The sequence below is a fragment of the Lysinibacillus sp. NPDC097162 genome, assembly GCF_044762185.1.
In the GTDB taxonomy this organism is placed as follows: Bacteria; Bacillota; Bacilli; order Bacillales_A; family Planococcaceae; genus Lysinibacillus.
This window is the reverse complement of sequence record NZ_JBIWDT010000001.1, coordinates 580,749-638,419: the sequence shown is the minus strand read 5'-3', so window position 1 is coordinate 638,419 and position 57,671 is coordinate 580,749. Positions and strand designations below refer to the sequence as shown.

Here is a 57,671-nt window from a genome sequence, read left to right as displayed (position 1 = left end):
AAGCATCCATAATGACGGCATTGATTTCTACTTCTGCATTAATTTGTTGGAGACGATTTTTAGCTGCAATGACTTTCGGCATTTTCTCTTGTGCATCTAGCTCTGTATACAATTGTTGTCTTTGTAAATTACTCCACTCTACATAATCACGGTCAATGAGTGTCAGTTTGCCAATACCCGCACGCACAAGCGCTTCAGCACTAGCACTCCCTAATGCACCCGCACCTATTATTAGGACATGTTTTTGTTGGATGGCAGCTTGCCCTGTTTGGCCGATAGGATTAAATAATTGTTGTCTAGAATATCTATTTTGCATAAGTATATGGCCTTTCTTTCTATGAATTTTCGTTTGACCTTTTCATTTATAGCATTATAATAAAGGCAATGTTTTTAAGTAAAACACGTTCGAAGGAGGTCTTTACTGTGCATCCCACACATCATCAGCAACCAATACAAGTTGCTATTTTAACGGTCAGTGACACACGCACAAAGGCAGATGATCATGCTGGACAGCGTATTCAATCATTACTTCAAGAAGCTACATTTGACGTTGTGGACTATCAACTAACAAAGGATGAGCCACTGGATATCGCTAGTCATGTAAAAAAATGGTGCAGTGATTCAACAATTAATACCATTATCGTCACGGGTGGAACAGGTTTTACACCAAGAGACCAGACTTACGACACCATTTTGCCTCTTTTTGAAAAAGAAATGATGGGGTTTGGTGAATTATTTCGAACACTCAGCTATGAAGAAATTGGACCAAGAGCGATGTTTAGTCGTGCTACTGCTGGGAGTCTTCAACAAACAGCCATTTACGTTTTACCAGGCTCTACAAATGCGGTGACACTGGCTATGACGAAGCTCATATTACCTACTGTCAAACATTTTGTTGGTGAGTTGAATCGCTTATGAAAATGAAAATTGCTGGTATTGTATTAGCTGGCGGTCAATCCTCTCGGTATGGTAAACCTAAAATGTTTGAGATGTTTGCTGGGCAACCTTTATATAAGCATAGTCTCATAGCGTTGCAAAAAAATCAGCTATCCCCTCTCATCATTGCTACAAATGCGCACTTACAATATCAGTTTGAAGAGGAAAACGTCCACTGGATCATCGAAAAGCAACTTCATCAAGGGCCCCTTTTTGCCTTGCATCATATTATGACAGCCTATCCTGATGTGGAATGGTTTTTTGTCGTAGCAAGCGATATGCCTTATATGAATGCTGATTTTATCCAAAAAATGGTCACCTTCATTAATGACGATTATGATGCGATTGTTCCTTTACAAGCGCTACGCGATCAACCATTAGCTGCATTATATCGCCGTACAGCTTTATCCAAGGCACAACAATTAACGGAACAAAACAAACGAAGTATGAAAGTGCTGTTAGCGCAACTACGGGTTTGTTATGTCCCTTTTGATGATGATAACTCAACATTTATCAATATTAATGCACAGCAAGATTGGTCAAAAACAAATAAAAAGGAGTCTAACAATGAATAATTTTACACACTGGAACGACGAAGGTCGTCCTAAAATGGTTGATATTTCAGAAAAGGAAATCACGACACGTACTGCAATTGCTCGTAGTATCATAACTTTATCTGATGTTGTCTATGAAGCCATCCAACAAGGTGACATTAAAAAAGGTGATCCAACGCAAGTTGCTCAAATTGCAGGGATTATGGGTGCAAAAAAAACCGCAGATATCATTCCCATGTGCCATCCCATCATGCTACAAGGCACAGATTTTCAATTTCATTATGAAAAGGCAGAGAATGGCTATGAGCTCCATATCCAAGCTACGGTCAAATGTAGTGGAAAAACTGGTGTTGAAATGGAAGCCCTCACTGCTGTGTCTATTGCTGCATTAACTTTTTATGATATGTGTAAAGCAGTTGATAAAACAATGGTCATTAAAGAAACCTATCTTGTTGAAAAAACTGGTGGGAAAAGTGGCACTTTTGTGCATAAATAAACAGAAAAATTCGGCATTATTTTGCCGATTTTTTCTGTTTTTTTATACGCTACCCTCCAATATGAGACATTTCAATTTTTGAATTTTTCCTTTTTGCCGTTGTTTGCTCATTACGTTCATCTGAATAACGATCATCTCTTGTTTCCCATACTTTTGTAATACATTTGATAATGGCAGCATCATCTTGCCCTGATCGTAACAGCTCTCTTAAATCCGTGCCTTCTGTTGCAAATAAACAAGTGTATAATGTTCCTTCTGCCGAGAGACGAGCACGTGAGCAGCTGGAACAGAAAGAATCCGTAACAGACGAAATTACGCCAATCTCACCTTGTGCGTCTTGATATTGATAACGGGTTGCCACTTCCCCTTTGTAATTTGGCGCTGCTGGCTGTAACGGTGAAAATTGATGAATTTGCCCAATAATGTCCTTTTTGGACACAACATCATCTAAGCGCCAACCATTTGAATTTCCTACATCCATATATTCAATAAAGCGTAAAATATGCTGTTTTTCTTTAAAAAATTGTGCCATTGTAACGATATCTTGATCATTCTTTCCTTTTTGCACAACCATATTAATTTTCACTTGTAAACCCGCTTCTGCAGCTTTTTCAATTCCTTCTAACACCGTTAATACTTTGCCACGACGACCATTCATCTCAGAAAAACGCTCATCATCCAGTGAATCGAGACTAATTGAAACGCGAGATAAGCCAGCTTGTGCCAATGGTTGTGCAAATTTTTTTAATAAAGAACCATTTGTAGTTAATGCAATATCTTCTACACCTTCTATGCGGTGAATGCGCGCAATTAATTCAGGTAAGTTACGACGAAGTAAGGGCTCGCCGCCTGTAATCCGCACCTTTTTCACATTTAAAGAAACAAAGATTTTTACTAATCGTTCAATCTCATCAAAAGTTAATATTTTATTAGACGGTAAAAATGCGTAATCTGGACCAAATACTTCAGCTGGCATACAATAACGGCAACGAAAATTACAACGATCTGTTACGGATATTCTTAAATCTCTTAAAGGTCTATTTAATTGGTCTTGTAGATCATGCATTTAATCTCCTTCTTTCAGTGAATTGTGAGCAGGTAATAGGATACGTTTTGGATGTGTATAAATATTCAGTGTATGTTGTCGGATAAATCCTACCGTCGTAATGCCAAGTTGCTCTGCTAATTGCAATGCTAATTCAGTTGGTGCTGATTTAGATAGTACAATTTCACAGCCTATTTTGGAGACTTTTAGTAAAATTTCCGACGATATCCTTCCGCTAAAGACGATGATTTTATCTTGCATACTAATATTGTTACGGAGGCAATAGCCGTAAATTTTATCTAACGCATTATGACGTCCTATATCCATGCGACTTAAGACAATGCCATTGACATTACATAGTGCGGCATTATGCACACCACCCGTTTTCTTAAAAATGTTTGCACCGTCCTGCATCTCATGCATTAAACGAAAACAATCCTCGGTCGTCATTTGCACATGAACATCTTCCATTTTTTTCGCTACTAATGCATCATTGGTAAAAACAAATCCTTGCCGACTCATGCCACAACAAGAGGTAATATAACGTTTATTTTGCGTCTGTTGGTAATAGGGATTGACATGTTTTGTTTTAATATGCACAAAGCCCTCTTTCTCTTGGTGCCAAATTTCCTCAATATCCTCAAAGCTACGTATCACTCGTTCAGAAGCTAAGTAGCCGATAACCATATCTTCCACATACTCTGGTGTACAAACCATCGTAACAAACTCTTGCTGATTAATTTTTACAGTCACAGCGTATTCTGAGACGATTAAATCATCTATTTCTTTTACTTGCTGGCCTTCTACACGCGTAATTTTCCTTGTTATTGCTCGATCCATAAGGCATCCCCTTTACACACTGATATTTTTTTCAAAAATAAAGACGGAAATCGCAAAATCCTCTTCAATTTTAATATCTGAAAATAAGTGCAGTAATTTGCTGCCTATCAATTCTTCCATCCCCTCGGGTGGTGATTGTGTATATAAATCCTGAATCATACTCGTCCTTGCAGCATGTACCATCTTTAGCCCTTCGGGTGTACTGGCAATAAATTTTTCCGTCGGTGTGATATTTCCGTATAAAGTCGATACAGCCATATTCTCAACAAAAACAGTATGAATACGCTCTGGTCCTTTTCCAAATACTTCTTTTCTTAACTTTCGAATCATATCATTAAATTCATGTATTTTTTTAGACATAGCAACGATTCTCCCATCGTAAATAAACTTTTTTTATGCAAATTGATATGAGGTCACCCTTACAGTTTGTTAATGATATAGCAACTTGAAAAAAATTAAAAGAGATAATATTTTTTGATAATCATTCTCATTTAATAAATTTTATGATTAATATTGTTCATTTTGAAGGATACGTCTATAATAATACATATCACAAATGGAATTGATTTATTTTAATCCCTATCTCACGATGTTGCATAGTGTTTTTAATATTTGAATTCTATTGTTATTTAAAATAAAAGTAGATTGAGTTTTTAGCAAGACCTGCTAAGAATTTTATCCACCATGAATGATTAGCATGTTTTGGACATGTAATTTCATGGTGGATTTTTTTATTTTTCTAAAAAACGAGACATGGATAATTTGTTATAATCTAGAAATTAAACCTATTTCGAGGTAGATTAAAGAACAATAGGGAATTACAATAATAACAAGACAATCGCTTCAAAAATAACCAACTCGATTTGTTATTCCCTTTTGTCTTTAGCCGTAACAAGTTGTCCTATAAGTCTCAAAGTGAATAGGAGGAAGTTACCTTGACTCAAATTAAAATTAATGGCGCTCCATATGATGTAAAAGAAGGAGCTACAATCCTTGATACCATTAATCAACATGCCATTCCTCATCCTCAGATTTGTCATGTGCCTGCTGTAGACCCAATTGAAACATGTGATACTTGTATTGTGGAGGTGAATGGCCAATTAGTTCGTTCCTGCTCCACAAAGGCAGTAGACGGCATGAATATTTTATTAACTTCTGACAAAGCAAAAGCTGCACAAACAGAAGCAATGGACCGTCTACTCGAAAACCATTTATTGTACTGTACAGTATGTGATAATAACAATGGAAATTGTACATTACACAACACAGCCGAGTTAATGGAAATCGAGCATCAAAAATATCCGTACACGCCCAAAGTTGAACCACATGAAGTGGACATGTCGCATCCATTTTACCGATATGATCCCAACCAATGCATTGCATGTGGGCAATGTGTAGAGGTTTGCCAAAATTTACAGGTGAACGAAACATTATCACTCGATTGGGAAGCAGAACGACCACGTGTAATTTGGGATAAAGGTGCTGCCATTAATGATTCTTCCTGTGTAAGTTGTGGTCAATGTGTAACCGTTTGCCCATGTAACGCCTTAATGGAAAAATCCATGCTTGGAGAGGCTGGATTTATGACTGGTTTGAAACAGGATATGTTAGATCCAATGATCAGTTTGATTAAGGAAGTTGAACCGGGATATAGCGGTATTTTTGCCGTTTCTGAAGTGGAAGCAGCCATGCGTAGTAAACGCACTAAAAAAACGAAAACAGTTTGTACGTTCTGTGGTGTAGGTTGTTCATTCGAAGTATGGACAAAAGACCGAAAAATTTTAAAAGTACAGCCTTCCGATGGTCCAGTAAATGCGATTTCGACTTGTGTCAAAGGGAAATTCGGCTGGGATTTCGTCAATTCAGAAGAACGAATTACAAAACCACTTATACGTAAAAATGATGAGTTTGTTGAATCATCATGGGATGAAGCACTGGATCTAATTGCAACAAAACTTGGTGGTATTCAACAACAATATGGTCCTGGTTCTGTCGGCTTTATCTCTTCATCTAAAATTACAAATGAAGAAAATTATTTAATTCAAAAAATGGCTCGTCAGTTATTTGGAACAAATGACGTCGATAATTGTTCTCGTTATTGTCAATCTCCTGCTACTGATGGTTTATTACGTACAGTAGGTTTAGGCGGTGACGCTGGTACGATCAAAGATATTGCCAAAGCTGGTCTTGTCATTATTGTTGGTGCTAACCCAGCTGAAGGTCATCCCGTTTTAGCAACACGTGTGAAACGTGCGCATAAATTACATGGTCAGAAATTAATCGTTGCCGATATACGTAAACATGAAATGGCTGAGCGTTCCGATATCTTTATGCGTCCAAAACAAGGTACTGACCAAGTTTGGTTAATGGCAGTTACCAAATATATCATAGATCAAGGATGGCATGATGAAGCCTTTATTCGAGAAAATGTCCTTCATTTTGATGATTTCAAACAAGTACTTGAAACATATACACTTGATTATGCGCAAGAAATGACTGGTATTACGAAAGAAACATTGATTGAAGTTGCTGAGATGATTCGTGATGCAGACGGTACATGCGTTCTTTGGGGCATGGGTGTAACACAAAATACTGGAGGTTCATACACATCAGCAGCTATTTCAAATTTACTATTATCAACTGGTAACTATCGCCGTCCCGGTGCTGGGGCCTACCCTCTCCGCGGTCATAACAATGTTCAAGGTGCTTGTGATATGGGAACATTACCAAATCTATTACCAGGCTATCAAAAAGTGACTGATGATGCGGCACGTGCAAAATTCGAAAAAGCTTATGGTGTTCCTATTCAGTCCCAACCAGGTCGTACTAATATGCAAATGTTAGATGCCATTATGGAAGGTAAAATGAAAGCGATGTATTTAGTGGGCGAGGATATGGCGCTTGTTGACTGTAATGCCAACCATGTAGATGAGGTCCTTTCACAAATTGAATTTTTTGTAGTACAGGATTGTTTCCTATCACGTACAGCACAATATGCAGATGTTATTTTACCAGCTGCCCCTTCCCTTGAAAAAGAAGGTACATTTACAAATACTGAACGTCGCGTTCAGCGCCTGTATCAAGTTTTACCAACACTTGGTGAATCAAAAGCAGACTGGGAAATCCTTCAAGCCGTAGCACGTCGATTAGGAGCAGATTGGCATTATGATCATCCAAGTGATATTTTTGATGAAATGGCGAGCCTGTCTCCTCTATTCTCACAAGCTAACTATGATGTCTTAGAAGGCTGGGGTAGTTTCTGTTGGGGTAGCCACGATGGTAAAGATACACCGTTATTGTATGAAGACGGCTTTAACTTCCCTGATAAAAAAGCGCGTTTTGCTTTAAATGATTGGGTACAACCAGTTGAATTTGAGGCACAATACGATTGTCATATTAACAATGGTCGTATGCTTGAACACTTCCACGAAGGAAATTTAACAAATAAATCGAAAGGTATTCAATCAAAGGTACCTGAGATTTTCGTTGAAGTCTCACCAGAATTGGCAAAAGAACGAGGCATTGAAGATGGGGCCCTACTCCGTTTAGTATCTCCATATGGCGCGTTAAAGTTAAATGCCCTTGTTACAGATCGCGTACAAGGAAATGAATTATTTTTACCAATGAACTCTGTTAGCAAAGATTCAGCTATCAACTTCTTAACTGGTCCTGCAGCAGATGTTAATACATCAACACCAGCTTATAAACAAACAAAAGTACGAGTAGAAGTGCTAAAAGCAAAAGGCAAAACACCACTTCCTCGCACTAACCCTCGCTATAAAAAGCGTCATCCTCAAAATGGTGTTGAGGTACAACGAAAATGGAATCGTCCTGGCTACGTTCACTTAACAACCATAAACGAAAGAGAGTGAGAGCATGGCTGCACCCATTACAAATATAAAAAAACAACAAGTAACAGAAGAACAGCTAAAGGAACAAAAATTAGATAATCTCAAACAACTGCTTTCTGATCAAGAAGAAGCGGTCAATCAAGTGTTGCTTATTATGGCTGAATTAAATGATATCGGTGCATTAGAAGCAGCAATGAAGCTACTAGAAGCTAAAGAAGAAGTCGCCCATGTTGCACTTGGACAATTAACACGTAAACCTGTAACTAATATCATTAATAATTTAATGGGGGTTGCGGGAGCATTGACGGAGCTAAGTCCTGAAACAACGACTAAGCTGATTGATGGCTTAAATTCAGGTGTAGAGGAAGCCAACAAAGCACTTGAATCCGATGAAAAAGTAAGTGCCTTTAAGCTTGTAAAAATGTTAAATGATCCAGATGTCAATCGTGCGCTCAATTTTGGGGTCCATTTCTTAAAAGGACTTGGCAAAGGTTTAAAAGAATAAGGTGGTTCTGTTATGTTAGTACAAGAAGATGTAATCAACGCATTACAACAAGTTCAAGATCCTGAGCTTCATCAGAGTATCGTCACATTGAATATGGTGCGCAATATTCATATACATGACACCCATCTATCACTGGATATTATTTTAACGATTCCAGGATGTCCGTTAAAAGCGAAAATCAAGCAAGATGTGGAGGAAGCATTACAAGCAATTGGTGCAACCAGTGTTGCCATTACCTTTGGCGCTATGACAGATCAGGAACGTCGTGCATTAGCCGCCTCTTTACAAGAGAAAAATGTTGATGCACAAGGCATGCCGCACATGTTGCAGCTTAATTCTGGTGTGCAATTCATTGCTATCACAAGTGGCAAAGGCGGTGTTGGGAAATCGACTGTTACGATTAATTTAGCGGTCGCTCTTGCCCGTCTTGGTAAACGTGTTGGCATACTTGATGCTGATATTTATGGCTTTAGTATTCCTGCTATGATGAACATTGACCAAAAGCCTACTATGCTTGATCAAACAGCGATTCCTATTGAAAGTCATGGGGTTAAATTGATGTCGATGGGCTTTTTCACAAATGGGAACCAGCCTGTTATGTGGCGTGGCCCTATGCTTAACAAATGGATTCGTAATTTCCTTGTCAATACGTTATGGGGCGATTTGGACTATCTCTTAATTGATTTACCTCCAGGAACTGGGGATGTGGCCATTGATATGGCAGCGATGATTCCACAAGCACAAGAAATCATCGTGACAACACCGCATCTTGCCGCCTCTCACGTCGCATCCCGTGCAGGCTTGATGGCACAACATACGAAGCATACTATACTTGGTGTAGTAGAAAACATGGCTTATTTTGCAGGGGCAGATGGTCAAAAAAACTATCTATTTGGACAAGGTGGAGCCGAACATTTGGCAGATTTACTGCAAGCCCAAGTAATAGCTCATATTCCTTTCGCCCAGCCTGAAGAAAATACAGGCTCCTCGGTATATGATGAAGAAACAATTATCGGCGAAATATTTACTCAGCTAGCAGAAGATTTACTATATTATTAAACAAAAATCCCTTGATTTGCTTTTACACAAATCAAGGGATTTTTTCTGTCACAAGTAGCCCGCCTTTTTTAATACTTGCATGAAATAAAAACGATACGTATTTTGCACAAATGTCTCTAAAGAAAGCCCTACATTCACCTGATATTTCGTAAAAATAAAATAAAACCGTTTATCCCATTTTAAACGTAATAACGCTCCTGCATCTTCACCATACTTCGCTGTAAATTCCACAATTAAAGGCTCAATCATCTCATAACAATAGTCTTTTAAATTCGCTAGTGCTTCAATATCTTTATCCCTTTGAAAGCGAATAATCCAATCCACTAATTGCTCATTCATGTCCGAACGTCATCCTTTTATATAGAGTTTCTTCCTATTTAATAATACTCTTTTTTTATGGAGCCGAAAAGTGAACAAAACTTAGCCCATCGAATTATCAGAATTGTTTGGGTGACTGGCACTATATTGGGGTTGCGAAAATTTGTTTTTCTTCTGGGTCCCATAAAACAATTCCAACATCTTGTTTTTGATCGATAATACGAATCGTAACAGGAACATAATCAAATAAAATAGAATTTAATTTTGTACTAATAAACTGCAAAAGGCCAATCAATTCCGTATCATTTATTAAAGGTGCATGTACCTCTATTTTTATATCCGCTAATTTTCCATCTTCATATCGAAGCTTTCCAAATGCTTTAGGATTTAAATGTTTGAAATTCTTTTGTATTTCTTCTTTAAAACTTAATAATTTATTATATGTATCTTGATCCAAACTATATAAGGCATCGGAAGGGAATGTGTAATCTTTCTTATCTATGTCAGTCCATTTATCTATTTTATCCTTGCTCTCTGCAATTAAGGTTTCAGCTAAAAAAATGCCTGGAAGTATATCATTTTTATTGGATTCTTGATACAACGTTAAATAGATTGGAACATTAGGCATTGCTTCATTTTTTCTGATATCTTTTACTATTGCTTCCGCTATTTTTTTACCATAATTACCTACATCATTTACATCATCGTTATTATTATCAACTTTCACTTGGTCTGTATAAATCAAGCCTTTATCATCAGATACTCGTATGTCATAATATTCATTTAACGATATGGCTATTGCTATCCCTTCTATTTTCCCACTTTTTTTGTTAATGTAATTTTGTTCTAACACATGTGATAAAATTAGCGGATTCGCTTTTTCATCCTCTAAAACATTACCAGTACTATTTTCTATTGGTGGATTTAAACCTAAGCCTTCTTCAGTTTTCCTAGCTAACCATTGCCTAATCATATTTTTATCTAAATATTGGCCTTCCTGCATATAAAAACTACTTGGCGAAAAATAATTTACTGATAAATTCATTAACCCCTTCTCAATTTCATTAATATTTAAAGTATTATTCATATTACTAACAATTAATCCTCTGGCAACATTCAATTTAGCAGGCTGTTGAATTTCGTATGTTTCCTTTTTCTGAATTGAAGATATATACATTTTCTCTTGATTATTATCTTCTTCATTATCACTACAAGCAGCTAAAAAAAATAAGGGTGATATTAATAATAGTGCACTTTTTCTTATATCCATGTCTATAATTCTCCTTTCTTATTGTGTTATTATGAAAAGCTTTCACTACTCTCGTCATACCTTATATTACCATAAGTTCTATTAATATTTATATTAAAGACTTTATATATTGCAAACGCTATTTGTTATTTAAAGAAGGTGCAAAACGTCCAGTTGCTAGCAAATAAAACAATCGATTTACTGTTATTTAAAGTGCATTTTTCATCCAAAATGGAGTTTTATCTACATACAAAAAACCCTATAAAAATACAGGGTTATTGTAAATGATTTATATCAATAATTAACTCTCACTCATAAAGGCTTTTGAATAATTTACTGTTCCTTGAACATTAGTCAAAGAATCTTTCGTCAGTTCAATTGCCATAAATACTTCATCTGGCACTTCAAAAGGTGCTTTTATATTCCATAAACTTGCCTTTTTAAATCCGAATTTCGGATAATAATCTTTGTGTCCTAAAACGATTACTGACTGAAAACCAAGCTCTTTTGCACGTTTTAAGGCTGCATTAATTAATTGACTACCTACACCTTTCTTGTGGTGTTCAGGTGCGACTGCAACAGGAGCAAGTGCTAAAGAATCTACAGTTAAATTAGAAGCGACAATTGTTATTTTAGATAAAAGAATATGACCAATAATTTCATTCGTTTCCTGAGCTATCGCTACTAATGACAAGTCAGAAACAAAAGCATCTGATTGTCTAATTTTATTCACAAGAAAATGCTCTTGTTTGTCACTTTGTTCTACATTTAAAAATGCCATTTTGACAACATCTTCAATTTTTTTGCAATCTGAAGGGTGCTCTTGCCTAATTTTAATATTCATATACTCTCCTTTTTTTAAAAAATTTTCGTTTTAAAAAATTTAGAAATTACCCAACATACCTTCTTAATAATAATTATTAAGAAAGTTTACACCCCAGTAAGAAACATAAGTTAATCAAACAAAAACCTCTAATTTAATATGAGCCTATTTTATTTCAAATTTATATGGCAAGTCAAACATGCTATTTTTTAGAATAAAATAGTAACTGTGAAATTGTTTGTAAATTGTGTGGGTGACTGGCACTCCTACAAAAAAATTAAGTTCGGTACTGTACCGAACTTAATTCTTAGGAACTTATTTTGTTCCGCTTGCTCCAAATCCAGAAGCTCCACGAACAGTTTGAGATAATTCATTTACTTCTAGCAGTTGAATAGAAGGGACAATTTGGATTACCATTTGGGCAATGCGCATTGATTTCTCAACGATAAATGTTTCTTTACCATGATTAATTAAAATAACGCCAATTTCGCCTCTGTACCCTTCATCAATTGTACCTGGACTATTGAGAACAGTTACACTATGTTTTAATGCTAGTCCACTTCTTGGACGAACTTGCGCTTCTGTCCCTTTTGGTAATTCAATTTGTAAGCCTGTTTTTATTAATCTTGCTTCTCCCGAAGGAATTTCGACTGCTTCAATTGAATAAAGATCCATTCCCGCATCACCTGGATTTGCTTGCAAAGGTAGCAATGCATCAGCATGAATTCTTTTGATTTTTACGTCTAAGTTCATTATTTTCATCCTTAACGATTAAATTTAAATGTGTCATCTGTAATTGGCGCTACTTTTGCTTTTGCGTAAGTAGAACCCTTTTGTGAAAAGAAGTCATATGTTGAACCTTCATTGCGAATACCATTCATAACGATAGGATTAACTTCTTCTTCCGGGAACATTGGGTCAAATCCAACATTCATTAACGCTTTATTAGCATTATAGCGAACGTAAGCTTTTACTTCAGGCGATAAACCTGTTTCAGCATAAATATCTTCTGTATAATTCATTTCATTTTGATATAAATCAAGTAATAATTCATAACCCCATAATGTTAGCTCTTCTTGCTTTTCCTTAGAAAATTGCTTATATAAATTTTGAGCAAAGAAGCCTACTGCCACACCGTGGATGGATTCATCGCGTAAAATAAGGGAAATAATTTCTGCACTATTGCGAAGAAAGCCTTGCCCTCCTAAGTATAATGGGTAGAAGAAGCCAGAGTAGAAAAGGAATGATTCTAGCATAACGGACGAGAACATCGCTTTCCACAAACTTTCTGAATCCCCTTCTTCAATACTATTATAAATATCTGCAATTTTATTAGCCTTATATTGTAGATATTCATTTTTCTTTACCCATTCAAATAGCGCGTCAATTTCTTCATTTGTACAAAGCGTTGTGAATATATATGAGTAAGATTTTGCATGGATCGCTTCAAATGCATCAAATACAGTAAGAACAGCCTTTTCTTGAAGATCTGTTGTAAAAGCTGCAACACGGTTCATCCCAATATTAGTTTGAACTGTATCAAGTAATGTTAAGCCTGCAAATACTTTCTTATACGTATCTTGGTGCTCGAAATTTTTCCACTGTTGGATATCCTTACTTACTGCAATTTCTTCTGGAAACCAAATTTGTTTCCATTGTTGGTCCCAAAATACTTGTGCTAGTTCACTCGTTGACTTATTCCAATTGACCGCTTCGTAAATTATATTTGACATGCGACACACTCCTCTAAGCTTTGCAAACGTTGACGGACATAATAAACAGATTTAATTCCCTTTACCCAAGCATAAATATAAATTTTAGCCAACTGTTCCGTTGTCCAGTTATCAGTTACATACAGCGTCATCGAAATACCTTGGTCTACATGTTTTTGAGATGCTGCATATAAATCGATTAAATCATATGGATTCACATCATATGCTTCAACATATAAATGACTGTTATCATTTGTTAAATGTGGCATTGGGTAAATTGTTCGACTATCCGCATAATCACGTACCTCTACGCGCTCAGTACTTGGTGCAATCGAAGCTGTACAGCTACGAATGTATGAAATACTACCAGTTGGTGCAATAGCTAGACGATAAGAATGGAATAAACCATATTGCATGACATCCTGTTTTAATGTTTCCCACATTTTTGATGTCACAATTGGAATATTTCCTAGTGCTTTTAATACAACAGGTGAGAGCTCTACTTCGATTTTGTTTACATATTGATCAAAATAAACGCCTGAAGCATAATCACTATCCTCAAAACGGTAGAACGTTTCGCCTCTTTCCTTAGCAATCTCCATAGATGATTTAAGTGAATAATAGTTCATCGCTTCCATAAAGCTGTCCATAAAATCAATCGAATCCTTTGAACCATACATGATTCCTTCTGTAACAAGATGGCCATGTAAATTCATACAACCAAGCCCTACCGAATGCATTAGTTTATTTGCTTTAGCTACAGGCGGTACATTCGTGATGTTCGTCATTTGCGACACATTCGTTAATAAATGCATTGCCGTATCAACTAATGTTCCAAAATCATTTACTTTACTTGCGGCATGAATATCAATTGAACCTAGGTTACACGATACATCCAGCCCGTATTCATTTGGTTCATTTTGGTCAGAAATTATACTTGTTTCTTGTACTTGTAGAATTTCTGTACATAGGTTTGACATTTTTACACGGCCTATATTTTTAAGTGGATGTACATCGTTGACATTATCATCAAAAATTTCGAAAGGATAGCCTGATTCAAATTGGGCTTTTTTCACTTCTGTATAAAGTCGACGAGCATTCAAGCGTTTAATTTTACGGATATTCGGGTTATCTAGTAACTCGTAATACATCTCAGTAATTGAGATTTCAGACATCCGTTTACCATATTCTTTATAAATATCATATGGGCTAAACAACACAATATCTTTATCACGTTTCATAAGTTCAAAGAAAATACTTGGAATAATAATACCTGTTGATAGTGTTGCTAGACGGATTTTATCATCCGCATTTGGCTTTTTCGATGAAATAAAATTTTCTATATCTGCGTGGAAAATATTTAGATAGACAACGCCAGAGCCGTTTCGTTGTCCAAGCTGATTCGAATAGCTAAACGAATTTTCTAGAAGTTTAGCAACTGGGATAACACCACTTGCACGATTTAAAATTTCTTTAATAGGATCACCTAATGGACGTAAATCAGTTAAGTTTACCCCCACTCCACCTCCAAGGCGTGATAGCTCCAAACAATAACCAATATTCTCAGCAATACTATTCATTGAATCGTCCATTGATAGTTTAAAGCAGCTTACTAATTCGCCACGCGCTTTTTTCCCACTGTTTAATGCAGTTGGCGTTGCTGGTTGGTACGCTTCCATCATTGCCTCAACAGAACGTTCTGCTAACACAGTGTTCCCTTGTGCTAAATATAAAGCGATGATAACAATACGATCTTCATATTTTTCTAAAATTTCTTCTCCGTCACGACTTTTCATTGCGTAGCTATCATAAAATTTACTCGCACTCATAAATGAAGGGAAGCGGAAATTGTAATCGTATGCTTTTTTGTATAGATGTTTAATAAAATCTATATCATACATGTCGATAAATTGTTTCTCATAGTAACCCTCATCGACTAAATAGCGAATTTTTTCTTCAATATCAATAAAATAACGTAGACGCACATTTACATATTCTAAAAAATAACGGCGTGTTGCTTCACGGTCCTTTTCAAGCTCTAATTGACCTGTCGTGCTATAGCGATTAAGCACCTCATTATTAAGCTTTAAATATGTTTTCATCCCTTCACCCTCGTTTCATAAAACATTTGTATTACTTCATAATCAGCCTGATATCCCCGTAAATCTAGTTTACATACTAACGGGACCTTATAGGCTTCTGCAATTTTCTCACCAGCTCCGCCAAACACATGGTGTCCAAAATTACTATTACCACTAACAGCTACTCCCTTGCAAAATTCCTTGTTTTGCTCTAAAAAGCGGGCTACTTTTGCAGGAATATCACCTAAGCCGTCTGTGTATGTTATCAAAAGATAGGGCTCAGTCAACAATAATCCATCATATATTTCAATTGACTCACCATCTAATTTAGTAACAATACTTCGCACATTACCTGTACGACTGGCATAAACGATCATATTGCAATCATCTCAATTTGAGAAACGATTTCTTTGACATCTCCTATAAATGTGTCATTTACTTCAAGAACAGGCACACTTAAAAAGCCTGCGTCCATAATTTTTTGTTTTGCTTGTTCGTCATGATCAATATTCACAATTTCTGCCTCAAGTCCTGCACGTTGTAATTCCGATTTGACCCAAAGACATTTTGGGCATATAGTTTTAGTATAAAGTTTCATTTTAAATTCCCTCTTTTCATAATATAAAAAGGCTATCTCTCGGGAGAGACAGCCTAAGTTAGAAACGTAAAAAAGCCAAAGAATAGTCACGTCCCCATTTCTTATTCCCCGAAGAAAGGTTGATTTGTTTTATGATAGGCAGGTCTCCTGGCTTTGCTTCACTCTCTGATTTCCTTCCCATACGAATGCACAGTGGATTAAATCATCGTCAGCTTTTACAGTTGCGGGGACAGCGTCGGAATATACCGAACTTCCCTATTACACTACATATTGTAGTACCTAAATAAAACGAACACAATATATTGTTATTCAATACAATTAAGTGTACCATCCTTCAAGTAAAAAGTAAATCTAGAAAAGGGAATTCTTTATTGTGTAACTTTTCGTTATTTTCTGTAGAACGAATTCGTAGTACCAAAGAATTATAGATTATTTTACATGGCGATCATCCATAAAATATAAGCATAATTTTTATTTTACTCCAATAAACTGCGATAGTTTCTTATAGAAATCAGGTGTTGCTGCTGCATAGATATTGAACTGAGGATTATATTTAGACAATAGTTTAACTAATTTCATAGCACTTAAAAGATTTTGTTCACTATCATAAGCCCTATAACTCTCGTACAATTCTTTTACTTTATCATTTCCAGTAAGACAAAAGAAATCTATCACATCTGCGTTCTTTAAATAATCATTTTTCCATTCGTAACAAATTAAATTTGTCAGAAAAAACATTTCCAATCCAGGCATTTTACCTTTGTTGATAAGCATTGCCATTCCATAATCAAATGCATTTTCTTTCCATTTCAATGCCCGACGGTCATTATAAAAACGCATTAACTTTTGTAAACCATGTCCATTTTCTTTCACAAGATAAAAATGAATATTTGTATTGGCGTCAATTTTTCCCCATTGTTCAATGGTGAATTTATATTTTTTTATAAGCTTCATCCAAAGTTTCTGGAGCCGTTCTTCTGAAAAATAGTGTGTTTGTTCGTTCCACCAAAGAAAAGAGTCAAAATATACTAGCGCATCAAGCCTCTCTAATTTCTCGTTATTAAAGCTTTCTAATAATTCTATAAAAAAAGAGTCTGGTCGATTTATTAAAGAATCCCTTTCCAGATCATCATGATTTTGCATACATTTCAAACCTTCTCTTTCCCTTTAATTTTATTTCTTGTAATCTGCTCGTTCCTTATTTAGCGCCTACTATTTCACGTTTTACATTTAAATAAGCATAATTAATATTTTTATAATCATGCTCATTTTCTTGTATTAGCCTGTTCATATATGTTTGCAAAGAAATGCCATTTTGGCCCGAAAGGTTATTCATAATTTGTTGTTTTAACTGATTTTCATAAAATGAAATTGAATGTGATGTCATCTAGTTCACTCCTAAATTAGTCCATAAAAAAAACATCTTTCCTTTTACAGTAAAGATGTCAGCTATGACTGAAATACTGCATAGTTCTTCAACCAATGATAAATAAGTCGTCTATTGATAATAGACACCCTTTCTTTGGTTGTCGCACTATGAGTATGATGAAAACAAATCGCCACACTCAACACCTCCTATCCTCGTAGGTTTATTGGTTGTACTAGATAAAGGCAGGTCTCCTGGCTTATAGTCATCGCACATTTTTCCTTCCCATTACGACGTAACAGTGGTTTTTTAAAATGTGCTCCTATTTACAGTTGCGGGACAGCGTCGGATTTTAACCGTTCTTCCCTTTTAAACAAACTCACAATGAATTTGTACCTCTATCCTATTATTCCGTTTACATTATTATAACATATCCTATTTCACTCTCTAACAACTTATCAAAGAATAGACAAGCCATGATGCGAAACATCACAAAAAAATCAGGAACACTGTTTAACTGACATTCCTGATTTTGATAATATTTATTCAATTAGTAGCTTGCTCTACTGTTATAGCCTATTAATAGACGAGTTCAAGTTTGTTACCTTAATAGAAGCTTCTCGCTTGTTTTCTGCATAGTCTGCACGGTCTTCACGAATAAAACTCATAGCTATGGCACCAAAAATTGCAGCAATACCAATTGCAAAAAAGTTAAACTGTGGTTGAAGATTAAAAGTTAGTAGAATTCCCATATAAGTTGGTGCAACAATTGAACCAATACGACCAAATGCCATTGTACTTCCAAGTGCTGCCGCGCGAACCTCCACTGAGTAATATTCAGCTACATAGGCATTCGACATGTTTTGTAAACCGAGTGATGCTGCACCAATAATAATAATGAGCCCATAGGCCAAATAAATATTTTTAGAGAAACCTATAAGTGTCAGGGATACGGCACCAACTAAATAAAGCGGGATAAGGACACGTTTGAAACCAAAGTATTTAATGACATTGCCTAATGCCAGGGTGCCTGCAATTGATCCGAATTGTAGTGCGACAATAAACATCAAACTTGAGCTTAAGCCATAGCCTGCATTCATCATTAAAGTTGGGAGCCATGTATTTAATGAATACATCAAGATAAATGTACAGAAACATGACAACCAAAACATCATTGTACTTAAAGCAAGTTTGTTTTTAAATAGATCCCGCACGGGTGACTTTTGTATTTTTTCCTGTTCGACATATACAAATTGAATATCTTTAGGAAGCGTTGGTTCTATTTTTTGAAGGGCAGTAGTTAGTGCTTTTGTATCCTTTTGTTGCACTAAAGAATGAATAGATTCTGGGATGATGCATACAAAAAGAGGCAGTGTAAGAAGTGGTAAACCTGCAATCCAATAAACAGGTTGCCAACCGAATTTTTCTAAAAAAACCTGTCCACTGAATGAGGCTAGCATGGCACCTACAGAGTAACCACAAAAAATTATTGAAATAATAGCAGCACGATGTTTAGTCGGTGCGTATTCTGAAATTAAGGCTGCAATATTCGGCATCACACCACCAAATCCTAGCCCTGCAATAACACGAAAAATTACAAATAGTAGCGGTGATGTGGCAAATCCAGATAACAAAGTAAAGAAGCTGAAAATAAACGTTGTAAAAATAATCATGCGTTTTCTTCCGAAGTGATCTGCGTACAATCCGAATATGACAGCACCAATGGCCGTCCCTATCGTTGTATAACTACTAATTGACCCTGCTATAAGATTAGAGATGCCCCATTGTGCTTTTAACATAGGAATAGACGCACCATAAATAACAACATCATAACCATCGAACATCATGATAAAAAACAAACAAATAATGAAACGATAATGAAACCCTTTCAATTTACTCTGATTAACTACATCTATGGGATTAACTATATTCACGGTAGCCTCCGACATACATTTAATTTAAGGTAAATGGCTATCATTTTTAAATGAAAAAAATCATTTTAAGATGGTAGCCACGCTTATAAAAATCTACAATTTATTGTTCAGTTACGTATCTCGCAAACAATGACAAAATTACAGAAAATGTACTATTGCCAAATTTCATCTGCAACTTCTTTCACAAAGCGAAGTTTTTGCCATTGTTGTTCTTCCGTTAAAATATTGCCTTCTTCTGTCGATGAAAAACCGCATTGTGGACTTAAACAAAGCTGGTCAAGGGGTACATATGTTGCTGCCACTTGAATACGTGCTTTTATTTTTTCTTTGTCTTCTAATTCACCTGACTTAGAAGTGATTAAGCCCAATACAACTTTTAGATCTTTGCGTTTTACATATTTTAATGGTTCAAAATTCCCTGAACGTTCATCGTCAAATTCTAAGAATAAACCATCAACATCTAAACCTCCGAATATTACTTCAGAAGCATAATCATACCCGCCACTAGAGAAATAGTTAGATTTATAGTTCCCTCGACAAATATGCATTGTAATCACTAAATCCTCTGGTTTATGCGCAATGGATTCATTAATCATGCGTTGTAAGACTTTTAATTCTTCCGCTGGTTCTAATCCACGATTACGTAGCTTATTGTGCCCTTCTTCTGAGAAAAAATCTGCCCATGCCGTGTCATCTAGCTGTAAGTAGCGGCAACCAGCGTCATAAAATGCTTTGATTGCTTTTTGATAAGCTTGAATTGTATCTTGTTGGAATTTTTCTCGATCTTCATATTTTTCAAATTCGATATCAGCACGGCATAAAAGCATATTTGGGCTCGGAATCGTTTGTTTTGCTAATGCGTCACCAGCATGCTCTTTTAAAAACTTGAAATGCTTTACAAATGGATGTGTAGAAAAATCAATATCTCCAACTACACGAATACCACCTTTACGAGTCTCCATTTTATGGAACTGTAACCCCGTTTCTTTTGCATATAACTCTACACCATCAAGACCACCTAAAAAGTCAAAATGCCACCAGCTTCTGCGAAATTCGCCGTCTGTTACACCGATGACACCACTTTCTTTTTGCTTTTCAATAATGCGGATAATCTCGTCATTCTCTATATCCGTTAATTCGTCAAATGAAATTGAGCCCGATTTATATTGTTCACGCGCCTGTATTAAATTTGCAGGGCGCAATAGGCTACCTACATGATCATAACGAAATGGTGAAGTTGCAATTTTGATTGTCATAAGTTGTATCCCCTTTAATCTGTAATGTAAGGAAAGTGTAACACGATTAAATTGGTAGCCTATAACACATATAAAATATCCTTAGCTATAGCTTTAAGCTATAGCTGACCTCGCTCTTCTTCAATTGTTTCTTTTAAATACTCAATATAAATAGTTGCCAATGGGCTATTTTTGACGTTTTTATGGGTGATATATCCTACTGTAATCCGCTCCTCTACATGTAAAGGTACTGAAACAATTTCCTTACTATTTAGTTCATGACTAATCACCCCTGTAGAAATTGTATATCCATTTAAACCGATCAATAAATTAAAGAGTGTAGCCCGATCACTTACGCGTATGTTTTTAGGTCTAGAAATTGTACTTAAAATTTCCTCCGAAAAATAGAAAGAATTATAGTCCCCTTGTTCGAAGGAAAGATACGGGTACGGCTTTAAATCTGATAATGTCACAAATTCCTTTTTGGCGAGTGGATTTTGCGAACTAATAAATACATGTGGTTTTGCTTCAAATAGCTCATGGAAAATAAGATTACCTTCCCTAAGAAATTTATGAATCACTTTTTGATTGAAATCATTGACGTATAAAATGCCAATTTCACTATGTAGATTTTTCACATCTTCGATAATCTCATAGGTCTTCGTTTCTCGTAACGTGAATTCGTATTCATCTCTGTTGTATTCTTTTAACAGACGTACAAAGGCACTTACTGCAAACGCATAATGTTGCGCTGATACCGAGAAGTGTTGTTGTGATGGTTGATTACTTGAATAACGATTTTCTAATAAAGCGGCCTGTTCAACTACTTGCCTTGCATAACCTAGAAACTCTAATCCTTCCGGTGTCATTACAATTCCTCTATTGGTTCTCATAAAAATAATAATGCCGATTTCATTTTCTAACTCTTTTAGTGCGTTCGAAAGGCTTGGCTGACTAATAAATAATTTTTGTGCAGCCTTACTAATTGAACGACTCCTTGCGACCTCAATCACATATTTTAATTGTTGTAATGTCATGAATTTATACCTCTTTCTTAAAAGCACTTAAAATAAAAAAAACGAATATATAGCTCCATGTGCTGATTCAACACAAAATCATTGTACATCACTACTCCGAAATTGGCGGCAATTTTATAAAGTCTATCCTACGTTATAACTCACATAAGAATGAGCCAAGTCAGAACTTTCACTATTGTCTAAGTGCAAAAAGAAAGACCTAAGCATGGTATAATACCTTACTTAGGTCTCCCGCTATATTGCTTGTCTATAAAAGAATCTGTAGCAAATTCATTTTTCGCTATTTTAATGTAACACTGCTGTCTTGAAAAAATTTATCCATCGCTTCATCTGAAAAATCCGAAACGGTTTTGTAAAAATATTGTGGATTTCGATCCTTATCAATCACAACTGACCTTACACCCTCATAGAAGTCTTCATGCTTCAAAAAGTTTTTTGCCAAAATAAAATCCGTGGCAAAGCATTCTTCTACTGATTGATTTACCCCATCTATTAATTGCTTTAACGTAATTTTCAATGATGATGGTGATTTAGACAAAAGCAATTGCTTCGTTTCTAAAGCAAAATTGCTCGAATCATTGTCTAACGATTGGAAAATGTCCGTTATTGAATTTTGTGAAAAATGTTCATCAACAGCACATTGTATAGCAGCAAGTTTCCCATTTTCCAATGGACGACTTGTATATTCAGCTACTAGCTTGTTTAAAGTCTCAAGTACTTCTTGCCCATGCCAGTCTGTCTGTTCCACGCGTGATAGGAATTCAAGTAGTTGTTTACTTTCCATAAAATAATCTGCAGCATTTGCAAATAAGATGTCCTCTGATTGAATAACAGCGGCTGTTAACGCTAAATAACGACCTAAAAACCCTGGTGCTTTATTTAAGAAATAGGCTGCTCCAACATCAGGAAAGAAACCGATATCCGTTTCTGGCATAGCCCATTTTGTACGTTCCGTTACAACACGGTGACTGGCACCATAAGTTAAACCCACTCCGCCTCCCATAACGATACCGTCTAAACAGGCGATAATCGGTTTTGAATAGTTATAGATAGCCAGATCTACTTGATACTCTACTTCGAAAAAAGTTTCAGCCTTTTCCAACGCCTCCGGACTGGAACATGCCTGATAGAGCATTTTAATATCCCCTCCGGCACAAAAACCTTTACTTCCCTCACCCTTTAAGACGACGATATGAACTTCTTCGTTTGCTTCCCATTCTTTTAACTTTTCACCAATCGGTTTCAGCATCTCATAGGAAAGGGAATTTAAAGCTAGCGGACGGTTTAGCACAATATTTGCCACCCCTCCATCACTAACAGAAAATAATACTTCGTTTTCCATGCTAAATTCCTCCCTTAAAAATGTTTAAAATGTGGTTGTCTTTTGTCAACAAATGCCTGTACACCTTCTTTTGCGTCTTCCGTTAAAAACAGTTCTGCAAAAAGCTCTCGTTCCTTTTTAAGCCCTGCTTCAAGATTTTCTTTCGTCCCTTGCATCACACAGTCGATTGTACGTGATACACTCGTCATACTTTTTCCTTCAATAAAAGATTGAGCAACATCCTTTGCCGTTGCTAGCAGCTCTTCAGATTCCGTTATCATTTCGATAATGCCTAGCTGCATCGCTTCCTCGGCATTTAATTGTTTGCTAGTTACTATTAATTGCAAAGCCTTTGCTCTACCAGTTATGCTCGTAAGCCGTTGTGTACCACCAAACGTAGGAAGTAACCCTGCTTTAATTCAGGTAAACCTAGAATTGCCTTATTCGATGCGATTCGGAAATGACAACCTAAAGCTAGTTCTAACCCACCACCAAGGGCAGGTCCATTAATAGCTGCAATAACAGGCTTTTTCATAGCTTCAATTTCATTACATAGTGCTTGTCCTGCTTCAGCCATTTTCAATGCAGCTTCCCGCTGTCCAAAGGCATCAACAAATTCCTTAATATCTGCACCTGCTACAAAAAATCTACCGAAACCTGTCAGAATAATGGCCATCGTTTCTTTATCTTCCGATAACTCTTGAAAAATAGAACGCAAATTTTCAATACAAGCTGATGATAAAGTATTTGCCGGAGGATTATTCACATGAACTATAGTAAGGAAACCCTCTTTTCTTACATTTGCCAACGTATCAATCATATTCTTGCCCTCCTATTTGCTCGATTTTAGTAACAAACGATAGTTTATTAGTCTATTTCATGCTTTTCATAAAAAAGATTTCGGATTGTTGAGGATTATTTTCGCAATTTCTCTTTTCTTCATAAAAAGATTCTGATAAATCGGTATGGACTGAGCACGGATTTCATCTATCCATGTTTTTCTTTTTTCCTCATCTGCTTCAGCGGCTGAAATGATTTCGATTGCATATCCTTCGATTTTGCGATAACCTTCCTCACATAAGACATCTGTCATCAACCATTTTAATCGTTCACCCTCACCATTCTTTTGTCCGCTAACCTTTTCTGTTCTCAACAAAGATGTTTCTATCACATAGAACTCCTTTACCATGTCAGCCAGCAGTCGCATGTATTCCTGCTCAAGTTCCAAATTAATGGAAGCATTTGAAATTGCATGCCATGTCCTTTTCAATAAATATTCGGACCGTTGAATGTAGTGTTGATTTCTTGCAGATTGTCGCTCATTAGATGTGAAATTTTCGAAGGAATTTGCTTGTGCATACCTTTTTGCTACAATTTTAGAAATGGTTAAGCGATTAATTTCATTTGTCCCTTCAAAAATACGACTAATCCTAGCATCTCGGTATAATCGCTCCACTTGATACTCCTGCATATACCCATACCCGCCATGTATTTGCACAGCTTCATCTACAATGAACCCAAGTATTTCAGAGCAATTCACTTTATTAAGTGCGCATTCCATAGCAAAGTCTGATATTTTTTTGATTATTGTCTCCTGATTTGCTGAGTCAATAGCATTATCTATGTCTCCTGCTGTCCTATAAGCAGCGCTTTCTGCACCATATATCGCAACAGCCATGTTTGCCAGCTTCTCCTGAATCATCGTAAAATGAACGATAGACGAATCAAATTGTTTACGTTCTTTCCCGTAATTCATAGCAAGCTGAAGTGCTTGTTTTGATGTGCCAATATTTGAGAATGCTAGTTTAAGGCGTGCCAAATTTAGTACATTCATTGCAACCTTGTGACCTTTTCCAACTTCCCCAAGTACATTTTTATTAGGTACTGCAACGTTTTCTAAAATAAGGGTAGCGGTAGAAGAACCTTTTATGCCCATTTTCTCTTCTTCTTTACCTATTGATACACCTTTATAAGTCCGTTCCACAATAAATGCTGTCATTCCCCCGTCAGTTTTAGCAAAGACAACAAAGACATCAGCCAACTGAGCATTGGTAATCCATTGTTTCTCTCCATTTAGCAACCACATCGTCCCGTCCTCATTCAATACAGCGTTCGTTCTCGGACGAAGTGCATCAGAGCCAGCATCTGATTCTGTCAATGCATACGCACCAATCCATTCCCCTGATGCTAATTTTGGCAAGTATTGCTTCTTTTGCGCCTCATCACCAAAATATAAATATGGTAATGTACCAACACCTGCATGAATATTATAGGAGACACTAAATGAGCCACCAAACCCTATTTTCTCCGCAACTAGTCCTGAAATTTTCTTATTTAGCGCGAAACCTCCATACTTTTCAGGCACTTCAATAGCAAGTAAGCCGATGTCACCTGCTTTTTGAAATAATCTACGGGTCACATCATACTGGTGCTTCTCAATAAGTGCCATATTAGGTGTAACATCATTTTTTATGAACAACTCTGCCGTTTTTGCGATGAGTGCTTCATCATCGCAAAAATCTTCTGGTGTAAAAATATTAGCCATGCTTTCCTCATTCATAACCTTGTCATCTATTTTTCCCATACTAGCCCCCCTTGTGTTAAGAAAGATGTAGGAGAAAAGTAGATTACTTTTCTCCTGTGCACTATCCTTTTATCTCCTCTTTAGGCAAGATCGTTTTAGCCAGCTCATTATCCAAATCTTCAAATTTGTAATAAGAAATCGTTTCATATAATTCACTTCTCGTTTGCATATCCTCAATAGCTTCTTTTTGAGTTCCTGTATTTTTTATTAATTCAAATACTCGCTCATAAGCTTTTGCCGCTACTCTCATGGAAGTAACAGGGTAGATGACCATCGCATACCCCATTTTTTCAAACTCTTTAGCTGTATAATACGGTGTTTGACCAAATTCCGTCATATTCGCTAATAATGGTGCAGTTACTTCATTGGCAAAATGTTTAAACTCTTTTTCGTTTTGTAATGCTTCTGGAAAAATTGCATCAGCACCAGCTGCTATATACGCTTTTGCTCGTATGATAGCCTGTTCTAAACCTTCCACAGATCTTGCATCTGTCCGAGCAATAATGACTAAGGTAGGGGCTATTTGTTTAATGGTTTTAATTTTTTGTATCATGTCATCTTGAGATACAAGCATTTTTCCATTTAAATGGCCACATTTTTTCGGTAAATTTTGATCTTCCAGCTGCACCGCGGCAACTCCTGCTTCAACCATTTCACGAGCAGTTCGTGCGACATTTAATACACCACCAAAACCTGTATCAATATCCACAAGCATTGGGACATTAGTAGCTCGGATAATATTGCTTGCACAATGGGCTACTTCATTCGAATAAATCATTCCTAAATCAGGTAAGCCTCGACTCGCTGTATAAGCAGCTCCAGATAGATATAATGCCTCGAAGCCTGCTTTTTTAGCCATTAAACCTGCCATGGCATCATGCGCACCAGGTATTTGTAAAATATCTTTTCGAGCAATTAATGCTCGAAATTGCTCAGCCATTTGTTTTTGCGAAACAGTTTCATTGACAATCCACGCCATCTACCAATACCTCCCTTCTCTCGTTAAACAAATAAATTGACAAATTCGTTAACATCGCTATTTTCAACAAGCTCTTTATCAGAACAGATACGATTTATTTCGTTCAATTGTTTTTGAGAAAAATGTGTACTAATGTTTTGCTGAAATTTATCAATAATTTGAGGGAATGCTTCCTCACGACGGAAACGGTGCCCTAACGGGTATTCACATTCCACTAACTCAGACATTGAACCGTCTTTATAATAAACTTGCACAGCATTGGCTATCGAGCGTTTTTCAGGGTCTAGATAATCGATTGTATATTGTGATTTTTCTACGACGACCATTTTATTTCTCAAGTCATCAATTCGTGGATCTGCCGCTACGTTATCCTCATAATGGTCTGCCGTAATATCACCATAGATAAGTCCAATTGCTGTAATGTATTGAATGCAGTGATCACGGTCTGCTGGATTATTAAGAGGTCCCTCCTTATCAATAATTCGTATCGCGGATTCATGTGTTGTAATTTGAATGCGCTCAATGTCATGTAAACGATTTTTCACTTCATGATGTAAATGCACGGCACATTCTGCAGCAGTTTGCGCATGAAATTCAGCTGGAAAAGAAACTTTAAATAGAACATTTTCCATCACATAAGAATCCAGTGTTCTTGCAAGCTTTAAGTCTTGTTTATTGAAGAGTACATCTTGAAAGCCCCAGCCAGGCGCAGATAATGCTGTCGCATACCCCATTTCCCCTTTCACAGCCATCATCGCTAGTTGGACTGCCCTACTTGTTGCATCTCCCGCTGCCCATGATTTTCTAGAGCCTGTATTCGGTGCATGGCGGTATGTTCGTAAGCTTGAATTATCAATCCAAGCATTTGATAAAGCATTAATCATTTCTTCACGAGTTCCTCCTAATGCTTTGGTAACTACCGCTGTCGATGCAATTTTGACAAATAAAACATGATCCAATCCAACACGATTCAGACTATTCTCCAATGCGAGTATCCCTTGAATTTCATGGGCTTTTATCATCATTTCTAATACTTCTTTGATTTTAAGTGGCTCTTTCCCTTCGGCAATTCGTGTACGACTCAAATAATCTGCCACTGCTAATATGCCACCTAAATTATCAGAAGGATGTCCCCATTCTGCAGCAAGCCATGTGTCATTGTAATCTAACCAGCGAATCATACATCCTATATTGAAGGCCCCTCTTACGGGATCGAGAACATAAGAAGTTCCTGGAACACGTGTACCATTTGGAACGACAGTGCCAGCAACTACTGGTCCAAGGAGTTTTGTACATTCTGGGTACTGTAAGGCCAAAATGCCGCAACCTAAAGTATCTAATAAAACATAGCGAGCCGTTTCATAAGCTTCTTCACTTGTAATCGTAGTATTTAATACATAATCAGCAATATCCGTAAGTAATTGATCTGTCTTAGATATGTCATTTGTTTTAATCATCTATATCTTCCTTTCAAGTCATGAATTTGATATACTAGTATACTGATGGGCATTGGTCAGAATACCCATCAGTTCTATGGCGAGTTGTTAATACTTGACTATACCGACAATTCTTCAAGGTTATGACGCTCGCCAATATAATGAACACGAGGTCTAAATAATCGATTATTATCATGCTGTTCAATCACATGAGCACACAGGCCAATCGTTCGTGAACCGAAAAAGATAGGTGTATAGATTTCAATAGGCAAGCCTAGCATGTAGTATACTGGTGCTGCATAATAATCTAAATTTGGATATAATCCTTTTTCCTGTACCATCACTTTTTCGCCAGCTTCACACATGTGATATAAACGGTCATCACCTTGCTCCAAACATAATTTATACAAAGCCTCTTTCATTATTTGTGCTCTTGGGTCCATCTTTTTCATATAGACACGGTGACCAAAGCCCATAATTTTTTCTTTATTTTGTAGTTTACTTTTTAGTAAGTTTTCAAAGCCTTCTACTGTTTTAGCTTCAAGCAGCATATACATCACTGCTTCATTTGCCCCACCATGCAAATTCCCTTTCAATGAAGCGACAGCTCCCGTTAAGGCACCATACAAATCTGATTGCGTAGAGGCGATAACACGAGCCGTAAACGTTGAATTCGGCATCTCATGTTCGCTATATAACACGAGCGACTGATCAAAAATCTCCTCTTCTAACGCCGTTGGTTTTCTGCCAGTAATCATGTAATAAAAATTGGCACTATAAGAAAGTTCGCTATCTGGCTTGACCACATCTTGGCCGTTTAAGACGCGATAGCTATTCGCGACGATGTTAGGCATACCGCCTAAAAGTCTATAAGCCCGCGTCAAATTCATTTCAGTCGAACGATCATTGATGTGCTGATCATAGCCTGCTAGAACAGAGATTCCAGTTCTTAACCCATCCATTGCATGTGTTCCATTAGGCAAGAGTTTAAAAATTTGAAAGATATCTTGTGGTACCTGATAGTAGGATTTCAACCTATCCTGCAAATCAGCCTGTTGCCCGGTAGTTGGTATTTCTCCATGCAACAATAAATGGACAATGTCTAAATACGAATACCTTTGTGATAACGCAATTAAGTCATAGCCTCGTATTACAATTTGACTCCCGATAGTGTCTAAAAATGATAGCTTTGTTTCAGCAGCAATAATTCCATCAAGACCTGGTGAATACGTTAACTCCATCAATGACAGCCCCTTTGTTTAATTATTCTTGTAAGCGTTACCATTCGTGCACAAAAGAACAACAAAAAAACAACTTCTACCCCTTTAGAAGTTGTTAACCGACAAAAGCATGACAGCCCAAAAAAACTGTGAATTTACAGTTGAATTCACAAAAATCATGCAGTAGCTAACACCTCCCTATCCTCGTAGGTAAATTGATGCGTTATTCAGTGGCAGGTCTCCTGACTTATGATCAACGTTAAATAACCCCTTCCCATTTTGACAATCAAAACAGTGGTATTGTTATGTAACTCCTAAATACAGTTGCGGGACAGTGTTGGAATCTCACCAACTTCCCTTTTAATCAAATGAAAAAATTCATTTAAACCACCAAAATTTAGCATATTCAATTTGTCTTTCAACCTTAACATAGAGACTTATAAACAATCAATATAGCTAAAATTCAGAAAAAACAAATAATGGAAAGCTATTTTCCATCATTAATGAACTATTTTTCTTTTTTCAGCACTATTCCGTATAAAAAAGTTTTAAAAACACCTTTACTGATTCTATTATCTTCATAGATGCCCATTATTCTAGCACCCATTGTTTTTTTCCCGATATCTCTTCTTAAAAATGCCTCTCATACAATCTTGTCTACAGCCTTCTATATGAATTTTTCTTTTTTCTTTAAACAAATAATCATACAGCTATAGATGTCCTTAGCCGTTTTTCCTTCTATTTAATATCACCTAACCTTTAAACCGAAAAAGCCATCTGACATTAATTAAAAATTAACATCAGATGGCTTCTTATCGTCTTTGTTAGAAGTCTAGTCGATTGTGGAACAGATTGTGCACTTAAAGCAAGTAACACACTTTTAGTTGCTATTCTCTTAATATTTTGCCGCTTCAGAAGATGGATTTAAAATGTCTTTTACTTGGTCTTCTGTTACTTCATAATTGTAGAATTTAGCGTAGTAATTTTGAATTTCTTCGGTCATATTATAGTCAAATATTTCTGGATGGTTGTGCTGCGCCATCCATTTTAACATAAGGGGTGCATCTCCATTCGGTGGATACCAGCGATAAATACCAAGTGGCACTTTGTACACTTGTTTGTTTTTTACTGCTTTTATCTGACTCCAATCTTGTCCACTAATCGTGTTATTGATTAAATCTATTGGCTGTGTTTCGGTAAAGTTCGTAATGTAGATAATTTCTGGATCCCAATTATATATTTGTTCCATATTAACTGCTTTAATGCCTTGAATATCCTTTTCTGCTACATCGATACCACCCGTAGCTTTAATCCATCGATTGCCATGCATATTCGAGCCTGCTACCGATATTTCTTTATCGTTATGGTATTGAAGAATCATTACTTTAGGCATATCTTCTTTTTGTACATTTGCTAGTTTTTCATTTATTTCTTGTTGATTCTTTTTACCTTCTTGAATGATTTGGTCAGGTCGATCCGTTGTGCCTGTAATTTCACCAGTTAATGTTAACCATCGGTTCAAAATTTCTAATGGATCATCAGAATCTGTTGTTGCTTTCAGTGCTACTGTCGGAACCCCTGCTTCTTCTAATTTATTAATGGATTTTTCATCCGAAGCAATTTCAAAATAGACTTCAGGATTAACCTTCATCAATTCTTCAATATTCACTTCCCCATTTTGAATAAAAGAGGTATCTGCTTTTAATACATCAGGTGAAATATCTTTTAAGATGGAATGAGAAGCTGCATTATATGAGTTTGGATGCATCCCAACAATCTCTTTTGTTGAATTAGTGGCAATATACCAAGTAGAGAAATATGGTAAAATACCTCCTACTACAACACGATCAGGATTCAATGGGATTGTTACATCTCGATTTAGCTCGTCCTTAATAATCGTCTCTTCTGTCGTTTCCATTGTTTCATTTGATGTAGCTTTATGTGCGTTGTCTGACTGATTACATCCAACTAATAACACAGAAATTGCTAAAGCTGATAATGGGTATTTCCAATGCATTTGTTAAACACTCCTAAAATAATTTAATTGATAATGATTATCAATATCAATTAATACTTTACATGATATTAGCACGATGAGTCAACACTTTTCGACAATTATTTTAATATTCATGCCAAAACATAAATATTTATTCAGTCCATATTGCTAATGGCAAACAAGAAAAAGCCCACTTGGGTGATGGATGAGTGTCAAAGACATGTACTCATAATCACGCAGTAGGGCACTATTTAATCACGATAATTATCTTCTTAACACTACATACTCGAGGAGACTTGGTCCCCTCGAGTGAAATTGATGCATCGTTTACTTTCACTTCAATCCGTTTGCACTTATGAACGAAGTTGTGATGCTGTTGGAATAAATGACTCGACAATGGCAGCTAAAGCTTGAATGGTATCATAGCTATCACCTGGAAACTCCGATTGGGCAAATTCTACTTGAAGTTCCTCACATAATCTATGACATTCATATCCGACTTCAAAATAGGACTCAATATCCGCTGAAAGGGAAAGGAGCTCACAAGTGACGATACCTTGAGCACCCTCGCCTTGTAATGAATTAATTTTATCTTTTACATTTGGACCTAGCCAGTCACCTTTCCCATGACCGCTTCGATATGTAATATGCCAGTTATCAATTTGAACTGCTTTTGAAATGGCTTCGGCTAATTCGGCAAACTGACGTACATAGTTTTCGTTTTTTTCGGGATCAATTGGTTGACTATGGACGGTATATAAAACATGCGTCTGTGCTCGTTTTTCAACTGGAATCCATTCAAATGCACGTTGAACACGATCTTTATATACAGCAAGTAATTCATCGTTTAAATGCCAATTTTTCGCATGAATGACCTTAACGTCATGAGAAGCTAATAACGTACTAACTTCATCATGAAACGCTGCAGCACCTGTAGACATAATCGGATTTACAGGTAGCGTAATAAAGGTTGTAATACCATCTTCAAGCATTGTGTCAACAACATCTGGAATATAAGGTTCTGTATGTTTGTATGCATTATATACTTTTACAGGCTGTGTTAAGCGATTCTGTAAAGAATGTTCCAGCCCTTTAGCAATACGCCCCGTATTTGCTGCTAATGGATCAACACCGCCTAATTTTTTAAATTGTGCCGTAACGTTTTCAATCACATGAGGTGGTGGTGTTTTACCTTTCATTATATGTGTAAAATAAGGTGTTACATCGTCTAAAGATTTCGGTGCGCCATAAGCGTAATAAATTATACCAATCATATTTTAAATCTCCTTTTCTTCATTATAATAAGTTAATTTTTATGGGTGTTGTAGTCGCTTCATATTTCTTCCCGAAACATGAGCTTTCATCATTTGCAAGAACTTGAGCACAATTTTACTGGGGTAAAGATTGGATTTCCATCTTGCATATAAATTTCAGCATCAATTTCAAAAATTGTTTGAAACATTTCTTTACATAATACACAATGTGGTGAATCGTCGTAATGTATTTTTCCTTTCTTTAGTACAATCAGCCGTTCACTATTTTGTGCAGCTTGGTTAATATCATGTAACACCATAATAACGGTCATATTGTATTTATGATTTAACTCTTTTACAAGCTCCATCACTTCTAATTGATGTGCAATATCTAGATATGTTGTTGGTTCATCTAGCAGTAACACTTTAGGATGCTGTGCTACAGTCATTGCAATCCAAGCACGTTGCCGTTCACCTCCAGACATCGAAGGCAGTACACGATTTTGCAAGTCTTTCAATCCAGTTACATCAATCGCCCAATCGACAATTTCTTTATCCTCTTTTGACAGGACCGTCTTCCCTCCGCTATGCGGATGACGCCCAAACTCTACTAACTCGCGCACTGTTAAATCTAATTGATGACTATTCATTTGCGGGAGCATCGTTAGTGTTTTAGCCACTTCTTTCGACTTCATTTCATGAATGTTTCGTTCATCTAAAAATACTGTACCACTATTTGGTTTTAAAAGACGTGAAATCACACGTAATAATGTTGATTTCCCCGAGCCATTTGGACCTATTAAACTAACAACTTCTCCTTCATTGATCTTCAAGGTAATATCATCTAACTTGAACTTGGTGAACTCATGTTGATATTGAATGTGCTCAGTTCGTAGCAATGGAATTCCCCTTTCTATGAATTAAATAAAGGAAATACGGCCCACCAATAAATGCTAGTAAAATGCCAACAGGAAACTCAATAGGATCAAATACTGTTCTCGCAATTGTATCAGCGAAAACAACAAGTAAGCCACCAGCTAAAGCTGAAGTAGGTAGTAAATATTTATGATCTCCACCGATAATTAGTCGTAAAATATGCGGTACAACCAAACCGACAAACCCAATTAATCCGGCAACACTTACTGCTATTCCTGCTAATAGCGTACTTAATGCAATTAAAAAGAATCGACTTCGTTCAACATTGTGCCCTAAAAGGCTTGCCATTTCATCTCCTAGACGCATAATACGAATATGTTTAATTGCATAAAAGGATAATACAATTGCTACAAGAACATAGTAAATAATCATTTTAAATTGCACCCAACCAACACCTGTCAAACCACCAGACAACCATGGCAGGACAGATTGTACACGATCGCTATACAAAATCATAAGTGCATTTGTTCCTGCACCACAAAGTGCATTAATGGCTACCCCTACTAAAATAATTCGCATTGGGGATGTACCACCCTTTTTCACCGATAAAGAATACACTATCATTGCGGCGACAAAGGCACCTAAAAAAGCTGCAATAGGTAAATATATGATATAGCCAGGAAAAACAACCATTACTGCCACCGCCATAATTCCAGCGCCGGAAGTAATTCCAATTACCCCTGGGTCAGCTAATGGATTTTGCATGACACCTTGTAAAATCGAACCTGCAATAGCCAAACAAACGCCTATAATTATACCCGTTAGTATACGGGGCATACGGATTTCCCACACGATTCGTCGTGCCATCGTATCTTCTGAACTAAAAATTCCATTCAACACTTCACTTACCGAAAACGAAACTTGCCCGATCATAAGGCTACCAACACTCACTATAATCAACAGGATCGGTAACATAATGAGAGCCATTCTTCGTTTTTTAGCAAGAGGGTGTGCATATTTTTCCTCTTCTACTATCATTCGTCATTTCCCCGCTATAAACAATTATTTCACTGCTTCTTCTGCTGTCTTTAAAACTCCTCGCATATAGTCAATGGCTTCTACAACCTGTGTGCCAGGATTGTCAAACAATTCTGCTGGTAAAATGATAATCTGATTATTTTTTACTGCATCTAAATTTTTCCATGCCGCATTTTCTTTCAATTGTTTTTCAAATCCTTCTTTTACTGTCGCTGGATTCGCGTGCGTAATCAGCATAATTACTTTTGGGTTGCGTTCAACAATTTTCTCAACACTTAAATTTGCGTAAGTTGGAAACTTATCTGTCGCTGGTAAATCGGCTGCGATATTTTTACCACCTGCCTTATTTAAAATATCTCCGTATAACGAATTATCAAGTGCAGCTAAATATGTACCTGGTGCTCCGTAAACGATTAAAGCATCTAAAGTTGATTCTGAACTGCCTTTTGTAATCTTCTCATCTATTTGTGCAACTAACTCATCTGCTTTTGCCGTGTTATTAAATAACACGCCATACTTTGAAATCGTTTTTTTAATATCATCTACGGAATTCATGTTCAAGTAGACAATTTTCGTACCTGTAGCTTCCACCGTTGTAGCGAATTGCTGGAAGCTTGGTGGGACAATAAGTATTTCCGCATTCAATGCAGCAATCTGCTCAAATGATGGTTCATGCGGGTTACCTATCTCTTGAATAGCTTTTACATCCTCTTTCATATCGGATGTAATCGTAGGTCGACCAGTAACATTTGCACCTAACGCAAGCAAAATATCCATCATTCCTGGATTTAATGTTGCAACTGAACTCGGCGTTGCTTCAAACTCAAGCTTATTTCCAAGGTCATCTACTAATGTTACCGCCCCCCCTGTTTCAACTTGTTGTTCCATTTCTACTTTATCTGTTGAAGCATTCCCATCCGCTTGTTTACTTTCTTCTCCACATGCTGCTAATGATAATGCTAACGCACCTACTAATAGAAATTTAAACTTCTTCATGTTAACTACCAACCTTTTCTTTTTATTTGAAATGAAATTGATAATCATTCTCATACGGTTGTTTATGATTCTATTTTAAATAATAATAATTGTCAATAAACGTTTTTAATGTTGTTTTTTTAATTTTTTTATTGCATAGCCAATTAATGTATGTTTTAATTGATAATGAAAATCAATATCAATTAAAAACGTTATAAAGGGGTCATAAACATGATTACAGTTACTAACCGCTTTTTAGTAAAAAAAGGCTTTGCGAATAAAATGGCACCATTATTTATATCTGATAAAACTTTATTGAACTGGGAAGGCTTTAATAAAGTTGAAGTGAACGTTTGCTCTGAACCGGAAGATCATGATGAAATGAACGTTATGATGTTCTGGGATACAGTCGAGCAATTCAAAGCTTGGCGCGAATCTGATGACTTTAAAAATTTACACCGACGTGAAGAGATTGGTAACAAAGAAAGCAGCGAAGCATCCCCAATAATAGGTAATCGAGTTGTTATTTCTGAAATCGCCGCTACTTTAGTAAAGTAATTTCAGTATATGGATTTCTTAAAAGGCTGAAGAAGCACCAATCACAACTTTAATCTTCAAGATTACCATTACACATCAGTATAAATATAAGAATAATAACTATACGTTCTCAGACGTTTTTTCATCGAGTTTACAGGCTAGCATTCTAACTCAATTCGTTTAAGAACGCTTTTAAAATTCTCTTATAAAACTACCCACAATAGATTATTGTGGGTCCTTCTTCATAAACAACAGTTTTGACGGCCCGTTAAATTAGGCGTTTTCCTACTTTTGCAAGCTATCTTATTAGCCAAATTTTAAATTTAGAACGCTTCCCCTTCTCAGTTAAAAACAAAAAATTATCAAATTACTTATTTTTCTATAACCTATTCTGAAAAGTACTCAATTAAATTTATATGTACTTTGTGGTTGCTTTCAAACTCACAAAAATCTAAACTTTTAATCGTTTAAAAAATGCAATTCAAGTTAAAATTGAATTGCATTTTTTTATTGGATGAGGAATCCACGGCAATAGTGCGAGATGAATAGATCATAGGAGCACAAAGCATAGTCGCCTCATCCAACTTTTGAAAAAAGTTTATGGGATAGTAATAGTTCCTTACTTTAATTATTAATCAATTAAATTAACTAATTCTAATGAACGTTTTAAAATCTTCGCCATTTGAGCACGTGTTAAATTACTTTGTGGGTTTAAATAACCATTAGACCCCGTCATAATATCTAGTGCTTGCAATTCTGATACTGCTTGCTTTGAGTAGTCAAATACTTTATCAGCATCTTTGTACGATAAAGCATTTTCATCAACTGTTACTTTATAGCCTTTATATTCAAGCATACGTAATATCATTGCAGCTGCTTGCTGACGTGTAATATTTGCTGTTGGATTAAATGTTGTGGCATTTACACCTGTTACAATACCGGCCTCTACAAGTGCTTGTACTTCATTTTCATACCACTGACCTTTAACATCCTTAAACGCAGTTGCTTTTGCTGATTGAATATTTAAAGCTCGAGCAATCATCACTGCAAATTGTGCACGTGTAATATTTTTATTTGGACTAAATGTTGTTGCTGTTGTACCTGTTGTAATCCCAGCAGCATATAAAGCCAAAATTTCATCCTTACTGAATACATTATCGATATCTGTAAAAGGATTTTTGATCGTATTATTAGGGTTGTTAGAGTTATTAGGGTTATTAGAGTTATTTGTTTCTTCCTCTAAAGCTGGTACATTAAATGTAAAGAATAATGTGTACGCCCCATAACCTAAACTACCTGAATCGATAAATATTTTCGTAACGCCATTGCTATCTTGAACTAATGGTAAACGGACAACGCGTACTTGATCCATTTTCTCACCAGTAGAACTAACCACTTCGATATTTTGTTGCTTACCATTTCCATCAATATAAGCAAGTGTTTCAAAACCATAAGCTTTACCGATTAGTGTCATTTCAATGTAACGTTTACCGTCAATCGTTACTAATTCAGCTTTTGTGAAGTATGGTGCTAAGTAGTTTGTAATAAAGTCAGCCATATTGCCGTTTGGATCAGCCTCCATTTTATACGTAATTGACTGACGTGTATTCTTTTCAATTGTATTAGTCGTCGTTGCTGTTACATTTGAGGAAATTGTCTTATCCGTCGTTACAGCTTCAAAAACAAGATTATCCAGTGTATCTGCTTCAAATGAAAGTGTTGTTGTTTTTGCAATTGCAACCGGTACTAATGAAGCTACTTTATTTGACCATTTCGCAATTTCTTTACCATTCTGTTTAACAATAAAATTTTGTAAGTTATTTTCAATATTTATTGAAAGCGTAACTTTATATTTGTTATTTTCAAATACTGTTTTTGCTTTTTGTAGGAATACAGCTATCTCTTTTGCATTGTTAGCAAATTCAAATTTAACTATTCCCTCTTGACTAAAGTTCACTGTAGTACCTGTGTTTGTGTTAGTTCCGTTATTAGTAGTACTTCCATTTGTGGAATTACCATTTGACGAACCACTATTCGTTGAGCCGCCTGTATTTGGGAATGTCGTACTATCATTGATCTTAGAAAGTGACGATTCATCAAATTTCAAAAGAACATTATAGTCATGATGATAGTTAAGATCTGCAATATCTACTTTTACCCACGCATTTTGAATCGCAGTTAGACTTGATACTGTAAACTGCACTACTCGTACATCATTTGAATCGCTAATCGTACTAGGTGTTGCACCATTCACTGTAAATCCAGTAATCCATGAACTATTTTTTAATGTTAATTGAACTTGATAAGAAGAACCATTTTTCACTACATATGCTTGATTATCTACATATGTGTTCATAATAGAACTACCAGTACCTGATTCATTTAAAAACGTAAAGTTTACTGTATACAGCCCATTAGTTGATTGTTCATTGTTTTCAGTGTTAGAATTGTTATTGCCACCGGTATTTGAATTATTATTGTTCTCCCCAGAACCTGATTCACTGCCGTTGGTATTTCCTTCTGAACTATTATCCTCTTGTTTAGCAATTTCACCTGTTAATAGTACTTTTTCAACTGTCGTACTCATAGCCGAAGCGGTACCATTTCGCTCAGTTGTTAACGTGAACGTTAAATTTTCTAATGAAGCTACTGTAAATTTAATTACACTTTTCGTGCTACCTGCTGTCCATTCTGCAACTGTATTATTTCCTTGTTTTACAGAAAAGCCCTTCGTCGTATCATTTACAGCTAAATTCATTGTTACAGCTATTTTATTGTCTGCTGTTTTTGTTGCATATGCTTGTCCTAAAAGGGATGCGATTATTGTATGAGCTGGTGCACCAGAGCTGACAGGCGTCAGTCCAAACTCAATCACTTGATTGTTCGAGTTGAAATGCTCAGGTAAATAAACACTTGTTTCTTTTGCCGGTTTAAAATCAAATGTAAACGGCGTTGCTGGATATCTGTCACCAGACATAATGACCGTAGCTTTTAAATCAGCATCTAATTTTACTTTTATGACACGTACTAATGAATTTCCTTCTCCTTCAGAGCTTACAATTTGTACGTCTTCTCCGTTTTCACTGCCTACTTTGAGCGTCGTAAATGCATATGTGTGACCTGTTAGTTTAATATATGCGTATTTTTCTAAACCATTAGTAGCTAAATCAGCATAGTTAATATAGCTTTTAAAATACGTATCATATGTTTTATTATCTGTTAAAAATGTGAAAGGAACGTTCTTTGTGATAACTTCTTCTGAGTTATCTCCTGGTTGTCCTGGTTGTTCCGGTTGTCCTGGTTGTTCCGGTGCTTCTTCACACACACGATTAACTTCCGTAACATCGGCAACTTTTAAATACACAATATAGTCATGGTCATAATTTATCATCGGAATGTAAACATCAACCCATGCTTTTATTGTTTGCTCATATTGATCAACTACGAAAGTGTAAATATCGTTACCATTAGTGTCTGTAGTTTTTTCAATAGCTGCTTTTAATTCCCCACCTGATTCAACTTTAAAATCCTGATACCATGTTGTATTTGCTTGTGGCACAGTAATGTCTATTGTATATAGACCATTATTGTGTTTAACAGTAGCTTCCTTTTGAACATAGCTATTCATCATTGAATCTGCTGTTTGTTGTTCATTGAGAATTTTGATATTTGCTGAATAGTTAACTGCGCAACTAGATGCGGTATTCTCTTCCGCCTTTACTTCCATTCCAAAGCCCGGTAATATTGCACCTAACATCAGCACTACCATAGCTACATATTGCAAAAATTTCTTCAATACACTGACCTCCTGAATTTTTAAAATTATGTTGACCTATTCTGTGCGTTACTACCTCCTTTATATTAAAAGATTTTCTAGTACTATCCCTTAACTCGAATAATTCTCATTGTCAATTAAAGTTCATGAAAACATCTATTGATTCTCCGGATGTTTTAAAGTATACAATCACTTATAATTGATTATGATTCTCATTCTCACTCATTATAACTCACATACTATTATTGTCAAGAAAGCGAAGATATGTTACGAGATATTATTTTTGTTAATAAACTTAAAAAGTAAAGCTATAGGTAAATATAAGAATTAATCACAATTTAACTTAATAAATCTACGAAATTAATAATATGATATGTCTAAAAAATTCACCTAAATCTTTACTGGCATCATATACGTACCAACAATTTCATGCGTTTGAATAATCACTTCAACACCATACACTTCCTTCATACGTTCCGCTGTTACTGTTTCTTTAGGTGACCCCTCACATAAAATTTTACCTTCCTTCATCAAAATTATATGATCACTATATTTTATTGCTTGATTAATATCATGCAACACCATCACAATTGTTAAAGAATTTTCTTTGTTTAATTTCTTCACTAACTCCATTAATTCGATTTGATAAAAAATATCTAAATATGTTGTTGGCTCATCTAAACAAAGAATGGATGATTTTTGAGCAAGTGCCATGGCAATCCAAACACGCTGTCGTTCACCACCTGATAATGCATCCAAGTTACATGTACGTTTCTGTGTTAAATTCGTTGCTGCCAGTGCCCAGTTTACTGCCGCCTCATCTTCTTCAACATTTTTTTTCATCAATTGTTGATGAGGTACCCGTCCATAAGCAACTAGTTTTTCAATCGTAATATCTTGTGGCACTATGTTTTGTTGATAAACAATTGCAAGTTTTTTCGCAAATTCCTTTGCCTTGTATGCCATTATATCTTTCTGTTCTAACGTTACTGAGCCTTGTTGTGGCATATTATTACGGGAAATGACACTTAGTAATGTGGATTTCCCACAACCATTCGGGCCAATAATCGTCGTGATTTTCCCTTTTTCAATAGTTGTCGTAATTCCATCTAAATGATTTTTCCTCTGATCATAAGATAGTTTAATTTGTGAAACTTTCAATGCACTCACCTCTCTTTACTTATCTTTTCGAATTAAGAAGATTAGGAATGGCCCACCGATTATCGCCATTATTGTTGAAGCTGGAATTTCTAACGGTGCAACTAATATTCTGCCTAGCGTATCAGCAGTCAAAATCAGCAAGGCACCTGCTAATGCTGAGAATGGAATTAGCCATTTATGGTCTGAGCCTACTAACCTTCTTGAAATATGCGGAATTAATAACCCAACAAATGCAATAACTCCTGCTGTAGCAGTTGAAATAGCCGCTAGTAATACCGCTATTGCTGCAATAATTAGTCGTGCACGTGTTACATTAAAGCCTAAACTCTTGGCTGTTTTGTCTTGTAACGCCAATAAATTGCACCACGAAGCTAGTAATAGAGAAGCTAGTAATCCAATCACACCATAAAATGTAATTAAACGTACATCACTCCAAGTTCGCATTGACAAATTAGAGCTACCCGCTCCACCAACCATGATATTCATATAGCTACATAGCGTAATAAACGCTTCTGTTAGACCAGTAAACATCGCATTAATCGCAATACCTACTAAAATAATTTTCAAAGGATTTAAGCCTGATTTCCAGGACAACATGAATACTAAAAAACAAGCGAATGCTCCACCAAAAAAGGCCAATAATGGTGTGAAAAAAAACGCCATTGGAAATAATGTAATGGCTAATAATTTTACAAATGATGCTCCTGCTGAAATTCCTATTACACCTGCATCAGCTAATGGATTGCGCATAACTGCCTGCAATAATACGCCGGCAACAGACAATGCTGCCCCTGCAAATATAGCGACTATAATCCGCGGGAAACGTAAATCTTTAATAACGGAGTAATTTGCATTTTCTTCACCAAAAAAGGCTCTAATAAATTCCATCGTATCCATTTTAATAGAGCCAGTAATTTCAGAATATATAATAACAACTAAAAGCAAAATACTTACAACTATAAAACTACTTATTTTTTTATTCATCTTAGTCCTCTACATTTCTCATTATGGATACATAATGTTAATCAATTCTTCTAGTGCTTGAGGTACTGCAAGGGTTGCTGTTGTTCCAAATAACGGCTCCTCTAAATCATACACACGTCCGTTTTTCACAGCGTCAAAATGCTTCCAAATATCATTCGTAACAAATTCTTCATTAAACATTTCCACAACTTGATCAGGCAATCCATGTGCTAGACGAATAATAATATCTGGATTGCTTTGTTGTAAAAATTCCGTATTAGATGGTAAATACTCTGGTTCTTGTCCGCTCATCACATTTTGACCTCCAGCCATTCTCACTAAATCTCCAATATATGAATTTTCGGTTGCCACCAAATAGCTACCTGGAATACCAAGTAGAATTAAAACTTTAGGGGATTCTTTTGATTCTACTTTCATTCGAAGGGCTGCAATCTTTCCTTCAAGCTCTGACACTAACTTTGTTGCCTCATCAGTCCGATTATAATTTTTCCCAATTTCTAAAATAGCAGCTTTCATATTATCAATACTTTGTAAATTTACATATGAAGCATTGATACCAACTTCATCGAATGTCTTTTTTAAATCTGCCTCTAAAGTTGTCACTGAGAAAACCTCTGTTGGATTCAAAGATTTTACAATTTCCATATCGGGTGACATCGGACTACCAACTTCGGGTAAACCTTCATAGCGTTTAGGTAAATCATAAGCAGTCGTAGGAACAGCAATGACATCTAAATTTAGTGCATCTAAAATATGAGCAACTGCAACTGTCGTTGGAATAATTCGATTTTCAGCTTCAACAGTTGTATTATTTTCATCCTTTTTTTCTTCTACCGTATTTTCATTTTCCTTAATTGAACTAGTGCATGCTGAAAGAACGACAAAAATAATACTTAGCGCCACTATATGTAACTTTCTACTATTTACTTTTGTTTTTATCATGTTCATTCACTCCTTTTAAAAAGCACCCTACTCCTACCTTAGCGAAGTAGATGAGGGTGCTTCCGAAATATTTCAATTGATTTCTTCTTCCTTCATGCGTTTTTTAAAATTAAATAAGATAAATCCACTAACACAGAACAATAAAAGTATACCTATTGGAAAAGCATCACTTGTTTGAGGATTTGTTTCTTTTTCTTTAACTGATGAAGTATTTGTATCACCAGTATTAGTTTTAATAGTCGTGTTAGTGTTAGTGTTAGTGTTAGTGTTTTTTGGGTCCGTTGTAGCTACTACTGCACTACCATCTTCATTTTTCAATGACGCCGGATCCCATACAAAATCTACTGTGTATTCATGATGATAATTTAAGTCATCAATATCCACCTTCATCGTAACTGCAGTCGGCGATGAATAAGAAGGAAGTGCAAATTGGACGATACGTGTATCCTCTGCCTTATCTTCGCTAATAACTTTATTACCGCCTGTACTCGATTCAAATTTCGTTATCCACGCACTTTTTTTCATTTTTAGCTGTATTACTGAAGAGCCATTCTTAACAATAATTGTCCCAGGCTTCAAAAAGTAATCATTTGCTATTGAAGCAGATGAAGAATTTGGTTTATTCACTTGATAATTGATTTTGTATGTCCCATCTGCAAGTGCAGCAGATGCGTTTAAAATTGGCGTAACGAAAAATGTTAATAATGAGACTAACATTAAAACAGAAAATAACCTTTTGATAATAAAACCTCCTTTCAATTGATAATCATTATCAACACTATGTAAATAAAAAGGGATATTTAAAAATACCCCTTTTTATTCTGCGTGTTCGACATATTAATGATAATGATAATGATAATCATTATCATTAATTTAATAATATTATGGATAAATTAATTTGTCAATACTAATACAAAATAGATTATTTTTCCTATATATATTTATAAGTAAAGTAGGATTTCACAATGCAATAAAATAGAGAATGTAAAATTACATTCACCTCCCTATTTCCCCGCTACCCATTCTATTTATCTTTTCAAAGTACTAAACCTTACCACCTTACCATTTAATCTTGGCTTTAACCAGATCATCTCCTTCTTTAAGCTGCTTATCAAAATTTCCATAAAATGTTGACATTTTACTAACCGATGGTTATTATATAACCATTGGTTAGTAAGTAGAGAAAGTAGGTAATATAGTGAAAAGTAAACAGGCAGAACGGTCTGAAGAAACAAAAAAGCAGATAGTCGAATCAGCAGGTAGGTTATTTTCTGAAAAAGGATACGATTCAGTGACAATACGAGCCATTGCAAAGGACGCGGGGTGTTCCCATACAACCATTTATCTTTACTTTAAAGACAAGGAAGAATTATTACACCAGCTCTCTATGCCACCTTTGGAGGAGCTATACGAACAATTTCTATATCTTTCGAGCTTAAGTACTTTATCTTCAGAAGACAAATTGAAACAAATCAGTCTTGAATATATCCACTTCTGCCTACAGAATCGGAATTTGTATGATATTTTCTTCAACGCAAAGTCTACAAGGGTAGATGAAGGGGATCCACAACTTGAGATAAATAGACTGCGGATTGAAATCTTTGAAATTATGAAGGAAAGAATTCGAGAATGTCTATCTATTTCAGATGAAGAACAATTGTTAGCTTTTTCTCGAATTTATTACTTCAACCTTAATGGCATTCTTAGCACTTACTCGTACCAACATGAACCTCTTAACAGTTTAATGGAAAGATTAACACCAACATTTGATCTTGCAATAGAAATTCTTCTTATAGGCTTTAAAGAAAAATTAAAAAGGGGAAATGAAAATGAAAGCTGAACAAATCTCTGAGCATATCTGGAGCTTAAAGACGTGGATGATTGTTCCGATTCATGTATGGATAGTTATTGAGGAGGATGGGGTCACTTTAGTAGATGCGGGGATGCCGATGATGGCAAAAGGAATTATGAAATTCATAAAGCAGCTGAATGCTGGTCCTTTGCGTAGGATTCTCTTAACGCATGGTCATTCGGATCATGTTGGCGCAGTAAAGAGAATATTGACTCAAAATAAAGTACCCGTCTACGCACACGATATTGAAATACCTTATATGGAAGGTGAAGTTCTTTATCCAAAAAGAAAGAAACTTGAAAATAACTTGCCGAAACAATTAGCTCAGCCCCTCACTGAGAGTGCGCATGGAAAGTTACAAGCTATTGCTGGACTGACACCGTATTTAACACCTGGTCATTCTCCGGGACACGTTGTTTATTTTCATGAAAAAGATAGCGTACTGCTAGCTGGTGACCTTTTCAACTCAAAAAAAGGAAAGCTTCATCCACCAATGTTTACACCTTATATGGAAGAAGCATTACAAAGCAGTTTAATTGTAAAAGAATTAAAACCTGAGCGATTAGAAGTGTGTCATGGAAGTACGGTATATCGTCCAGCAGATCAACTAGATGAATATATTCAAGAAGCGACAAAAAAATTAGAGAGTTAGTATTAGAAAGAGAAGGATAATGCCTTGAATTAGAGGATAGTTGTTTCCTTCTCTTTTGTTACGTCTATGTCATTTTCAATGTATCTTTATTTCTTGTTGTTTGTTAATATCCAACTCACTTAACATTTGGTTCAGTTTTTCTATAGAATCATATTTCACACTTAAATATAGTCAAGCCACGAATGACCAGTTGGAAATTGCTTTTCCAATGTCATTTTTAGCCAATCCTTTTGTTCAGGCTGTAAATAAGGAAGCATAATTTGTAGATCTTTAAAATCTTTTACTCTAACGTTTGCGCTACCACCTTTATAAAGGAGTTGAATCTCGGGCCTCAGGTAAGGTATCTCTTCATTTGTTCTTAAAAATATATCCTCTATTTCTCTTCTAATAGATTTGTCTCGCCTGTATATCCAAGATTGTTGCTCTGTCTCTACTAACATCATTTGAAAAGCCCAGGAGGAACTACTGCTTTTACTAACCCAAATATCATTTGTAGTTTTTAAAAATTCACCTTCTTGCCAAAGAACTAGTTTCCCATTCTCTGCTTTGTATAACATCCAATCTTCTGACAAATGATTATAGATAGTTAATTGTTCCTCTCGAAGTATTATTACATCTATATCATCATGTACCCTGGACTGTTTTCCTAAATGTAAATCTAAAGCCCATCCCCCTGCAATGCCCCAATTAATTGGAATAGTTGAGAAGAGCTTATAAATTTCTGTTACCGTGATTGGTTTCCAATTATCTATATCTGTCCTCAAATAATGTCCTCCACAGAGCTTTGAAATAAAATTTGATTAAAAATAAGCTACAGCTACAAACAATTTAAAACACCACCGTTTTGAAAAAATATTGATCTAAACGGTGGATTTAATTGACGCAATAGCATTTTTCAACAAGGTTTCTTATATATTCTCTAAATGATTCGTATCATTTATAAAGTGAATTATCTTTTCCTTATCAGTAAGTTCAATTAAACTAATTCCTGTATCTCCGATTTTAAAATAATAATCCATGTTGATTGGCATTTGGTAAAAAGCACGTAATATATTATTAATTACGCCGCCATGAGCAACAATCGCAATTCGTTTATATTTATTTCCGGTTACAATTTTAGAAAATATTGTTTCAATTCTCATTCGAAATTCTATGAATGATTCTCCATTTTCGAAACGCTCATGAAAAAATTTTGGCTCTGGATACTTTTTTGCTTCTTCAAAGGATAGTCCAGCTTGAACACCATTATTAAACTCCATTAATTCTTCTTCCAATTGCACTGGGCAACCAATAATTTCTCCTAATGTTTCAGCGGTTTCACGGGCTCTTTTTAACGTACTTGCCCATATAAAATCTGGTGGGAAATCATTTTTTACCTTTTGTGATAAACTTCCCACTTGCTTTCTACCTCTTTCTGTTAATTCAAAATCAGCTCTTCCTTCATGTACGTTTAAAATATCTGCTTCTGATTCTCCGTGTCGAATTAATAGTATTTGCATGTCTTTTCCTCCTAAATCTTTTAAATCCAAATCGTATGAATCTAAGTATTGAATAATACAATGGCTTAGTTATAAAAGTATGTTTTATCTAATGTGTAGGATTTTCAAACTTTCACAGAATTCCCTACTTATTATATGTATGTATCGAACTAACCTCAACAATAGTGAGAAGCGACTGTTCTATTGAACAATAACCCCAGTCAGTTGCACAACATGATGTTTAAGTCTTCTTAATAGTAACTTTGCCCTCTTTATTTTCTGCATGATTCCATTCAACTTGTATTTCAAATGTCCCTTCTTCAAAAAATAAAGGGAATCTTCTTCGAATAGATTCCTGCATTGGAAGGTTATATGCTTCCCTTATATTTACCCAAACTGCCTTTCCTTCTGGGCCATTTTCAAGTAATTCTCCTTTGAAATCTTTTGTGATGTAGTTAAAAATCATATATCTATCCATCGCAACAGGATTTACATATTCATAGAGACCTTTAAAAATAAGGTTGCTTACCTCTAATCCAGTTTCTTCTTTTACTTCTCTAATTGCACTTTCTACTATACTTTCAGGAAATTCAACTTTGCCACCTGGTGGAATAAACCCTTTGAAATTATCGTGTTGTCTATCGAGCAGTAAAACCTTGTCTTCATTTTGAATCATGCAAACAGTCCACATTTTATAATTTACAGAATTACTCATTATTTACCCCATATTTTTTTCTTTCAATTTTACCATATTCCCTTTTTTACTTTTTACACAAAATTCCCCATTCATATTATAAGGTCAGCCAGAGAAATCTAGTTCATTGGGACATAGTAATTCCGACCGAGAGTTTAAACAATAAGCTTCACAACTCTTTGCATTCGAATTAATCCGATCACTTCTCAGTATAGGTGAAAAAATCACAGCACTTTACCTAAAAAAATAGAAAGATTGATAGGTTTAATCTTACAGTATCAAAAAAACGGTAGCCTAGAAATTTTTCCACTGGCAACCGTTTAAATTTTAATACTATTTTCTATTTAAAAATACAATAACTATTAAAACAATCAGTGCTAAAAAGTTTGTAATTGGTACACATTCATTTTGTTACTTCTAAATATCCAATTGCCAAGCATTTTAGGGCCTATAGGTTTTGTCCCTATATTTAACCATTTTTACAACGTTCACCACTAAAATGCGCACAGCAAGTAAAATCATTTTCACTTGGCATTTTCTTAATATTTTGCAGCTTCAGACGATGGATTTAAAATGTCTTTTACTTGTTCTTCTGTCACATCATAGTTGTAAAATTTAGCATAGTAATGTTGAATTTCTTCGGTCATATTATAGTCGAATATTTCGGGATGATTGTGCTGTGCCATCCATTTTAACATAAGTGGTGCATCTCCATTTGGTGGATACCAGCGATAAATACCTAGCGGCACTTTATACACTTGTTTATTTTTTACTGCTTTTAGCTGACTCCAATCTTGACCATCAATCGTATTATTGAATAAGTCTTCTGGCTGTGTTTCAGTAAAGTTAGTAATATAGATAATATCTGGATCCCGGGAGGGCCCTATTTTTAATTTGTACTATAGACGGCTTAAAAGCTCAAGATCCACTGAGAGAAAAGAAGTTCGCAAGTGACAATCCTTTGTGCACACCCCGCTATGGCCATTTGTTTTTCATTTCGTTGTAGCTGCTTGAATTTCAAAGAAAGCCCAATGTTCTCTAGGAATATCTATAAAGATTTGTTCCGTTTCTTCAGTTGGTAATGGTCGAGAAAAAATTCGATTGAGTATCTTTACTGCCTGTGCACGTGTTAATCTCTCTTCCGGTCTAAATTGGCCATCACCTGAGCCAATCATTATACCCATTGCGCTAATGCGGTCGATTTCTTTTGCTGCCCAATGCGTGGATGCGACATCACTGTACGTTTCTCCATTCGTTGGTAGTTGACAATACTGGTTATCTGTAGACGCTTCTGCACATTGCTGATCTATCCATCTTACAGCAATAACTGCCATTTGGGCTCTCGTCATCATATCATTTGGAGCAAATATACGATCTTGACGTCCTTGCATAATTTTTTGTGTACGAATATACTCAATTTCATTTTTTGCCCAAGTCGCAGCTGTATCCACATAAAATAGTTGAGATGCTACTGGTACATCATTGTTACTCAAATTTCTTGCCAGCATTGCTGCCATTTGTGCACGTGTGACATATGCATTCGGACGGAAAGTACCATCTGTGTAGCCTTGTATATATGAAGTAAATGCCCTATCTACCTCTACTGGCTGTTGTTCTTCTTCTTGCCCTTGTTCTACATATAATAAAGTAAAAGTAGAAAAATGCTCTACATCGAAGACAATACCCGTTTGTCCTTTCGAAAATTCTACAATACGCCCACGAATTAATTCGACTGTTCCATTGCTATGCTCTACGTAAATCATGATATTTTCTTGTTGAGCTGAAGTAAGGTTCGCTGGTAATGGCAATAACAATGTCACGGGACGATTTTGTAGATTTGTGTCAATAGTTACTGGTTGACCGACGAGCTTTACATTCGCACCATGACTTTGTTGTAAGACTAATTCTGCTTGTTTAGCCCTATCTTCGATGGCTTTTTGCAGTAGTGCATTTTTTATCTGTATCATTCGAAAATAAATATCGTCATTGAAATCATCCATTGAAGCAAAAGGAACATCTATCTTGACTAGTCCCATATCTATGCCAAAATTAGATTTGCCCTCTAGTAATCGTTTAGCGGCCTCTCGAGCGAGTATGACCTTTGTTTCACTTGCTGGTTGTTCCATGTCGGGAATCATAAGTCGAGGTCTTTTTTCTTCCTTGTTCGCTAATTTGCGAAGGAACTCGTTGGCATTTGCAACTGTAAAATTCACTGTATCTTGGAAATTACCGTTACGAAATTCACGTGTTAATACTGTTTGAATGAGTACCTCATCTGGCATACTAGGATCTACAACATTCACCAAAAATTGATTGATTGGTTCTACAGGGTCTGTACTTGGTGTAATGTATCCTCCATCTGCTGGTACATCGTTTTTAAACCATTCAGCATAGAATAGTAGATTCCCTTTCCCCATTTGAAACATTTGTCCAGCTTTATACGTAATACCTTTGCCATCAGCCTTCGTATTCCATCCTACAAATGTGTAGCCTGTTTTCCTTAAATTATCGGTGTTTCCGAGTACTGTAATTGTTTCGTAACCTTTATATCGCTTCGAATCTGTTGGCACTTTCCCCCCATCAGCTCCATTACTGTCATACGTAACGGTGTATGTTGGTATTGCACTAGTCGTAAAACTCCAAGTAGTATTATTAGTAACTCCGTCATACATATTTCCAGCTAAATCCATAAATGCTCCTGCATCAATTTGAATGCTGTAAACGGTGTTATAGTCCAAATCCACTGTCGGATTTATTGTCACAGTTTCATTAGTGATCGAAACGTTTGCTTGTGAAATACCGATTGTTTCAATAATTTGATTAGTTGAAGCATTTCGAATGAGAATGTTTTTACTAGCTACAGGTAAGATTTTTTCATTAAACGTTAACACGAGATTACCTGTAGGCAGCGCATTAGTTGCAAGATGCGCTGGGTAATAGGTTATTATTTCCGGAGCCTTTTTATCAAACTTCACCATTGCTCCTGTTGAAATCTCTGTAACCTGTGAGCCATCATTCCCCGCTAAATCTTGATAATCAATTGTAAAGTTAATAGGTCCATCTGTATCTACTGACTTTAGTGTATAGTTTGCTTGCCATGTTTTAGCATCGCCATCACCTTTATCACTTACATTTGCTGTTTGTCCTAATATAGCTATTTTGGGCGATTGAATGTCCTCACTTGTTTCAAAATCAATAGTGATAATATTGCCTACTTTAGCAACTGTAGGGTTCGTATTATTTGATACCATTGTCAACTTTTTTACTGTTGGCTTTTTACTATCCACTATGACGAAGCTTCCATCAGTTACGCTCGTTACCTCTGTTGCCGAATTGCCTAGTAAATCTTTAAAGTTAATCGTAAAAGGTGCTGTTCCCTCCATATCACCATTAGCTATAACATGAGTCGCTTGCCAGTTCGTTTCAGCTCCACTTACAGTAGCAGTTTTTCCTGCAATGGTAACTGTTGGTGTTTGGATATTTTTATCTGTTTTTATTGCTAATGTGATTGTGTCGCCTTCCTTAGCCTTTGTCGGATCGAAATTAGTAGATTTGATTGTCACCTCTACAGCTTGTGGCAGAGTTTTATCAATCACAAATGAAATCGTTGAGGTATTACCTACATTATCTGTTACAACCAACGTATAACTTCCAATTGACGTTACAGTGCTGCCACTTGTAAAGGAAGATCCATTCAAGGTAGCCGTTCCTTCATTAAAGCTAATAGTAATGTCAGTGTTATATATACCTCCATTTGAAACCCCTGTTATAAAAGGAGGCGTTGTATCTAACCCAATTGTATCTGAAAATACATTCGATATATTACCTGCTGAATCTTTTAGTTGCATATATACGGTTTTACTACCATCCCCGCTTGATAATGTCCAACTTTTCGAAGACACTTTTGACTCCCAACTGGACCAAGTAGATCCATCATTTGAAAAGCGCATATCTATCGCTTCTCCTTCTGTATCCGTTGCCGTCATTGTTAAAGTAACATTCGAAGAACTTGTATATGCTGCTCCATTATTAATTAGAATAGTGCCTGTAGGAGCGTGATTTTTAGTAATCAGGATAGTAAACTCCTTATCAGACGTGTTGCCAGCCTGATCCGTTACGCTTATCGTAATGCTATAACTATTTTTCGTATCATAGGTAAACAGCGCATTTGTTTTTAATACATTGCCATCAATCGTAAAGAAATTTGTATCCCCAGACTTTAATGCATACCTGAATGTTTGTGCACTACCTGAATCTGTTGCTGTCAATGTCCCAATAGGTGTACCTATAGGTGCCTTTTCTTGGACTATCGTATTAGTAAGTTGAATATTAGTAGGTGGTGTAGCATCATAGAATATTTGTAATTCATTGGATGCTTTATTAAATGTACCACTACTATTCGTAACAACCTTTTCAGGAATTTTAACTTTCACAACTCCATCCGCAATTGGTGATATTATGCCAGTAAATATAGTGCCATCCCCATGAACAGACAATACATTTCCATTTGTAACACTTACATTCCATACCTTAAAATCTACCACTGGCTCACTGAATGCGATTGATATAGTAATTGGATTACTATTTGTTAGACTACTGTGGTTTGATGATATTGTCACGGTTGGATTTGTATTGACATTTAAATTCATCGCATAGCTTGTACTAAAATTAATACCATCACTTACCTTAAATGTAAAAGATGAAGTAGATCCATTATCCATTAGATATTTTAAATGACCCGTATCTAAAATAGCTTTACTAATAGTAGTCATACCATTTGTAATCGCTTCTCCAGCATCCACTTGCTGATTATTATTGCTATCTATAAAGAGCTGTCCGCTATTTGGGATTGTAACAATTTGTATCGCTTGCAACGTATCTCCAGCATCTTCATCCAAAAACGCAAAGGAAGTACTATTAAATGTATACACTTGACCTTCATTTACATTTACGGTTCCATCACTCGATGTTGGAGGTTTATTTAACCCAACGGTTGTTACTTGTTGCATCATATAAGCACTCTTATTGCCATCAGCATCTTTGACAATGACATTGAAATAATAAATTGTATTAGCGGCGAGACCTGTAACAATAAACGAAGTAATATCTTTGGCATAACCGCTTCCTAAAGGTGTCCCATTCGATTCAATGTTACTAACCGTATCCATATTATGGCTACTAGATTGATAGACACGGTATTGTAAATCCTCTTGAGTTGTTAAATCGTCAGATGCTTTAACCCAATCCAACTGTACGCCTGAGGCCGTTATGTTTGAGGCCGTAATCGCATCATTTGTAATGGTTGGTGGGTTACTTGGGTTAGGAATATCAATTGTAAATTGTGTAAATGTTATATCCCATATGCCTGCAAAAACAGTTGGTATATATTGTACACTCGCAGTAATAACAAATGAGTTAATACCATTTATATTTATCGGAATATCATAAATAGGATTAGAATTGGCAACTGTCTTAAAGGTTACAGGATTTCCCTTTGGATTTCCGTCTATATCATACCCTTGAATCTTTAAGCTCAACGCATCGTTTTCCATATGTGGATTTATCGTATCAATTTTTAATGATTTTAAATCGAAGATACCATCAGTAAAGCCTTCCCCAGCAGAAATTTTTATTGATTTGGGTGGTGAAAATTCATTTGCATCAATATAATAACCAGCTGGATATGGTTGCCCATCACTATACTTTAATAAATCAAAACCATTATCCTCAGGAATACCACTAACTATAAAGCCATTAGTTGTATCATTTAGCCAGGATGATTGCGTTAAATCTTGTGTACACTTTGGAAAATTGGGAGTATCGCAAGTTGCGGCCTCCACTTTTAAAGGAGACATCAAGCTTATCCCAGTCAACTGGCTAAAAGTAATTAGCATTGAACATAGCGTTATAATTAAAATCTTTTTTCCCATTTTTGTACTCCTTTTTAGTTGTTTCACACCCTTCGATGAATTCATTCCTATGCCCTAGGAGGCCACTCTCCATATAAACAAATAATGAAATTTACCCCCAAATACGGTTGCATATTATTATGTGCGTGACTTCCACCCACTGGTTCAATGGTTAATGCGTTCATTGTAGTATTCCCTGAAACAGAATAGACAGGGTGAGAACCTCTCCCTTGTTGTTCCGTCCATATTGCTCCTGTTGGCTCAGTATTTGATGTTTGGTCATTGTTACATGTAGCGCTATGATTATGCCTAGGCATTTGTGTTGTTAATAATGTAACAGTTGCCAAACCTCCAGCTGCGCCAATATTCCTTGTCGTTAATCCTGCACCTGTTCCTTGATGAATCGCTGCCCGACCATTTAAATTTGGTAAAGCAAAGGTTGTCTTTCCATCTCCTCCATATATGGTTCCTAAAATGGCAAATAAGGCGCTGTTCGACTGAATATTTAATAGTTGACCATTACAAAAAGCCCAGTCTTGAGGTGCAAAAGTACCACCAAAAATTCTAATTTCTCCAATATACGCTTCTGACATTTTTTTCACTTCCTTTGTTATTAATTTCTTGGAGGGTATATGCCTATTAAAGCAATGCAATAATTTCCCACACTGTAGGGCTGCATATTCTGATGTGACTGCGAATATCCTGATGGAGATAAAGCTTGTGCATTCATATGGGTATTAAGTTGATTAGATGCATACATATTAACAGCGGTTGTTCCCCATACATTACTAGTAGCTACTTTCAACGTAGCACTTTCCGCACTAGCAGTCACAACATGTGTATGTGCAGGCATCTCATCACTTGTTAACGTATGTGTCTCCTGTCCAGCTTTTTGTCCGAGTGTCACACCGTTTCCTACATGAACCGGAACCCTTCCTCTTAAATCAGGTAAGGCAAATGTGGTAACTCCATTCCCACCATAAGTTATGCCTAACAAGGAAAACAAAGCTTGGTTTGTATTAATTGACAGTAATTGCCCGTCACATAATGCCCATCCCCTTGGAACACGTCTAAAGCTAAATAATTTAATTTCACCTACAAATGGATCACTCATTATTACATTCCTCCTATTCAAATGATGGGTAAAAACCGGAAAGCGCAATGATATAACTAATTGTTAAAAACGGCATTACATTATCATGCGGCAAATTTTCACCAACACTTGAAACGATTGTTGCATTCATTGTGCTATTTGGTGGTTGTGTTGAATACTGCATGTTTTTGGCCCATACCGCATTTTCTGGACTAGTTGTTGTGCCTTCCAGTGAAGAAGCATTTACTTGATGCGTATGAGCTGGAAGTTGTGATGCATTTAACACCACAGACTCTACCCCTCCCATTTGACCGATCGTATACTGAGTGCTCGTTACTGGGTTGTGTCCTTGGTGTACTACGACTCTACTTTGAAAATTCGGCAAGGCAAATGTCGTCTGTCCATTCCCTCCATACATAGTACCTATGAGTGAAAAGAGCACATCATTATCAGCAATAGATAATAGTTGCCCATTGCACAAACTCCATCCTTGTGGTGCATAATTACCTGCAAACATTCGAATTTCACCGATATATGGTTCCATTACTAACACCTTCCTTTAAGAATTAATATTTAAATTGTATATATAAGTAAATGAGTGCTGAAAAATGAATGATCGTAATCACCATTACAAAAAGTATAAAAAACATATTTTCTAACAAGATTGATAGAAACTACCTTCCATATTAATTATGGAAATGAATAGATAAACTTTTTACTTTAATCTAAATAAGCAACCTCCATTGTGTGATTGACAGACAATTTCTTTCAAAAAGTACACTCAATTTTAAAATACTAAAGAAAGAAACCAAATAATATTGACAAATGTTAATGATTTGAGAATTAACAATTAAAAATATCCTTAACTATCTATAAGAGTTTCTTTCTTCTTTCATTGTTCAGAGAATTACAAGCAGAAATGATGAACCACCTTTTCTAAGAAAATAAGTTGCTTTAAGAAAAGTCGATAAAAGGATGTTTACTCATCCTCTTAATCGACTTTTCTTATACTGCATCTATTTCACATTAATATGCCAACACTTAACTGGACAAAAATTATAAGGCCTATCATTTGAGTACCACTAGTGTTAAGCAAAGCGTTATTTGCATGTTATTTAATAATCAATGAACATTATCATCAAATTCAAGAACAAGCTGGTCAAGTGCTTGAATATATTCACTTTTGCCTCCAAAACGGAAATTTGTATGTTTTTAATTAGTATAAATCTCCTTATAAATCATCTCGATTTCTTGTGAAAAAGATTTTACTTGGAAGGCTTCTGAATAAAGTTTATCCTCAGAAGATGCCACTACTTGTTGCAGTTTTTCTTCATAGGTTTGTACAAAATGATCAAGTGTTGGAGTTTTTAATTTTAGTGCATTCGCAATCCCTTGGATGATTTTCACACGATAATAATCCTCTTTTGGCATTCTAGGAATATCCCATTCTCCGTCGTGATTTATAAAAATTCCTCTAAGAGGAACTGCTGAAAAATCAAAGTATCTTCCTTCTTCATTTGGTATAGAAAATGGATCAATTAATAAGGAAGCATAACGAATATAAAGCAGATATTCTTGATGGATGGGCTCAAGATGATTAAAATTTTCTATATCTTGTCTGTCTATGCTTTTTGGGTGTAATGGATAATTATCATCTACCATAAACTGTAATAGATTAAGCGGTTGAATATTGAAGTGTTTCACAATTTCCATCATTTCTTTCCAATAATTTAATAAATACCGAATCGTTGTATAAGTAATGGGACCTTCAGGATAAAGTTTATAAACATACTTCGTTACGGTATTGGCATCAAATATTGCTTTTAATGAAAAAGCATTCATAAATAAGGGAGGATGAACGTATAAAGAAATATTTCTTGTCTCTGCTTCAAGAGGAGATGCTAATTTTTTTAATTGAATCCCTAAATGACGAAATAGGTTAGTTAATTCAGCCACTCTATTCGATATTGAGTAAGTTGATCCAATATAAACTGTTTTTTTTATGCCTGTTGTCAATACTTCATTTGATGGCATACTACCTAACCATCTAGTATCCCCGTAATATGTTGAAAAGCTAATTACCTCAGCCTGAGGTGAAAGATTATTTAATAAATTTGAAATTAAATGACTAGAGCCAAATGTAGGCGAAATTAATATAAAACAGCTAGCATTCTTCAACACGGTAGAATCGATTTGCGCTAATACTGATAAATACGAATCTGTTGTAATGCTAAGCACAATAGTATCCCAATTACCAGATACTGAATGATAACCTTTAAATAAAGTATCAATTGTACATTCTCCTGCAACAGACTGATGTTGTTTATTTTGTACATATACATTAAGTGCAAGTTGATGTTGCATGACGTTTTCAAAGAAAGCCTTGGAGCGTAAAGATTCTCGACCAGCAATAGCTACTTTACTATTAAAATAATTTTTGAAATTTACAGCTAGTTGAATTGCTGTTGGCCCAGTTCCTAGCAATAAAACGTTATTAAAATCAGTCATTGCCATCTCCTCGTCCATATATGTCATTGTACTTTTTGATACAAAATAACATCAAATACACTTTGAGGATGTATAATTTCCTCAACTATATGCCATTTCGTTTCGTCTACTTTTTGCATGGGATAATTAAAAAGAGACTTTAACCCATTACCATAACGCATCGCAATTAGCACATCTTTATTAGTTAAATCATACAATTGATCTAATATGGCATATTTATTGCTGACAGTTGAACTAAATATAATATGACTAATCTGTTTTATAACTGTTAGTTCCCCTACTGTCTTCTTATCAATTTGAATTGATAAATGTCTTCCTAATATATTTACTACATGTCTTCCCAACCGAACCGCTTCATCATCAATATCAATTCCAAAAACTTCTGCGCCAGTTCGTTCCGCAACCATTAATAATGTTAAAGGGAAAGCCCCAGAACCTACCATGAGTATTTTCGACTGACTGTTAATGTGAAAATCCCCAAATTCCTTTTCAATGCAGTCCTCTATATTACGAAAATAATCAGTTATCTCCTCGTTTTCTAATCCCAATACTAAAGCTCGATATTTTTCTACGATTTGGATACAAACAGAAGAATTATTTCTGAGATTTTCAATTAATGCTATGATTTCAATCGATAGCTTTAGATGATTCCAATATTTTTCATTGTCACGATTTGTAATAAAAGAAGAATAATTATCGATTAGCTCACACAACTCTAAATACTCAACTTTGAGATGGTTATTGTGTTGATTGATTATTAACTTAAATT

At 35.7% G+C, this 57,671-nt stretch carries 50 protein-coding genes, 2 pseudogenes and 3 riboswitches (2 of these 55 cut by a window edge); of the genes and pseudogenes, 9 read left to right on the top strand and 43 right to left on the bottom strand.

All coding sequences use genetic code 11. The features are described 5' to 3' along the window. A protein-coding gene (locus tag ACIQXW_RS03055; RefSeq protein ID WP_402759832.1) for a thiazole biosynthesis adenylyltransferase ThiF crosses the window boundary here: on the bottom strand, window positions 1-316 show its beginning. It extends 701 nt beyond the left edge of the window; 316 of the gene's 1,017 nt are visible here — the first part of the coding sequence; it begins with the start codon at window positions 314-316; its stop codon lies off the left edge, out of view. Between the two features lie 107 nt (window positions 317-423). Between ACIQXW_RS03055 and ACIQXW_RS03050 the strand changes: the two genes are divergently transcribed. The 3 genes from ACIQXW_RS03050 to moaC are packed head-to-tail and all read left to right on the top strand — an operon-like array spanning window position 424 to window position 1,986. Next, window positions 424-918, top strand: coding sequence for a MogA/MoaB family molybdenum cofactor biosynthesis protein (locus ACIQXW_RS03050; RefSeq protein ID WP_401018820.1), 495 nt, complete (start codon window positions 424-426; stop codon window positions 916-918). After that, window positions 915-1,511, top strand: a complete 597-nt coding sequence (gene mobA / locus ACIQXW_RS03045) for a molybdenum cofactor guanylyltransferase (RefSeq protein WP_402759830.1) — start codon at window positions 915-917, stop codon at window positions 1,509-1,511. The genes ACIQXW_RS03050 and mobA overlap by 4 nt, the downstream gene beginning before the upstream one ends. After that, on the top strand, window positions 1,504-1,986 hold the full coding sequence (gene moaC, locus ACIQXW_RS03040; RefSeq protein WP_401018823.1) for a cyclic pyranopterin monophosphate synthase MoaC: 483 nt from the start codon (window positions 1,504-1,506) through the stop codon (window positions 1,984-1,986). The genes mobA and moaC overlap by 8 nt, the downstream gene beginning before the upstream one ends. A 49-nt stretch (window positions 1,987-2,035) precedes the next feature. On the opposite strand, the gene moaA is transcribed toward moaC, so the two are convergent. From moaA to ACIQXW_RS03025, 3 genes are read right to left on the bottom strand one after another with little or no spacing between them, the layout of a single operon-like run. Beyond that, window positions 2,036-3,052, bottom strand: a complete 1,017-nt coding sequence (gene moaA, locus ACIQXW_RS03035) for a GTP 3',8-cyclase MoaA (protein WP_402759828.1) — start codon at window positions 3,050-3,052, stop codon at window positions 2,036-2,038. Then, window positions 3,053-3,871: a formate dehydrogenase accessory sulfurtransferase FdhD gene (gene fdhD / locus ACIQXW_RS03030; RefSeq protein WP_340825345.1), complete on the bottom strand. Its 819-nt coding sequence runs from the start codon at window positions 3,869-3,871 to the stop codon at window positions 3,053-3,055. It lies immediately after the preceding gene. Window positions 3,872-3,883: 12 nt separating this feature from the next. After that, a complete protein-coding gene (locus ACIQXW_RS03025) occupies window positions 3,884-4,231 on the bottom strand; it encodes a Na-translocating system protein MpsC family protein (RefSeq protein WP_402759826.1) in 348 nt (115 codons plus the stop codon). A gap of 575 nt (window positions 4,232-4,806) precedes the next feature. Here ACIQXW_RS03025 and fdhF point away from each other — a divergent pair. The 3 genes from fdhF to ACIQXW_RS03010 are packed head-to-tail and all read left to right on the top strand — an operon-like array spanning window position 4,807 to window position 9,286. Then, on the top strand, window positions 4,807-7,743 hold the full coding sequence (gene fdhF / locus ACIQXW_RS03020) for a formate dehydrogenase subunit alpha (protein ID WP_402759825.1): 2,937 nt from the start codon (window positions 4,807-4,809) through the stop codon (window positions 7,741-7,743). 4 nt (window positions 7,744-7,747) lie between these two features. Beyond that, a complete protein-coding gene (locus ACIQXW_RS03015) occupies window positions 7,748-8,227 on the top strand; it encodes a helical membrane plugin domain-containing protein (protein WP_402759823.1) in 480 nt (159 codons plus the stop codon). Between the two features lie 12 nt (window positions 8,228-8,239). Then, the gene (locus tag ACIQXW_RS03010; protein ID WP_402759822.1) at window positions 8,240-9,286 is read left to right on the top strand and encodes an Mrp/NBP35 family ATP-binding protein; all 1,047 of its coding nucleotides are present in this window, start codon (window positions 8,240-8,242) and stop codon (window positions 9,284-9,286) included. 48 nt (window positions 9,287-9,334) lie between these two features. Here ACIQXW_RS03010 and ACIQXW_RS03005 read toward each other — a convergent pair whose 3' ends face one another. The 24 genes and pseudogenes from ACIQXW_RS03005 to ACIQXW_RS02890 form a co-directional block, all read right to left on the bottom strand. Continuing rightward, window positions 9,335-9,625, bottom strand: a complete 291-nt coding sequence (locus tag ACIQXW_RS03005) for a hypothetical protein (RefSeq protein ID WP_402759820.1) — start codon at window positions 9,623-9,625, stop codon at window positions 9,335-9,337. 121 nt (window positions 9,626-9,746) lie between these two features. Further along, window positions 9,747-10,874 (bottom strand): CamS family sex pheromone protein, encoded by a 1,128-nt coding sequence (locus tag ACIQXW_RS03000; RefSeq protein ID WP_402759819.1) that lies wholly within the window; start codon window positions 10,872-10,874, stop codon window positions 9,747-9,749. 280 nt (window positions 10,875-11,154) lie between these two features. Beyond that, window positions 11,155-11,697 (bottom strand): GNAT family N-acetyltransferase, encoded by a 543-nt coding sequence (locus ACIQXW_RS02995; protein WP_402759817.1) that lies wholly within the window; start codon window positions 11,695-11,697, stop codon window positions 11,155-11,157. A 294-nt stretch (window positions 11,698-11,991) separates the two neighbouring features. After that, window positions 11,992-12,429, bottom strand: coding sequence for a dUTP diphosphatase (dut, locus tag ACIQXW_RS02990; RefSeq protein ID WP_340825357.1), 438 nt, complete (start codon window positions 12,427-12,429; stop codon window positions 11,992-11,994). Between the two features lie 11 nt (window positions 12,430-12,440). Further along, window positions 12,441-13,409: a class 1b ribonucleoside-diphosphate reductase subunit beta gene (nrdF, locus tag ACIQXW_RS02985; RefSeq protein WP_340825359.1), complete on the bottom strand. Its 969-nt coding sequence runs from the start codon at window positions 13,407-13,409 to the stop codon at window positions 12,441-12,443. Further along, on the bottom strand, window positions 13,397-15,490 hold the full coding sequence (gene nrdE, locus ACIQXW_RS02980; protein WP_401018835.1) for a class 1b ribonucleoside-diphosphate reductase subunit alpha: 2,094 nt from the start codon (window positions 15,488-15,490) through the stop codon (window positions 13,397-13,399). Before nrdE ends, nrdF begins: the two co-directional genes overlap by 13 nt. Next, on the bottom strand, window positions 15,487-15,846 hold the full coding sequence (nrdI, locus tag ACIQXW_RS02975) for a class Ib ribonucleoside-diphosphate reductase assembly flavoprotein NrdI (RefSeq protein ID WP_401018836.1): 360 nt from the start codon (window positions 15,844-15,846) through the stop codon (window positions 15,487-15,489). Before nrdI ends, nrdE begins: the two co-directional genes overlap by 4 nt. Further along, a complete protein-coding gene (locus ACIQXW_RS02970) occupies window positions 15,843-16,067 on the bottom strand; it encodes a glutaredoxin family protein (RefSeq protein WP_173478376.1) in 225 nt (74 codons plus the stop codon). Before ACIQXW_RS02970 ends, nrdI begins: the two co-directional genes overlap by 4 nt. A gap of 120 nt (window positions 16,068-16,187) precedes the next feature. Then, window positions 16,188-16,365, bottom strand: a riboswitch (cobalamin riboswitch). Between the two features lie 173 nt (window positions 16,366-16,538). Beyond that, on the bottom strand, window positions 16,539-17,210 hold the full coding sequence (locus ACIQXW_RS02965; RefSeq protein ID WP_402759814.1) for a hypothetical protein: 672 nt from the start codon (window positions 17,208-17,210) through the stop codon (window positions 16,539-16,541). 55 nt (window positions 17,211-17,265) lie between these two features. Then, window positions 17,266-17,454, bottom strand: a complete 189-nt coding sequence (locus tag ACIQXW_RS02960; protein ID WP_402759812.1) for a hypothetical protein — start codon at window positions 17,452-17,454, stop codon at window positions 17,266-17,268. 206 nt (window positions 17,455-17,660) lie between these two features. After that, window positions 17,661-17,848: riboswitch (cobalamin riboswitch) on the bottom strand. Window positions 17,849-18,002: 154 nt separating this feature from the next. Then, window positions 18,003-19,367 (bottom strand): MFS transporter, encoded by a 1,365-nt coding sequence (locus ACIQXW_RS02955; protein WP_402759810.1) that lies wholly within the window; start codon window positions 19,365-19,367, stop codon window positions 18,003-18,005. Between the two features lie 152 nt (window positions 19,368-19,519). Then, complete coding sequence (locus ACIQXW_RS02950) at window positions 19,520-20,623, bottom strand: 5-methyltetrahydropteroyltriglutamate--homocysteine S-methyltransferase (protein ID WP_402759808.1); 1,104 nt, start codon at window positions 20,621-20,623, stop codon at window positions 19,520-19,522. A gap of 98 nt (window positions 20,624-20,721) precedes the next feature. After that, on the bottom strand, window positions 20,722-21,639 hold the full coding sequence (locus tag ACIQXW_RS02945) for a LysR family transcriptional regulator (protein WP_402759806.1): 918 nt from the start codon (window positions 21,637-21,639) through the stop codon (window positions 20,722-20,724). A gap of 280 nt (window positions 21,640-21,919) precedes the next feature. After that, window positions 21,920-22,981, bottom strand: a complete 1,062-nt coding sequence (locus ACIQXW_RS02940) for an enoyl-CoA hydratase/isomerase family protein (RefSeq protein ID WP_402759805.1) — start codon at window positions 22,979-22,981, stop codon at window positions 21,920-21,922. Between the two features lie 14 nt (window positions 22,982-22,995). Then, window positions 22,996-23,780, bottom strand: a pseudogene (locus tag ACIQXW_RS02935) (enoyl-CoA hydratase-related protein). 66 nt (window positions 23,781-23,846) lie between these two features. Further along, the gene (locus tag ACIQXW_RS02930) at window positions 23,847-25,544 is read right to left on the bottom strand and encodes an acyl-CoA dehydrogenase family protein (protein ID WP_402759803.1); all 1,698 of its coding nucleotides are present in this window, start codon (window positions 25,542-25,544) and stop codon (window positions 23,847-23,849) included. 61 nt (window positions 25,545-25,605) lie between these two features. Further along, on the bottom strand, window positions 25,606-26,523 hold the full coding sequence (prpB, locus tag ACIQXW_RS02925; RefSeq protein WP_402759801.1) for a methylisocitrate lyase: 918 nt from the start codon (window positions 26,521-26,523) through the stop codon (window positions 25,606-25,608). Between the two features lie 23 nt (window positions 26,524-26,546). After that, the gene (gene prpD / locus ACIQXW_RS02920; protein WP_402759799.1) at window positions 26,547-27,980 is read right to left on the bottom strand and encodes a 2-methylcitrate dehydratase; all 1,434 of its coding nucleotides are present in this window, start codon (window positions 27,978-27,980) and stop codon (window positions 26,547-26,549) included. 98 nt (window positions 27,981-28,078) lie between these two features. Continuing rightward, window positions 28,079-29,200, bottom strand: a complete 1,122-nt coding sequence (gene mmgD, locus ACIQXW_RS02915) for a citrate synthase (protein ID WP_402759797.1) — start codon at window positions 29,198-29,200, stop codon at window positions 28,079-28,081. 194 nt (window positions 29,201-29,394) lie between these two features. Beyond that, window positions 29,395-29,586: riboswitch (cobalamin riboswitch) on the bottom strand. Window positions 29,587-30,074: 488 nt separating this feature from the next. After that, on the bottom strand, window positions 30,075-31,196 hold the full coding sequence (locus ACIQXW_RS02910) for an ABC transporter substrate-binding protein (protein ID WP_402759795.1): 1,122 nt from the start codon (window positions 31,194-31,196) through the stop codon (window positions 30,075-30,077). Between the two features lie 332 nt (window positions 31,197-31,528). After that, on the bottom strand, window positions 31,529-32,449 hold the full coding sequence (locus ACIQXW_RS02905; RefSeq protein WP_402759793.1) for a ferrochelatase: 921 nt from the start codon (window positions 32,447-32,449) through the stop codon (window positions 31,529-31,531). An 89-nt stretch (window positions 32,450-32,538) separates the two neighbouring features. Further along, window positions 32,539-33,327 carry an ABC transporter ATP-binding protein gene (locus ACIQXW_RS02900; RefSeq protein WP_401018838.1) on the bottom strand — a complete coding sequence of 263 codons (789 nt, stop codon included), beginning with the start codon at window positions 33,325-33,327 and terminating at the stop codon, window positions 32,539-32,541. Next, the gene (locus tag ACIQXW_RS02895; RefSeq protein ID WP_402759791.1) at window positions 33,314-34,342 is read right to left on the bottom strand and encodes a FecCD family ABC transporter permease; all 1,029 of its coding nucleotides are present in this window, start codon (window positions 34,340-34,342) and stop codon (window positions 33,314-33,316) included. The genes ACIQXW_RS02900 and ACIQXW_RS02895 overlap by 14 nt, the downstream gene beginning before the upstream one ends. Window positions 34,343-34,366: 24 nt before the next feature. Next, window positions 34,367-35,338, bottom strand: a complete 972-nt coding sequence (locus ACIQXW_RS02890) for an ABC transporter substrate-binding protein (RefSeq protein WP_402759790.1) — start codon at window positions 35,336-35,338, stop codon at window positions 34,367-34,369. Between the two features lie 210 nt (window positions 35,339-35,548). Here ACIQXW_RS02890 and ACIQXW_RS02885 point away from each other — a divergent pair, with 210 nt between their 5' ends. Further along, window positions 35,549-35,875: an antibiotic biosynthesis monooxygenase gene (locus ACIQXW_RS02885; RefSeq protein ID WP_340825368.1), complete on the top strand. Its 327-nt coding sequence runs from the start codon at window positions 35,549-35,551 to the stop codon at window positions 35,873-35,875. A gap of 610 nt (window positions 35,876-36,485) precedes the next feature. Here ACIQXW_RS02885 and ACIQXW_RS02880 read toward each other — a convergent pair. From ACIQXW_RS02880 to isdC, 5 genes are all read right to left on the bottom strand, one after another. Further along, window positions 36,486-39,650, bottom strand: coding sequence for an NEAT domain-containing protein (locus ACIQXW_RS02880; RefSeq protein WP_402759788.1), 3,165 nt, complete (start codon window positions 39,648-39,650; stop codon window positions 36,486-36,488). A gap of 369 nt (window positions 39,651-40,019) precedes the next feature. Continuing rightward, window positions 40,020-40,790, bottom strand: a complete 771-nt coding sequence (locus tag ACIQXW_RS02875; protein ID WP_402759786.1) for an ABC transporter ATP-binding protein — start codon at window positions 40,788-40,790, stop codon at window positions 40,020-40,022. A 15-nt stretch (window positions 40,791-40,805) separates the two neighbouring features. After that, window positions 40,806-41,774 carry a FecCD family ABC transporter permease gene (locus tag ACIQXW_RS02870; RefSeq protein ID WP_402759784.1) on the bottom strand — a complete coding sequence of 323 codons (969 nt, stop codon included), beginning with the start codon at window positions 41,772-41,774 and terminating at the stop codon, window positions 40,806-40,808. Between the two features lie 21 nt (window positions 41,775-41,795). Further along, a complete protein-coding gene (gene isdE / locus ACIQXW_RS02865; RefSeq protein WP_402759782.1) occupies window positions 41,796-42,716 on the bottom strand; it encodes a heme ABC transporter substrate-binding protein IsdE in 921 nt (306 codons plus the stop codon). 72 nt (window positions 42,717-42,788) lie between these two features. Further along, on the bottom strand, window positions 42,789-43,475 hold the full coding sequence (gene isdC / locus ACIQXW_RS02860) for a heme uptake protein IsdC (protein ID WP_401018846.1): 687 nt from the start codon (window positions 43,473-43,475) through the stop codon (window positions 42,789-42,791). 439 nt (window positions 43,476-43,914) lie between these two features. Between isdC and ACIQXW_RS02855 the strand changes: the two genes are divergently transcribed. After that, entirely contained in the window at window positions 43,915-44,556 is a 642-nt protein-coding gene (locus ACIQXW_RS02855; protein ID WP_402759780.1) for a TetR/AcrR family transcriptional regulator, read from the top strand. Then, on the top strand, window positions 44,546-45,220 hold the full coding sequence (locus tag ACIQXW_RS02850; protein WP_402759778.1) for an MBL fold metallo-hydrolase: 675 nt from the start codon (window positions 44,546-44,548) through the stop codon (window positions 45,218-45,220). The genes ACIQXW_RS02855 and ACIQXW_RS02850 overlap by 11 nt, the downstream gene beginning before the upstream one ends. Window positions 45,221-45,381: 161 nt before the next feature. Here the strand turns inward: ACIQXW_RS02850 and ACIQXW_RS02845 are convergent, their stop codons facing one another. From ACIQXW_RS02845 to ACIQXW_RS02800, 10 genes and pseudogenes are all read right to left on the bottom strand, one after another. Continuing rightward, window positions 45,382-45,984 (bottom strand): nucleotidyltransferase domain-containing protein, encoded by a 603-nt coding sequence (locus tag ACIQXW_RS02845; protein WP_402759776.1) that lies wholly within the window; start codon window positions 45,982-45,984, stop codon window positions 45,382-45,384. Window positions 45,985-46,128: 144 nt separating this feature from the next. Next, the gene (locus ACIQXW_RS02840; RefSeq protein ID WP_401018850.1) at window positions 46,129-46,719 is read right to left on the bottom strand and encodes a histidine phosphatase family protein; all 591 of its coding nucleotides are present in this window, start codon (window positions 46,717-46,719) and stop codon (window positions 46,129-46,131) included. Between the two features lie 220 nt (window positions 46,720-46,939). Then, complete coding sequence (locus tag ACIQXW_RS02835) at window positions 46,940-47,413, bottom strand: 8-oxo-dGTP diphosphatase (RefSeq protein WP_402759774.1); 474 nt, start codon at window positions 47,411-47,413, stop codon at window positions 46,940-46,942. 518 nt (window positions 47,414-47,931) lie between these two features. Next, a pseudogene (locus ACIQXW_RS02830) lies at window positions 47,932-48,264 on the bottom strand (ABC transporter substrate-binding protein); the annotation flags it as partial. A 120-nt stretch (window positions 48,265-48,384) separates the two neighbouring features. Further along, window positions 48,385-53,322 carry an S-layer homology domain-containing protein gene (locus ACIQXW_RS02825; protein ID WP_402759772.1) on the bottom strand — a complete coding sequence of 1,646 codons (4,938 nt, stop codon included), beginning with the start codon at window positions 53,320-53,322 and terminating at the stop codon, window positions 48,385-48,387. Window positions 53,323-53,369: 47 nt separating this feature from the next. Beyond that, window positions 53,370-53,894: a phage tail protein gene (locus ACIQXW_RS02820; RefSeq protein WP_401018852.1), complete on the bottom strand. Its 525-nt coding sequence runs from the start codon at window positions 53,892-53,894 to the stop codon at window positions 53,370-53,372. 20 nt (window positions 53,895-53,914) lie between these two features. After that, window positions 53,915-54,415: a phage tail protein gene (locus tag ACIQXW_RS02815; protein ID WP_401018853.1), complete on the bottom strand. Its 501-nt coding sequence runs from the start codon at window positions 54,413-54,415 to the stop codon at window positions 53,915-53,917. A 13-nt stretch (window positions 54,416-54,428) separates the two neighbouring features. Further along, window positions 54,429-54,938, bottom strand: a complete 510-nt coding sequence (locus ACIQXW_RS02810) for a phage tail protein (protein ID WP_402759769.1) — start codon at window positions 54,936-54,938, stop codon at window positions 54,429-54,431. 668 nt (window positions 54,939-55,606) lie between these two features. Further along, on the bottom strand, window positions 55,607-56,902 hold the full coding sequence (locus tag ACIQXW_RS02805; RefSeq protein ID WP_402759767.1) for an opine metallophore biosynthesis dehydrogenase: 1,296 nt from the start codon (window positions 56,900-56,902) through the stop codon (window positions 55,607-55,609). Window positions 56,903-56,925: 23 nt separating this feature from the next. Beyond that, window positions 56,926-57,671: the 3' portion of a nicotianamine synthase family protein gene (locus ACIQXW_RS02800; protein WP_340825385.1), read on the bottom strand. It continues 49 nt past the right edge of the window; the window shows 746 of its 795 coding nt (coding positions 50-795); its start codon lies beyond the right edge, outside the window — the gene reads right to left on this strand; it ends in the stop codon at window positions 56,926-56,928.

Coding starts and splice junctions, on each gene's coding strand:
- ACIQXW_RS03010 (WP_402759822.1), top strand. CDS start 8,240: ATGTTAGTACAAGAAGATGTAATCAACGCATTACAACAAGTTCAAGAT.
- ACIQXW_RS02850 (WP_402759778.1), top strand. CDS start 44,546: ATGAAAGCTGAACAAATCTCTGAGCATATCTGGAGCTTAAAGACGTGG.
- nrdI (WP_401018836.1), bottom strand. CDS start 15,846: ATGATCGTTTATGCCAGTCGTACAGGTAATGTGCGAAGTATTGTTACT.
- ACIQXW_RS02885 (WP_340825368.1), top strand. CDS start 35,549: ATGATTACAGTTACTAACCGCTTTTTAGTAAAAAAAGGCTTTGCGAAT.
- ACIQXW_RS02805 (WP_402759767.1), bottom strand. CDS start 56,902: ATGACTGATTTTAATAACGTTTTATTGCTAGGAACTGGGCCAACAGCA.
- ACIQXW_RS02840 (WP_401018850.1), bottom strand. CDS start 46,719: ATGCAAATACTATTAATTCGACACGGAGAATCAGAAGCAGATATTTTA.
- nrdF (WP_340825359.1), bottom strand. CDS start 13,409: ATGTCAAATATAATTTACGAAGCGGTCAATTGGAATAAGTCAACGAGT.
- mmgD (WP_402759797.1), bottom strand. CDS start 29,200: ATGGAGTTAACGTATTCACCAGGTCTTGATGGAATTATTGCTGCTGAA.
- nrdE (WP_401018835.1), bottom strand. CDS start 15,490: ATGAAAACATATTTAAAGCTTAATAATGAGGTGCTTAATCGCTATAGC.
- ACIQXW_RS02895 (WP_402759791.1), bottom strand. CDS start 34,342: ATGATAGTAGAAGAGGAAAAATATGCACACCCTCTTGCTAAAAAACGA.
- isdE (WP_402759782.1), bottom strand. CDS start 42,716: ATGATAAAAACAAAAGTAAATAGTAGAAAGTTACATATAGTGGCGCTA.
- ACIQXW_RS02820 (WP_401018852.1), bottom strand. CDS start 53,894: ATGTCAGAAGCGTATATTGGAGAAATTAGAATTTTTGGTGGTACTTTT.
- ACIQXW_RS02950 (WP_402759808.1), bottom strand. CDS start 20,623: ATGACAATCAAAATTGCAACTTCACCATTTCGTTATGATCATGTAGGT.
- ACIQXW_RS02930 (WP_402759803.1), bottom strand. CDS start 25,544: ATGGGAAAAATAGATGACAAGGTTATGAATGAGGAAAGCATGGCTAAT.
- ACIQXW_RS02810 (WP_402759769.1), bottom strand. CDS start 54,938: ATGGAACCATATATCGGTGAAATTCGAATGTTTGCAGGTAATTATGCA.
- ACIQXW_RS02910 (WP_402759795.1), bottom strand. CDS start 31,196: ATGCATTGGAAATACCCATTATCAGCTTTAGCAATTTCTGTGTTATTA.
- fdhD (WP_340825345.1), bottom strand. CDS start 3,871: ATGGATCGAGCAATAACAAGGAAAATTACGCGTGTAGAAGGCCAGCAA.
- ACIQXW_RS02970 (WP_173478376.1), bottom strand. CDS start 16,067: ATGAAACTTTATACTAAAACTATATGCCCAAAATGTCTTTGGGTCAAA.
- ACIQXW_RS02960 (WP_402759812.1), bottom strand. CDS start 17,454: ATGACATCACATTCAATTTCATTTTATGAAAATCAGTTAAAACAACAA.
- moaA (WP_402759828.1), bottom strand. CDS start 3,052: ATGCATGATCTACAAGACCAATTAAATAGACCTTTAAGAGATTTAAGA.
- ACIQXW_RS02825 (WP_402759772.1), bottom strand. CDS start 53,322: ATGGGAAAAAAGATTTTAATTATAACGCTATGTTCAATGCTAATTACT.
- ACIQXW_RS03015 (WP_402759823.1), top strand. CDS start 7,748: ATGGCTGCACCCATTACAAATATAAAAAAACAACAAGTAACAGAAGAA.
- ACIQXW_RS02995 (WP_402759817.1), bottom strand. CDS start 11,697: ATGAATATTAAAATTAGGCAAGAGCACCCTTCAGATTGCAAAAAAATT.
- ACIQXW_RS02940 (WP_402759805.1), bottom strand. CDS start 22,981: ATGGAAAACGAAGTATTATTTTCTGTTAGTGATGGAGGGGTGGCAAAT.
- ACIQXW_RS02815 (WP_401018853.1), bottom strand. CDS start 54,415: ATGAGTGATCCATTTGTAGGTGAAATTAAATTATTTAGCTTTAGACGT.
- ACIQXW_RS02870 (WP_402759784.1), bottom strand. CDS start 41,774: ATGAATAAAAAAATAAGTAGTTTTATAGTTGTAAGTATTTTGCTTTTA.
- moaC (WP_401018823.1), top strand. CDS start 1,504: ATGAATAATTTTACACACTGGAACGACGAAGGTCGTCCTAAAATGGTT.
- ACIQXW_RS02905 (WP_402759793.1), bottom strand. CDS start 32,449: ATGATTGGTATAATTTATTACGCTTATGGCGCACCGAAATCTTTAGAC.
- ACIQXW_RS02945 (WP_402759806.1), bottom strand. CDS start 21,639: ATGACATTACAACAATTAAAATATGTGATTGAGGTCGCAAGGAGTCGT.
- ACIQXW_RS02965 (WP_402759814.1), bottom strand. CDS start 17,210: ATGCAAAATCATGATGATCTGGAAAGGGATTCTTTAATAAATCGACCA.
- prpB (WP_402759801.1), bottom strand. CDS start 26,523: ATGGCGTGGATTGTCAATGAAACTGTTTCGCAAAAACAAATGGCTGAG.
- prpD (WP_402759799.1), bottom strand. CDS start 27,980: ATGATTAAAACAAATGACATATCTAAGACAGATCAATTACTTACGGAT.
- ACIQXW_RS03000 (WP_402759819.1), bottom strand. CDS start 10,874: ATGGATATAAGAAAAAGTGCACTATTATTAATATCACCCTTATTTTTT.
- ACIQXW_RS02890 (WP_402759790.1), bottom strand. CDS start 35,338: ATGAAGAAGTTTAAATTTCTATTAGTAGGTGCGTTAGCATTATCATTA.
- dut (WP_340825357.1), bottom strand. CDS start 12,429: ATGAACTTAGACGTAAAAATCAAAAGAATTCATGCTGATGCATTGCTA.
- ACIQXW_RS02835 (WP_402759774.1), bottom strand. CDS start 47,413: ATGAGTAATTCTGTAAATTATAAAATGTGGACTGTTTGCATGATTCAA.
- ACIQXW_RS03025 (WP_402759826.1), bottom strand. CDS start 4,231: ATGTCTAAAAAAATACATGAATTTAATGATATGATTCGAAAGTTAAGA.
- mobA (WP_402759830.1), top strand. CDS start 915: ATGAAAATGAAAATTGCTGGTATTGTATTAGCTGGCGGTCAATCCTCT.
- ACIQXW_RS03005 (WP_402759820.1), bottom strand. CDS start 9,625: ATGAATGAGCAATTAGTGGATTGGATTATTCGCTTTCAAAGGGATAAA.